General features: G+C 72.1%; 69 protein-coding genes and 2 pseudogenes (2 of these 71 running past the window's edge). 20 read left to right on the top strand and 51 right to left on the bottom strand.

The window, feature by feature from the left end; translation table 11 throughout:
* Nucleotides 1-672, bottom strand: a pseudogene (locus WME76_RS02365) (SGNH/GDSL hydrolase family protein) (its annotated part extends 3 nt beyond the left edge of the window); the annotation flags it as partial.
* A 277-nt stretch (nt 673-949) separates the two neighbouring features.
* On the opposite strand from WME76_RS02365, the gene WME76_RS02360 reads away from it, so the two are divergent.
* Nucleotides 950-1270, top strand: coding sequence for a hypothetical protein (locus tag WME76_RS02360; protein WP_437958606.1), 321 nt, complete (start codon nt 950-952; stop codon nt 1268-1270).
* A gap of 284 nt (nt 1271-1554) precedes the next feature.
* Here WME76_RS02360 and WME76_RS02355 read toward each other — a convergent pair whose 3' ends face one another.
* Genes WME76_RS02355 through WME76_RS02345 form a run of 3 tightly spaced genes read right to left on the bottom strand, consistent with a single transcriptional unit; the run spans nt 1555 to nt 3431 of the window.
* Nucleotides 1555-2034 carry a hypothetical protein gene (locus WME76_RS02355; protein ID WP_437958605.1) on the bottom strand — a complete coding sequence of 160 codons (480 nt, stop codon included), beginning with the start codon at nt 2032-2034 and terminating at the stop codon, nt 1555-1557.
* The gene (locus tag WME76_RS02350; protein WP_437958604.1) at nt 2031-2612 is read right to left on the bottom strand and encodes a hypothetical protein; all 582 of its coding nucleotides are present in this window, start codon (nt 2610-2612) and stop codon (nt 2031-2033) included. Before WME76_RS02350 ends, WME76_RS02355 begins: the two co-directional genes overlap by 4 nt.
* Nucleotides 2613-2615: 3 nt before the next feature.
* Nucleotides 2616-3431, bottom strand: a complete 816-nt coding sequence (locus WME76_RS02345) for a hypothetical protein (protein WP_437958603.1) — start codon at nt 3429-3431, stop codon at nt 2616-2618.
* Nucleotides 3432-3478: 47 nt separating this feature from the next.
* On the opposite strand from WME76_RS02345, the gene WME76_RS02340 reads away from it, so the two are divergent.
* A complete protein-coding gene (locus WME76_RS02340) occupies nt 3479-4231 on the top strand; it encodes a hypothetical protein (RefSeq protein ID WP_437958602.1) in 753 nt (250 codons plus the stop codon).
* Between the two features lie 5 nt (nt 4232-4236).
* Here WME76_RS02340 and WME76_RS02335 read toward each other — a convergent pair whose 3' ends face one another.
* The 40 genes from WME76_RS02335 to WME76_RS02140 all read right to left on the bottom strand — a co-directional run bounded on the left by WME76_RS02335 (nt 4237) and on the right by WME76_RS02140 (nt 33326).
* The gene (locus tag WME76_RS02335) at nt 4237-5397 is read right to left on the bottom strand and encodes a baseplate J/gp47 family protein (RefSeq protein ID WP_437958601.1); all 1161 of its coding nucleotides are present in this window, start codon (nt 5395-5397) and stop codon (nt 4237-4239) included.
* Nucleotides 5397-5852 carry a hypothetical protein gene (locus WME76_RS02330; protein ID WP_437958600.1) on the bottom strand — a complete coding sequence of 152 codons (456 nt, stop codon included), beginning with the start codon at nt 5850-5852 and terminating at the stop codon, nt 5397-5399. The genes WME76_RS02335 and WME76_RS02330 overlap by 1 nt, the downstream gene beginning before the upstream one ends.
* Entirely contained in the window at nt 5849-6361 is a 513-nt protein-coding gene (locus tag WME76_RS02325; RefSeq protein ID WP_437958599.1) for a hypothetical protein, read from the bottom strand. The genes WME76_RS02330 and WME76_RS02325 overlap by 4 nt, the downstream gene beginning before the upstream one ends.
* Nucleotides 6358-6879: a hypothetical protein gene (locus tag WME76_RS02320; RefSeq protein WP_437958598.1), complete on the bottom strand. Its 522-nt coding sequence runs from the start codon at nt 6877-6879 to the stop codon at nt 6358-6360. Before WME76_RS02320 ends, WME76_RS02325 begins: the two co-directional genes overlap by 4 nt.
* Nucleotides 6876-7556, bottom strand: coding sequence for a hypothetical protein (locus WME76_RS02315; protein ID WP_437958597.1), 681 nt, complete (start codon nt 7554-7556; stop codon nt 6876-6878). Before WME76_RS02315 ends, WME76_RS02320 begins: the two co-directional genes overlap by 4 nt.
* Nucleotides 7556-8122, bottom strand: coding sequence for a hypothetical protein (locus tag WME76_RS02310; protein ID WP_437958596.1), 567 nt, complete (start codon nt 8120-8122; stop codon nt 7556-7558). Before WME76_RS02310 ends, WME76_RS02315 begins: the two co-directional genes overlap by 1 nt.
* Nucleotides 8119-10119, bottom strand: coding sequence for a hypothetical protein (locus tag WME76_RS02305; protein ID WP_437958595.1), 2001 nt, complete (start codon nt 10117-10119; stop codon nt 8119-8121). Before WME76_RS02305 ends, WME76_RS02310 begins: the two co-directional genes overlap by 4 nt.
* A gap of 179 nt (nt 10120-10298) precedes the next feature.
* Nucleotides 10299-10787 (bottom strand): hypothetical protein, encoded by a 489-nt coding sequence (locus WME76_RS02300; RefSeq protein WP_437958594.1) that lies wholly within the window; start codon nt 10785-10787, stop codon nt 10299-10301.
* A gap of 4 nt (nt 10788-10791) precedes the next feature.
* The gene (locus WME76_RS02295; RefSeq protein WP_437958593.1) at nt 10792-11292 is read right to left on the bottom strand and encodes a hypothetical protein; all 501 of its coding nucleotides are present in this window, start codon (nt 11290-11292) and stop codon (nt 10792-10794) included.
* Nucleotides 11293-11295: 3 nt separating this feature from the next.
* Nucleotides 11296-12756, bottom strand: a complete 1461-nt coding sequence (locus WME76_RS02290) for a DUF2586 family protein (RefSeq protein WP_437958592.1) — start codon at nt 12754-12756, stop codon at nt 11296-11298.
* 1 nt (nt 12757) lies between these two features.
* Nucleotides 12758-13291 carry a hypothetical protein gene (locus tag WME76_RS02285; RefSeq protein WP_437958591.1) on the bottom strand — a complete coding sequence of 178 codons (534 nt, stop codon included), beginning with the start codon at nt 13289-13291 and terminating at the stop codon, nt 12758-12760.
* Nucleotides 13288-13587: a hypothetical protein gene (locus tag WME76_RS02280; RefSeq protein ID WP_437958590.1), complete on the bottom strand. Its 300-nt coding sequence runs from the start codon at nt 13585-13587 to the stop codon at nt 13288-13290. Before WME76_RS02280 ends, WME76_RS02285 begins: the two co-directional genes overlap by 4 nt.
* On the bottom strand, nt 13587-14021 hold the full coding sequence (locus WME76_RS02275) for a hypothetical protein (RefSeq protein WP_437958589.1): 435 nt from the start codon (nt 14019-14021) through the stop codon (nt 13587-13589). Before WME76_RS02275 ends, WME76_RS02280 begins: the two co-directional genes overlap by 1 nt.
* Nucleotides 14005-14493, bottom strand: coding sequence for a hypothetical protein (locus WME76_RS02270; protein ID WP_437958588.1), 489 nt, complete (start codon nt 14491-14493; stop codon nt 14005-14007). Before WME76_RS02270 ends, WME76_RS02275 begins: the two co-directional genes overlap by 17 nt.
* 107 nt (nt 14494-14600) lie before the next feature.
* Nucleotides 14601-15608 (bottom strand): Mu-like prophage major head subunit gpT family protein, encoded by a 1008-nt coding sequence (locus WME76_RS02265; protein ID WP_437958587.1) that lies wholly within the window; start codon nt 15606-15608, stop codon nt 14601-14603.
* Between the two features lies 1 nt (nt 15609).
* Complete coding sequence (locus tag WME76_RS02260; protein WP_437958586.1) at nt 15610-16050, bottom strand: hypothetical protein; 441 nt, start codon at nt 16048-16050, stop codon at nt 15610-15612.
* 1 nt (nt 16051) lies between these two features.
* Nucleotides 16052-17167: a hypothetical protein gene (locus tag WME76_RS02255; RefSeq protein ID WP_437958585.1), complete on the bottom strand. Its 1116-nt coding sequence runs from the start codon at nt 17165-17167 to the stop codon at nt 16052-16054.
* The gene (locus tag WME76_RS02250; RefSeq protein ID WP_437958584.1) at nt 17154-18593 is read right to left on the bottom strand and encodes a phage portal protein family protein; all 1440 of its coding nucleotides are present in this window, start codon (nt 18591-18593) and stop codon (nt 17154-17156) included. The genes WME76_RS02255 and WME76_RS02250 overlap by 14 nt, the downstream gene beginning before the upstream one ends.
* A complete protein-coding gene (locus WME76_RS02245) occupies nt 18590-20245 on the bottom strand; it encodes a hypothetical protein (RefSeq protein ID WP_437958583.1) in 1656 nt (551 codons plus the stop codon). The genes WME76_RS02250 and WME76_RS02245 overlap by 4 nt, the downstream gene beginning before the upstream one ends.
* Nucleotides 20245-20529 (bottom strand): hypothetical protein, encoded by a 285-nt coding sequence (locus WME76_RS02240; RefSeq protein WP_437958582.1) that lies wholly within the window; start codon nt 20527-20529, stop codon nt 20245-20247. Before WME76_RS02240 ends, WME76_RS02245 begins: the two co-directional genes overlap by 1 nt.
* Before the next feature lie 288 nt (nt 20530-20817).
* Nucleotides 20818-21033: a hypothetical protein gene (locus tag WME76_RS02235; protein WP_437958581.1), complete on the bottom strand. Its 216-nt coding sequence runs from the start codon at nt 21031-21033 to the stop codon at nt 20818-20820.
* Nucleotides 21033-21386 carry a hypothetical protein gene (locus WME76_RS02230; RefSeq protein WP_437958580.1) on the bottom strand — a complete coding sequence of 118 codons (354 nt, stop codon included), beginning with the start codon at nt 21384-21386 and terminating at the stop codon, nt 21033-21035. Before WME76_RS02230 ends, WME76_RS02235 begins: the two co-directional genes overlap by 1 nt.
* Nucleotides 21376-21930, bottom strand: coding sequence for a hypothetical protein (locus WME76_RS02225; protein WP_437958579.1), 555 nt, complete (start codon nt 21928-21930; stop codon nt 21376-21378). The genes WME76_RS02230 and WME76_RS02225 overlap by 11 nt, the downstream gene beginning before the upstream one ends.
* Nucleotides 21927-23249 (bottom strand): N-acetylmuramoyl-L-alanine amidase, encoded by a 1323-nt coding sequence (locus WME76_RS02220; protein WP_437958578.1) that lies wholly within the window; start codon nt 23247-23249, stop codon nt 21927-21929. The genes WME76_RS02225 and WME76_RS02220 overlap by 4 nt, the downstream gene beginning before the upstream one ends.
* Entirely contained in the window at nt 23246-23545 is a 300-nt protein-coding gene (locus WME76_RS02215) for a hypothetical protein (protein WP_437958577.1), read from the bottom strand. The genes WME76_RS02220 and WME76_RS02215 overlap by 4 nt, the downstream gene beginning before the upstream one ends.
* Nucleotides 23546-23628: 83 nt before the next feature.
* Nucleotides 23629-23943 carry a hypothetical protein gene (locus WME76_RS02210; RefSeq protein WP_437958576.1) on the bottom strand — a complete coding sequence of 105 codons (315 nt, stop codon included), beginning with the start codon at nt 23941-23943 and terminating at the stop codon, nt 23629-23631.
* Nucleotides 23944-23972: 29 nt separating this feature from the next.
* The gene (locus WME76_RS02205; RefSeq protein WP_437958575.1) at nt 23973-24161 is read right to left on the bottom strand and encodes a sigma factor-like helix-turn-helix DNA-binding protein; all 189 of its coding nucleotides are present in this window, start codon (nt 24159-24161) and stop codon (nt 23973-23975) included.
* 65 nt (nt 24162-24226) lie between these two features.
* Complete coding sequence (locus tag WME76_RS02200) at nt 24227-24508, bottom strand: hypothetical protein (RefSeq protein ID WP_437958574.1); 282 nt, start codon at nt 24506-24508, stop codon at nt 24227-24229.
* A 13-nt stretch (nt 24509-24521) separates the two neighbouring features.
* Nucleotides 24522-25499, bottom strand: coding sequence for a tyrosine-type recombinase/integrase (locus tag WME76_RS02195; protein ID WP_437958573.1), 978 nt, complete (start codon nt 25497-25499; stop codon nt 24522-24524).
* A gap of 156 nt (nt 25500-25655) precedes the next feature.
* Nucleotides 25656-26036 carry a hypothetical protein gene (locus tag WME76_RS02190; protein WP_437958572.1) on the bottom strand — a complete coding sequence of 127 codons (381 nt, stop codon included), beginning with the start codon at nt 26034-26036 and terminating at the stop codon, nt 25656-25658.
* A gap of 237 nt (nt 26037-26273) precedes the next feature.
* The gene (locus WME76_RS02185; protein WP_437958571.1) at nt 26274-26792 is read right to left on the bottom strand and encodes a sigma-70 family RNA polymerase sigma factor; all 519 of its coding nucleotides are present in this window, start codon (nt 26790-26792) and stop codon (nt 26274-26276) included.
* Nucleotides 26793-26940: 148 nt separating this feature from the next.
* Nucleotides 26941-27336 carry a hypothetical protein gene (locus WME76_RS02180; RefSeq protein WP_437958570.1) on the bottom strand — a complete coding sequence of 132 codons (396 nt, stop codon included), beginning with the start codon at nt 27334-27336 and terminating at the stop codon, nt 26941-26943.
* Nucleotides 27333-28934, bottom strand: a complete 1602-nt coding sequence (locus WME76_RS02175; protein WP_437958569.1) for a hypothetical protein — start codon at nt 28932-28934, stop codon at nt 27333-27335. The genes WME76_RS02180 and WME76_RS02175 overlap by 4 nt, the downstream gene beginning before the upstream one ends.
* Nucleotides 28934-29188, bottom strand: a complete 255-nt coding sequence (locus tag WME76_RS02170; protein WP_437958568.1) for a hypothetical protein — start codon at nt 29186-29188, stop codon at nt 28934-28936. The genes WME76_RS02175 and WME76_RS02170 overlap by 1 nt, the downstream gene beginning before the upstream one ends.
* Nucleotides 29185-29502 carry a helix-turn-helix domain-containing protein gene (locus WME76_RS02165; protein ID WP_437958567.1) on the bottom strand — a complete coding sequence of 106 codons (318 nt, stop codon included), beginning with the start codon at nt 29500-29502 and terminating at the stop codon, nt 29185-29187. The genes WME76_RS02170 and WME76_RS02165 overlap by 4 nt, the downstream gene beginning before the upstream one ends.
* The gene (locus WME76_RS02160; protein WP_437958566.1) at nt 29499-29846 is read right to left on the bottom strand and encodes a hypothetical protein; all 348 of its coding nucleotides are present in this window, start codon (nt 29844-29846) and stop codon (nt 29499-29501) included. Before WME76_RS02160 ends, WME76_RS02165 begins: the two co-directional genes overlap by 4 nt.
* Nucleotides 29836-30147: a hypothetical protein gene (locus tag WME76_RS02155; RefSeq protein ID WP_437958565.1), complete on the bottom strand. Its 312-nt coding sequence runs from the start codon at nt 30145-30147 to the stop codon at nt 29836-29838. Before WME76_RS02155 ends, WME76_RS02160 begins: the two co-directional genes overlap by 11 nt.
* On the bottom strand, nt 30144-32237 hold the full coding sequence (locus WME76_RS02150; protein ID WP_437958564.1) for a ParB/RepB/Spo0J family partition protein: 2094 nt from the start codon (nt 32235-32237) through the stop codon (nt 30144-30146). The genes WME76_RS02155 and WME76_RS02150 overlap by 4 nt, the downstream gene beginning before the upstream one ends.
* Complete coding sequence (locus WME76_RS02145; RefSeq protein ID WP_437958563.1) at nt 32227-32706, bottom strand: hypothetical protein; 480 nt, start codon at nt 32704-32706, stop codon at nt 32227-32229. The genes WME76_RS02150 and WME76_RS02145 overlap by 11 nt, the downstream gene beginning before the upstream one ends.
* A gap of 104 nt (nt 32707-32810) precedes the next feature.
* A complete protein-coding gene (locus tag WME76_RS02140; protein WP_437958562.1) occupies nt 32811-33326 on the bottom strand; it encodes a hypothetical protein in 516 nt (171 codons plus the stop codon).
* Between the two features lie 367 nt (nt 33327-33693).
* Here WME76_RS02140 and WME76_RS02135 point away from each other — a divergent pair, with 367 nt between their 5' ends.
* Both WME76_RS02135 and WME76_RS02130 read left to right on the top strand, forming a co-directional pair.
* Nucleotides 33694-34215 carry a helix-turn-helix domain-containing protein gene (locus WME76_RS02135; RefSeq protein WP_437958561.1) on the top strand — a complete coding sequence of 174 codons (522 nt, stop codon included), beginning with the start codon at nt 33694-33696 and terminating at the stop codon, nt 34213-34215.
* Nucleotides 34216-34487: 272 nt separating this feature from the next.
* On the top strand, nt 34488-34841 hold the full coding sequence (locus tag WME76_RS02130; protein WP_437958560.1) for a hypothetical protein: 354 nt from the start codon (nt 34488-34490) through the stop codon (nt 34839-34841).
* 8 nt (nt 34842-34849) lie between these two features.
* Here WME76_RS02130 and WME76_RS02125 read toward each other — a convergent pair whose 3' ends face one another.
* The gene (locus WME76_RS02125) at nt 34850-35242 is read right to left on the bottom strand and encodes a type II toxin-antitoxin system death-on-curing family toxin (RefSeq protein WP_437958559.1); all 393 of its coding nucleotides are present in this window, start codon (nt 35240-35242) and stop codon (nt 34850-34852) included.
* Entirely contained in the window at nt 35239-35718 is a 480-nt protein-coding gene (locus tag WME76_RS02120) for a hypothetical protein (protein ID WP_437958558.1), read from the bottom strand. Before WME76_RS02120 ends, WME76_RS02125 begins: the two co-directional genes overlap by 4 nt.
* Here WME76_RS02120 and WME76_RS02115 point away from each other — a divergent pair.
* The 13 genes and pseudogenes from WME76_RS02115 (at nt 35692) to WME76_RS02055 (ending at nt 41545) form a co-directional block, all read left to right on the top strand.
* A complete protein-coding gene (locus WME76_RS02115) occupies nt 35692-36183 on the top strand; it encodes a hypothetical protein (protein ID WP_437958557.1) in 492 nt (163 codons plus the stop codon). The two genes, WME76_RS02120 and WME76_RS02115, sit on opposite strands and share 27 nt — an antisense overlap.
* Nucleotides 36180-36461 (top strand): hypothetical protein, encoded by a 282-nt coding sequence (locus WME76_RS02110; protein ID WP_437958556.1) that lies wholly within the window; start codon nt 36180-36182, stop codon nt 36459-36461. Before WME76_RS02115 ends, WME76_RS02110 begins: the two co-directional genes overlap by 4 nt.
* Before the next feature lie 185 nt (nt 36462-36646).
* Nucleotides 36647-37027 (top strand): hypothetical protein, encoded by a 381-nt coding sequence (locus tag WME76_RS02105; RefSeq protein WP_437958555.1) that lies wholly within the window; start codon nt 36647-36649, stop codon nt 37025-37027.
* Nucleotides 37024-37317, top strand: coding sequence for a hypothetical protein (locus WME76_RS02100; protein ID WP_437958554.1), 294 nt, complete (start codon nt 37024-37026; stop codon nt 37315-37317). Before WME76_RS02105 ends, WME76_RS02100 begins: the two co-directional genes overlap by 4 nt.
* Before the next feature lie 11 nt (nt 37318-37328).
* Nucleotides 37329-37559: a hypothetical protein gene (locus WME76_RS02095; protein ID WP_437958553.1), complete on the top strand. Its 231-nt coding sequence runs from the start codon at nt 37329-37331 to the stop codon at nt 37557-37559.
* A pseudogene (locus WME76_RS02090) lies at nt 37484-37699 on the top strand (helix-turn-helix domain-containing protein); the annotation flags it as partial. The gene WME76_RS02095 and the pseudogene WME76_RS02090, both read left to right, overlap by 76 nt.
* 55 nt (nt 37700-37754) lie before the next feature.
* Complete coding sequence (locus tag WME76_RS02085; RefSeq protein ID WP_437958552.1) at nt 37755-38819, top strand: tyrosine-type recombinase/integrase; 1065 nt, start codon at nt 37755-37757, stop codon at nt 38817-38819.
* Complete coding sequence (locus tag WME76_RS02080; protein ID WP_437958551.1) at nt 38810-39274, top strand: hypothetical protein; 465 nt, start codon at nt 38810-38812, stop codon at nt 39272-39274. The genes WME76_RS02085 and WME76_RS02080 overlap by 10 nt, the downstream gene beginning before the upstream one ends.
* Nucleotides 39275-39289: 15 nt before the next feature.
* Nucleotides 39290-39601 carry a hypothetical protein gene (locus WME76_RS02075; RefSeq protein ID WP_437958550.1) on the top strand — a complete coding sequence of 104 codons (312 nt, stop codon included), beginning with the start codon at nt 39290-39292 and terminating at the stop codon, nt 39599-39601.
* 6 nt (nt 39602-39607) lie between these two features.
* On the top strand, nt 39608-39829 hold the full coding sequence (locus WME76_RS02070; RefSeq protein WP_437958549.1) for a hypothetical protein: 222 nt from the start codon (nt 39608-39610) through the stop codon (nt 39827-39829).
* A gap of 1 nt (nt 39830) precedes the next feature.
* Nucleotides 39831-40499: an AAA family ATPase gene (locus tag WME76_RS02065; protein ID WP_437958548.1), complete on the top strand. Its 669-nt coding sequence runs from the start codon at nt 39831-39833 to the stop codon at nt 40497-40499.
* The gene (locus WME76_RS02060) at nt 40492-40740 is read left to right on the top strand and encodes a hypothetical protein (RefSeq protein ID WP_437958547.1); all 249 of its coding nucleotides are present in this window, start codon (nt 40492-40494) and stop codon (nt 40738-40740) included. The genes WME76_RS02065 and WME76_RS02060 overlap by 8 nt, the downstream gene beginning before the upstream one ends.
* Before the next feature lie 220 nt (nt 40741-40960).
* Nucleotides 40961-41545 (top strand): Uma2 family endonuclease, encoded by a 585-nt coding sequence (locus WME76_RS02055; protein WP_437958546.1) that lies wholly within the window; start codon nt 40961-40963, stop codon nt 41543-41545.
* A 290-nt stretch (nt 41546-41835) separates the two neighbouring features.
* Here the strand turns inward: WME76_RS02055 and rd are convergent, their stop codons facing one another.
* Together rd and WME76_RS02045 are read right to left on the bottom strand one after the other, a co-directional pair.
* Nucleotides 41836-42000, bottom strand: coding sequence for a rubredoxin (rd, locus tag WME76_RS02050; protein WP_061613696.1), 165 nt, complete (start codon nt 41998-42000; stop codon nt 41836-41838).
* Nucleotides 42001-42160: 160 nt separating this feature from the next.
* A complete protein-coding gene (locus tag WME76_RS02045; RefSeq protein ID WP_437958545.1) occupies nt 42161-43000 on the bottom strand; it encodes an SDR family NAD(P)-dependent oxidoreductase in 840 nt (279 codons plus the stop codon).
* A 405-nt stretch (nt 43001-43405) separates the two neighbouring features.
* On the opposite strand from WME76_RS02045, the gene WME76_RS02040 reads away from it, so the two are divergent.
* The gene (locus WME76_RS02040) at nt 43406-44518 is read left to right on the top strand and encodes a cytochrome-c peroxidase (RefSeq protein ID WP_437958544.1); all 1113 of its coding nucleotides are present in this window, start codon (nt 43406-43408) and stop codon (nt 44516-44518) included.
* Between the two features lie 51 nt (nt 44519-44569).
* A complete protein-coding gene (locus WME76_RS02035; RefSeq protein WP_437958543.1) occupies nt 44570-48136 on the top strand; it encodes an AAA family ATPase in 3567 nt (1188 codons plus the stop codon).
* 9 nt (nt 48137-48145) lie between these two features.
* On the opposite strand, the gene WME76_RS02030 is transcribed toward WME76_RS02035, so the two are convergent.
* The 3 genes from WME76_RS02030 to WME76_RS02020 all read right to left on the bottom strand — a co-directional run bounded on the left by WME76_RS02030 (nt 48146) and on the right by WME76_RS02020 (nt 51160).
* The gene (locus tag WME76_RS02030; protein WP_437958542.1) at nt 48146-48802 is read right to left on the bottom strand and encodes a hypothetical protein; all 657 of its coding nucleotides are present in this window, start codon (nt 48800-48802) and stop codon (nt 48146-48148) included.
* Between the two features lie 56 nt (nt 48803-48858).
* Nucleotides 48859-49398 carry a hypothetical protein gene (locus WME76_RS02025; RefSeq protein ID WP_437958541.1) on the bottom strand — a complete coding sequence of 180 codons (540 nt, stop codon included), beginning with the start codon at nt 49396-49398 and terminating at the stop codon, nt 48859-48861.
* 361 nt (nt 49399-49759) lie between these two features.
* On the bottom strand, nt 49760-51160 hold the full coding sequence (locus WME76_RS02020) for a sigma 54-interacting transcriptional regulator (RefSeq protein ID WP_437958540.1): 1401 nt from the start codon (nt 51158-51160) through the stop codon (nt 49760-49762).
* 236 nt (nt 51161-51396) lie between these two features.
* Here WME76_RS02020 and WME76_RS02015 point away from each other — a divergent pair, with 236 nt between their 5' ends.
* Nucleotides 51397-52122, top strand: the 5' end (the start) of a protein-coding gene (locus WME76_RS02015) for a hypothetical protein (protein ID WP_437958539.1). It continues 951 nt past the right edge of the window; 726 of the gene's 1677 nt are visible here — the first part of the coding sequence; its start codon is at nt 51397-51399; its stop codon lies off the right edge, out of view.

Raw genomic sequence — 52122 nt, 5'->3', positions numbered from 1 at the left:
GTCGTTCGGGTGCACGCCGTCGCTGTTGTAGGCCGCGGCCTCGGCGACGCTCCACAATGCCGCGGCGTCGAGCGTCGAGCACCAGGGCGAGCGGGTGGCCGGGAGCGTCCGCATCCCAGCCCGCAGGGTGTCGAGGGCGGCCTCCTCGTTGCCTGACGTCTCGTGCGTCGGCGTCAGGAAGACCACCTGGCAGTTGGGCGCGAGACGGTGAATCTCGTCCGCCGTGTTCCCGAGCTGCGTCAGGAGGTCGGCGATGCTGCTGAAGCTCCCCCCTTTGGCATCGTTGCGGCCGATGGCCAGGATGACCTGCGTCGGGTTCTCGCGCACGAGCTTCCCGGCCAGCTTGGTGCAAGACGCGGCGGCCAGAGTCGTTCCCGTGCTTCGAGAGAGCGCATCCCCGCCGGCGGCGTGGCTGATGACGCGGTGTCCCGCGCGGCGCAGGTGGAACACGATCGAGTCCCGGCCGGGCGATGCGCTGTAGAATCCCGCGGTCTTCGAGTCGCCGTACAGCACGATGGTCTCGCTGCTCGCGCTGGGGCGCTCGGGGAGCGCCTCGACGCGCGCGTAGCGGGGTACGTACACGGCGCACAGGAACGTGCCCCTGTTCTCGGTCGCGGGGGCCGGCAGCCCGGTGATCGCCTGCGGACCCGCGTAGATCGTCACGGCTTGCATCCCGGTCGAGCTGGGGAGCTTGACGGCGCAATGGGCGATCCCGCCGATCGTCGTGTCGAGCGGCGGGTCCACCGGGTCGCCGTTCACGACGACGGAGAGCCGGCCGCGATCGGCGATCAAATCACCGACGTTGTCGAGGCACTCCACCACGATCTCGTCGGCGCTCGTCACCAGGTCGATATGACAGAACGGGCTCTGCGACGCGTATCGGGGGTTGGTCCACCCGGACTCGAGGCTGTCCAGGATCAGCGAGTGATCGGCGTCGATCCTCACGAAGTTGCGCCAGAAGCCCTTGCTCGTCGTGACCGGCCGGACCCGCAGGCGGCCACAGACGAAGCTCGACTGGCCGGCGACGTTGACCACGAGCCGGACCCGGTACTCCTCCCCAGGGGTGACGGTGAGCGTGGGGCAGACGATGTCCGTGCGCGTGCTCGTCGGCGTGACGGACGTCGTCTGGAGCAGCGTGATGCCCGTCTCGTCCCAGAGCTGCAACTCGAAGCGAGGGGACGACGATACCCCGTCGGCGAGGTGCACATCGTCGAGCTCGACTCTGAGCTCCGTGACCTCGGACGGAACGGTGAAGGGCCGCTCCACGTAGCCGCCTGCGGGGGCGTAGCCGTCGTGGTTGACCCAGACCCAGCGCCGCGGCCCCGTCGTCCCGTTGTTCGCGAAGATCGCGCGGAAGCTGGGCGCCATGGTCGGCGCCGAGAGCTGCCACGGGACCTGATCGACGCGCCCCGGCACGAGCGAATTGACGTCCGCGAACTGCTCCGAGATGGCCCCAGCGGCGATCGCGCCGTCGTTGTACACGCTCTGATTACTCATCTGCTCTCCCTATCTGCCCCCGTCCAGCAGGCCCCACCATCGCGCCTCAGCCCACCATCACCCCGGGTTGTTCTCGCTGACCACGAGCCAATTGCTGCCGTCGCTCACCACGCGAAGGCTCACCAGATGCCCCTCGGCGTGACTGTTGTTCGCCCCGTCGATCGTCTGGCCCGAGGGCGCCGACACCGTGACCATGCTGTCCCCGTCCCCCACCACCTTGACGAACACCTCCGCAAGCGGGTGGTCGACCGCGGACGGGAGCGCGATGGTGCAGGGGCCCGCGGTCGTGTCGACCCGCACGAGCTCGCGAGCCTTCGCCTGGTACGTGCCAGAGGAAGCGTTCACCAAGGGGCTCAGCGAGTCGAACGAGCCGGCCGAGATCGCGACGTTCGTGCGGTTGTTCGCCACGTCGTCGGTGACGGTGACGCCCACGCCGTAGATGTTGGCGGCCGGGCGCTCGGGCATCTCGACGCCGGCGGCGTAGATGCGGCGGTAGCCAAAGAACACGACGTCAATCCAGTTGAGAAACTTGGTCATGCAGTGCTCCCAGACGGCCGCAGCAGGACAACCCTGATTGAGCCGCCTTCTCTGAGTTCGACCGAGCCCGAGCCGTACCTGCGCGCGAGCAGCCTCACGCGCGACGTCCCGGCCGCGGTTACGGTGTGATACGTGCTGATGGTCATCGTGCGGTTGGTTGAGGTGGCGACGGAGGCGAACCCCGGCGCGTGGGCTTCGGTGCCAGATCCGAAGTTATCGGTGACACCCACGCGGAACTGCGCGGTCGTGGCCGCCCCGACACTGGCATCCGCCACCACGTCAATCTGCAGAATGTCCCCCACGCGAGTGTTGTTGACGGTCGCCAGCCAGTCCGTGGTCGGGTTGGTGATGGTCGGCGCATACGTCGGAGCCGCCGAGGTGAAAAACCAGACACCGGCCGCGCCGTCGTCGTCGATGATCCACGTCGACAGCCGACGGAAGCCGACGTTGCGGAGGTAGACAGCCCGGTCGAGCGCCGCCTCGACGAGGACGTTGACGCTCGCCGCGTCGCGCACCGTCCCGTCGTTGACCAGCTCGGCCGATGCGGGGAACGTGTCATTGCCAGAGTATTGCGCCACGGGTCAAACCTCCACGTACCGCGCGTCGTCGCGCCTGGACTTCACACGTCCCCCGCTGCCATCATCCTTCGACCATCGGCCCCAGTTCCCATCGGGCATCCCCACCGCGCCGGGCGCGGCCGCGGGGTCGAAGCTGCTCGCGTCGTACGCGACGATGAGGCAGACGCACCGCGTGTGCGCGCCCTTCCACTGCTGTACGAGCCGCTTGATTGAGTCGATCGTGCCCGTCGTCGCGTCGACGCCGAAGGCCAGGTCCGGGCCCCAGGCCTGGCCGTCGCTCGGGCTCCAGTTCCCAGCGTCGCCGAAGCTCGGCGCGTAAACGATGATCCAGAAGTCGGACCAGTTCCCCGCGGCCTCAGGGTCAGTGTTCGAGTCCCAGTCCCAGTTGTTCGGGTCCGCCCGGTGCCACGAAAGCTCCCCCGAGGGGTCGAGCGTCCACCACAGCCCTGAGCGGGTGACGAGCCGCACCTGCGGCGCGCCCGGGAACAGGAACGTCTGCAGCGCGAGCGCGAGGGTGTACGCATTCCCGGCGCCCCGCCAGTACTCAAGCCAGCGCAGGAGCTCTGCGGCGTACGCGGCGTCGGTCTGCTGCGGGCCGCGGGGGATGCGCCGATCACGCCCGATGTACGGGAGCGCAGTTGGAGATCCGAGCCCTGGGAACCGCGCCTGGAGGCCCTGGACGAGGACCTCGGCGCCGGCGTCGAGGACCGAGGCGATCCCGTACAGGAACCTGAAGCCGACGCTGCCCCGCTCCCCGCGGTCGGAGAGCCAGGGCGGAACATAGCGCCGCACGCTCTCGCGGAAGCTCAGGTTAGCCATCGCACCTCCGGTTGACGCCCGGCGGGCGCGGCGTAGCCTCCTCGGCCATGCGCATCGTTGTGGGGGCGGTGATGGTCGTGCTCGTCGGGTGCGGTCCGGAGGTCGGCCCGCCGTTCTGGAGCGGGCCAGGGCCGGCCCTCGATGCCACGGCGGCGAGCAGCTCCTCGAGCGCTGGCGGCAGCGCGAGCAGCTCCGCCAGCGGCGGCGGTGGAGCAGGCGGCGACGGCGGGGCCGGTGGAGTGCCCGGGGATGGCGGCGCGGCCGGGGATGGCGGGGCCACCCAGGAGTGCGTCCGACCGGCCGACTGCCCCGGAGAGGACACGGCTTGCTCCAGACGCACCTGCCCGGCTGGCTCCTGCTGGACCAAGCACGCGCCCGCCGGCACGCCGCTCGCCGAGCAGACGCGCGGGGACTGCCTCGAGCGCCGCTGCGACGGCCGCGGCGGCGAGGAGACCGTGAGCGCGCCCGATGATGTCGCCGACGACGGGCTCGAGTGCACCGCCGACACGTGCGGCCCGTCTGGCCCGGCCCACGAGCTGCTCGCAACCGGCACCCCCTGCTCCGCCGGGCTGTGCCAGGACAGCGCCTGTGTCGACTACATTCCGGTGCGCTGCTCGACCGATCAGGGCACCTACCAGGACTGCTTCGGCTTCGTGGGGAGCGCGTTCCAGGTCGCCTGGCAGCGGCCCGACGGGGCGTACGTCAGATGCCCCTCTCGCGAGCCCGGCTACTGCGCCCCGGGTTGGAGGTGCCTGGTCCAATACCGCGATGGCACCTACATCGTTGGAAACTGCCTGTAGCGCCATCACCCCACCTGCTCCACGGCGATCGTCGTCCCGGCGGCGACGGGCACCTCGCCCTCCGCCATGGCCAAATCGGTGGCCGGCAGGAGCGGGTCGAACTTGATCACCTGACTGGACACGCTTTCCACCTGCCCGATGAGCGCGTTTCGGTAGACGTACCCCGGCGCGGAGGTGAGGACGTGGCCGCCGATCGGGACCTCCTGCAGATACGCCGCCACCTGGGTCTCGAACTTGGCCTGCCACTCGGCGTTGCTCAGGTTCGCCGCCGCGAGCACCCAGGCCGTCCCGGTGAGCGTGACGTACGTCGCCACCGCGCTCGCGACGGTGCACGTGACGCCGAGCGGCACAACCGTCCTCTGGATAGCGTCGTTGACCGCGCCGAGGTCGGTGTTGAGGTCTCCGACGGTCCCAGACACCTCTCCGCTCGGGCTCGCCACGTAGACCAGCACATGCCCTGTCGAGCTCGACTTGCTGATCCAGACGCGGTTGACGTCGACCGCGGAGCCGTCGGCGCGCCTCGCCGACTTGGCCACGTAGAGATACGCCGCCTCAGGGCCGTTCGGCGACCGCGAGCCGAGCGCGTCACGACACCGCTGGCGCAGCGCCGGGTCCGACTCCGCGTCGCGCGCTGCGAGCGCCGTGGCGTTCGAGCACGTGACCCCGGTCATCGTCGTCACGAGCGCGTTGATCGCGCCCGCCGACGAGCTTCCGCCCTTGCCGGCCACGACGGCGCGGATGTCGATGGTGATCGTCTGCCCCGCCAGGAGCTCGAAGTACTCGACGTTCGTGTAATGGGCGTCCGTCGTCGGGTTGCGGGCGAAGAACTCCCCCGGCTCGAACTCGTACACGCCACCAGCGGTGTTCACGAGCGTGACCTGGCCGGTCGCGAACGTGGCCTCGATGCGCTCGACGGCGTAGACGTAGTAGGCGAGGAGCGTGAGCCAGAGCCCCTCGGCCAGGTCGAGGAAGTTCGCGCGGATCGCGAGCGCGATCACCTCGGTGAACCCAGCGAAGATGGCCGCGATGACCGCGACGATCGTTCTCGCCACCGCGCCCTCGTGCCACGTCGTCACGGGCAGCCCGCTGGCCGAGAGAAGCCGATAGATCGAGTCCTTCACCTGGTCTCGACTCAGGGGCTTGATGAGCTGGTCGATCGGCAGCATCAGCGCACTCCCGCGAGCACGGCCGCGGCAGCCGTGACGTTCATGGTCAGCTCGAACGGGCCCTCGGCCGTCCGGCACCGGACGACGAGCTCGAGCGTCGCGCTGTCGAGCATCCGCGCGCGCACCTCGACGCCCTCGAAACGCTCGTCCTTCCGGAGCTCCGAGCGCACCAGGCCGGGGACGGCCGCGAGCTCGGCGGGCGTCATGCCGCGCGAGAGCAGGGACCGGACGTCGAACCCGTAGTCCGGCGCGTCGATCACGGCCCCGCGGGGCGTCGTGAGCCGCCGGTACGCCGCCTGCGCGAGCGCGAGCCTCGGGCTGGCGAGGCGCATGTCCTCGTGGAGGTCCTCGCCGCAAGCGAGGTCGACGCCGTAGCCCTCGACTCCGGCGGCGGGCTCCGCGGGCGCGCCATACGACGCGATCACGCCGCCGAGGATGTCCTCGAGGAGGCTCATGAGGTCTTGAACACCCCCTGCATGGCGCTCCACGCCACGCCGCTGGTCGTGAGCAGGACGAGCGCGTTGGCGCTCGTCGTGGCGCTGCCGAGGGCCGACGAGAGCTCCCCGCCGAGGGTGTTCTGCGGCCCCGCGAACCGCAGGAGGCGCACGCCGGCGGTGCCGAGCAGGGCCTGGAGCTCGACGGCGAGCTCGAGCTGGGCCTCGACGGTGGCGAGCTTCGCCTCGAGGGTGGAGATCACCGCGGCCGCGGCGCTCGCCTGTACGGCCAGGCTCGGAGGCTCGATGCCGAGGGCGATCGAGGCCAGGATGTTCGCCACGATCGACTGGGCAAGCTCGAGCTGTGCCGCCAGCCCGAGCGACGCGGACGGCGCGAACGTCGCGAGCGCCGTGAGCTGGCCCGAGACGTCCGGCGCCGCCACGTCGCAGGCCGCGACGGTGGCCGCGGCCGCCGCGCCGGCGGCTGGGACCACGGCGCCGAGGGTGAGCGAGCCGAGGTCCGTGATCACTCGGACACCACCTTCGCGCTGGAGGTCGTGATCGTGCCGGTGGTCTGCCCGGGGCTCCACACGACCATGCCGGCCGCAGGGGAGCCGCCGATGGTCCCTGTGAACGTGGCCGGCGGGAGGAGCACCGTCACCGTGTCTCCCTGGCGCGCGACGCCCTGGGCCGCCGACGCACCGAGGCGGATCTGCGTCTGCGCCTCGATGGTGAGCGTCAGGGGGTAGAACGTCGCCCCCCCGTCGCGCGAGAAGCCGGTGATGATCGGATACCGCGGGTCGCCCTCGATGAACTCGACGAGCACGATGGCGCTCGGGGCGAGTTCGGCGACGAGCCCGGCCATGCCGGCCGCCACGGGCACCGACGGGAGATCGGGCAGGCCCGCGTCCTTGCGCACCGCCTGGAGGACGGCCAAGTCGCCGTCCATCTGGATCACGCGGTAGCGATAGCGGCCCAGGAAATCGTACTTCGGGAAGAGCTCCCGCACGATCGCCCTGAGCGTCTCCAGCACGCTGTCACCTCTCAAGACAGCTCCCTCCCAAAGGCGCTCGCGCGGAGCGCCCCGCTCGACATCTCGAAGTGCAGCTCGCGGACGACGAGAGCCCGATCGAGCCGGTCCCTCAACACGGTCCCGATCACCACCTGCGCCGGGTCGTCCAGCGCGAGCTCGGCGACCTTCCTCCGCTCGTCGAAGTCGAGCACCTGGTAGGCGCCATCGGCCGCTTCCACTTCGGGGCGCTGGCCCGCGCGTGTGATGCCCGAGAAGTCGACCCACCAGGGCGTCGACCCGAGGAGCTGCTCGAGCACCCGCGACGCCGGCGCGGCCTCCCGGGCGAAGTGGGTGCCGAGCCGCCCGGTCAGGCCCGTCGGGTCGAACGTCTCGCCGACGTCGGCCGCGAGCGCCGCGACGGCGCTCCGCAGGGTGAGGCCGCCGCCCGCGTGGTGGAACGGTCGCGGCTTGCAGCGCTTGAACCACCCGCCGGCGCCGGCGACCACGCGCACGCGCGCGCGCCCCTGGAACGCCCCGGAGCGCGCCGGGTCGACGACCCCGCGGAGCTCGAGCCCGCCGAGCTTCACGACGGCGGCGCCGGCGAGCGTCTTGGCCTGGTCGAGCTCGACGTCGGCGGACCAGACACCGCTGAACGGGACATGAAGGCTCGCCGTCAGGACGCGGTCGCCGTTGATGGTCGCGAAGAGAGCCATCAGCCTCCGAGCGCCCGGCTAAAGACGGTACCCAGGCTGTCCGTCGGGTTCTGAAACTGCTCCTTCAGGTACAGAATCGACTTGTCGTACTGGTCCTCGGCGGTCGGGTCCTTGAGCGCCGCCGTGCTGCCTTCCGGCTTGCCGAGCATCGGGATCGGCGCGCGGAACTGGAGGAACTTGATCTCGCTCACCCACATCCCCGTCTCGTCCTCCGGGGCGAGCTGGGTGCGGTCCTCGACGACGACCGAGCGGATCTGGAGGTCCTCGAGGGCGGGATGGTAGATGTCGAGCGCCTTCGGCCGCACGCCTCGCGGCGGCTTGGCGAGGAGCTGCGCCCAGCTATCCCACGCGTCGAAGTGCTCGTCCTCGAACAGGCGGATGCGCACGCTGAACTTGGCGAGGTTGTCGCCCGTGTAGACGACGAACGCGCCGGAGAGGCCATATCCCTTCCGCACGTCCCAGTCCCTCGGGCTGCCGGCGCCGACCACCTCGGCGAGGCCGGGATTGCGGCGCCCGGCGAGCACGATCGTCACCCACGGATCGGAGTCGCGCAGGGGGTTGATCATGCGGTCTCCGGTTCGAGGGGGATCCCGCCGGACGTGGCGGCGTCCTGGAGCGCGCCGACGAGCCGCACGAGGAACGACCGACCGGTGAGCTCGTCGGCGTCCTTCACGCCGTTGATCTCGAGGTGCTCGACGTGGAGCATCGGACCGCCGCGGCCGCCGGCCGCCGCGCGCCCGCCGCCCTGCATGCCGCCGAGGCTCTCGGTGGCCGCACCGGCGAGCCCGCGCGATGCGGCCTCGACGCCCGCGGTGCTGTGCTCGACGCCGAGCTCGACGCCCTGGCCGAAGAAGTCGCCCTTCTCGAAACCGACCTTCGACGGAGAGGCGATCTTCCAGACGCTCTCGAGCGCGGACAGCGCCGAGGACCCCAGGCCCTTCACCGCGGCCACGAGGCGCGCGACGCCGCCGGTGATGCCGTTCACGAGGCCGTCCACGAGCCGCGTCCCGAGCGCGCCGAAGTCGATCCCGGAGATGGCGTCGTAGGCCGCTACGACGGCCAGATACAGCCCGTAGACGGCAAGGGCCGCCACAGCGAACGGGAGCGCTGCCGCGAGCACCACCGCCGCGAGCAGCACGAACGGGGCGATCAGCGGCGTGGCCAGGATGGCCATGGTCAGCCCGAGCGCGAGGAGGCCAGCGACGAGCAGGGCGACCGCGGCGATCCCGGCGTAGACGCCGACCTTCACGCCGTCGATCTTGGACTTGGTGCCGCCGCCGAACGCGTCGTCCCAGGCCTTCTTGAGGCGCTGCACCGTGATGGCGACGAGCAGCGCGGCGATGACCATGCCCTTGAAGAAGCCCTGCACGTAGGGCGACGCAGCGCGCACCGACTCGAAGAGCGGGTTGAGCAGCGTCTCCGCGATGAACTTGAGCTGCTGACCGGTGACGGTGCTCTGGTCGAAGAGCCGCAGCACACCGCGCAGCCCCTCGAGGGCGGCGTCGACGTTCACGTCCTTGAAGAGCGCGCTGAGGTTCTCCTTCAAGCGCATCACCTGGACGTCGAAGCCCAGCATCTGCGCGGCGGCGAGCTTCCCGAACTTCGCCTGGACCGCGGCGTCGAGGGCGGCGAGCCCGTCGGCCACCTTGACCCGGCCGTTGTGGATCGCGGCCACGGCGGTCTGCATCGAGACCTTCGTGCGCTTCGCGAGCTCCGCGGCGACGTCCTTGATCTTGAGGCCGGTTCCGTCGAGCGAGAACGCGTTGAGCACGAACACGCGCGTGCGCGCCGCCTCGGTCGCGATGCTCTGCAGCGTGCTCCCCGCCGCCTGCCCCATGACCGCGGTCGTCGTCGCGACGGCCGAGAAGGCCGCCTCGAGCGCGCGCCCCTGGAGCCTGGTCCGGCCGAGGGTGAGCCCCATCTCGTTGAGCTGCGACCGCGCCAGGTTCACGCGCGCGGCGAGCAGCTCCACCTGGACGCCGAGGCGCTGGTCGGCGCCGGCGCCCGCGCTCACCGCATCGAAGAGCAGGCGCGCCTCCCGGGCCGCGCTGGCCGCCTGGAGCGCGTAGGCGGCGAGGGCGGCCGTGGCGACCACGGCGCCCGCCACGACGGCCAGGAGGGCCGCCGCGAGGACCAAGGCGGCGCCGGCGGCGCCCGCCTTGCCGATGAGGCCCTTGAGCTGGCTGAAGCGCCCCGCGAGGCCTCCGATGGGCCCCCCGGCCCCCTGCGCGGCGCCGAGCACGTCGTCGATGCCCGCCGACGCCGCCTTCGCCCCGCTGGCGACCGGCCCGAACGTCCCGCCCAGCTTGACGTACTGCTCCTGGGCGGCGCCGAGCGAGGCCTTCTTGGCCGCGAGCTGGTCCCGCAGCTTCTTGAAGACCTCCGTGTTGGCGCTGCCGCCGACCTGCAGGCGCTTCAGGGCGGCCTGCAGCTCACCGACCGCGGACTGGTCGGCCTTCATCTTGTCGCGCAGGCCGGAGAGCGCCTGCGCCAGATCACGCGCCTTGTCCGCCCCCTTGGCGTCGAGGTCGATCGCGAACCTGGCTTCTTGGTCTCCGGCCATGTCTCACCCACGCAGCGACTTGACCGCTGCCTCGATGCGGCGGAGCTCCCTCAGGATCACCACCGCGCCCGCCGCGCCCCTCACGAACTCCGCCTCGGTGCGTCCGCGCTCCTGGCACAGGCAACGAACGAGCTCGGCGCTAAGCCCGTCGTTCCCCCTCGCCCGCTCCACGAGCTCGTCTATTTTCCCCCGAGCTCCTTCGCTCCGACGCCGGAGAGCTCGAGGAGCTTGCCCGCCGCGGCCACCAGCACCATCGGCATCTCCTTGACCATCTCGTCGAACTCCTCGATGGCCGGATACTGGACGTTCGGGCGCACGAGCTCCCGGCACGCCTGCACCGACGGATTCGCACCGTGCTTGTCGGCCCAGATGCGGACCTTGATCCCATCACCCCTCGTCAGGATGACGACCCCGCCGAGCGTCTCCATGGCGGCCCATCGCGTGCCGAGCGGCCCGTACTTCGCCTCGGCCGCGGACAGCGCCGCTTCCTCGCGGCACTTGCGCTCGGTCACGGCGATCTCCTCCTCGATCTCCGCCCGGCGCCGCGCCTTCTCGCGGCCAGCCTGGAGCGTCGCGAGCTCCGCACGCTTCTTGTCGAGCTTCGCCTGGAGCTCCTTCTCCTGCTCGTCGGCGGCGCTCCCCTGAACCTGGTTGTCGGTCTCGTCCATGTCCTCAGTACCTTCCCTGGCGGTTATCGAACAGGGTCATGCCCTGGATGTTCGGAGTGGAGAGCTTCGCGTACATGACCGAGATCGGGATCTCGTCGATCGCCGCGTCAGGCCCGTTGGAGATGCTCCGCTTGGCGCCCGCGATCTCGCAGCCGAAGAGCTCCTCGGTGACGGAGATGTCGTCTTCGACGTACTGAAGCGTGAAGTGGAACTGGACGTTCCCGTAGCTCTTCCCGTCGGGGGACTTGCGCGCGAGCGCCTCGATCAGCGCGAGCGCGGTGCTCTTGTACATCTTGATCGAGCTGCCCTCGACGCTGTACTTCCCCTTCGTGCGGCCGCGCGGGACACCTGCCTTGTCCATGCCCCACGCGAACGCCTTCTCGAGCTTCTCCTCGTAGTCGACGCCGGTGAACCCGTAGAACTCGTCGTTGTTGATCTTGGCCGACGAGCTGGACCAGGAGAGCTCGTAGCCATTGCGCCGGAAGACGTCTTTGCCCGTTGCCATGCTTCACCCCGTGACGTTGGTGGGGGCGTTCGCAGACGCGACGAGCGCGACCTTCCCCCGAAGCTTCTTGAGGTAGGCGAGCGGCACGACGCGGACCTGCCAGCCAATCGCGCCGGTGCGCAGCACGTCGTCAGTGCGCGACAGCGTGAACGTGACCGCCGTCGCCTTGCGCTGGCCCACGAGCGCGTCCCCGAGGCGAGCGTTGATCTGCCCCTCGATCGCGAGGGCCACGTTGGGGTCGATGCGGCCAGATCCGTCCTTCCGCACCTCGACGCCGCGGTTCAGGATGGGCTCGAGCTCGGTCCGTGCGACCGTGCAGGCGAGGTCCACGATCCTGCCGTATTGCAGGTACAGGAAGTCCGAGCCGACCGGCGCGAAGAGGCGCGGGTTGTTGACCCAGACCCCTGCCCTGCCCTCCCAGCTCCTCAGCGTGAGGAAGCGCAGGTCGTCGAGGCCCGGGTTGATGCGCTCGTCGTGCTCGTCCGGGTTGCCGTTGCCATCCGCGATCGCCACGCCCGGGAAGGGCCCGTAGGCGAGCTCCGCGAGGTCGATCTCCTCCGAGACGGCTGCGGCGAGCGCGCCGACCGCGAGCGCCGGCGAGCGCCGGTAGCGTCGGCGCGAGATCGACGAGTCGATCTTGGCGCCGCCCGCGCACAGCGCCACCCGGCGGCTCGCGGAGCCGCCGAACGCCGTGGTCATCGCGGCGAGGTAGGTGGCCTCGCTCTCGCCGGGGTTCGGCTTCCTGGCGTGCGCCACGGCGCGCCGCTCGCGCCCGGCGGTGTGCATCGCCTCGAGCCCAGCGTCGAGGGTGGAGAGCTTGGTCGCGTCCAGGTCGCCGTACACCAGCAGCGACGTCCAGCGCGCCTGCGTCAGGCGCAGCGACGTGAGGCCCGCGCCGAGCACCGCGGCGTCGAACCCGGGCGCGGTCGTCGGGTAGCTGATCTGGTCGCCGGCGGCGATGGTACCGGCGGCGAGGTTCACCGCCCCTCCGCCAGGCACGGTGAGCTTCGTGGCCGTGCCGAGCGCGTACACCGGGTCGGTCGAATTCAGGCCCGTCCGGCCGCCGTCGTACGAGCGCCAGTAGGTGATCCCCGCGGCGCCGATCGTGCCGCCGGTCTTGAACCGGATCACGATCTCGTACTCGTCGATCGGCTCTGCGGTGTTGTCGAGCGTCGGCTCGCTGGTACCCGTGATGCCGTCGGTCAGCGTGCCGTAGCCCCCGGCCACGCTCGCGTCCGTGCGGACGGGCAGGACCGTCAACCCGAACCGCTCGATCGCGTACGCGCAGGCCTCCACGAGCGTCCCCTCGACGTAGGTGTCGACGAGGTCCTGCGTCTGCGTGATCGGCGCGGCGACACCGAGCGGTCCATCGGCCGCAGTCGCGGCCACCGCGAGCATGGCGTCCTGCGGAGCTCGGATGTCGAGCTGGTTGTCGAGGACTTCGATCTCTACCGTGGGGTTCATTTCAGGCCTGCTCCTCGCCGTTCGGCGTGACCAAGAACGTCTGTCCGACCCCCTCGATCGGGGCCTCTCTGCGCGGCCGCGGCCTCTCCACGACGGGCTGCCGGTGATCGAGCAGGAACACCATCTCTTCGCCGAAGCGGCGCTCGGTCGTGCCGAGGAGGCGCGGCGAGCTCGGCGCGTAGAAGCCGGCCGTGTAGCTGTGGATCGCCTCGATGACGAAGTCGTGGAGCTCGACGAGCGACTCCCATTGCGCGACCTCGTCGTTCGGCGCCGCGGGGTCGAACGTCCACACGTAGACGCGACCCACGAAGGTCCAGTCCCAGAGCGGGCGCGGGTTGCGCCCGGGCTTCACCGGGGCCTCGTAGCCGCCGAGGGAGCCGCCATCGTCACCAGGCACGAACGCCACCCTGTTCGCGCGACCGGCGCCCTGGTTGACCTGCTTGGCCGGCTCCCGACGCCCGAAGACGACCTCGGCGGTCACCTCAGCGGCCGCAAGGCGAGCCTTCACGTGGCGGTAGAGGTCCGTGAAGCTCAAGAGCGCTCCTCCTTGGCCCTGGCCTGCACGTCGGTCTCGAAGTCGATGAACCGAACCGACAGCTCGACGCCGCCGTCCTCGCCAACCGCGGGTGCATCCGCGACGACGTGGAACCGAACGGCCGTCACGCCGCGGAGCGGCACCTCCGTGCCGTCCTCGAGGACCGCGCTGACGCACACGTCCGAGAAGTCGGGCGCGCGGTCCGGCCGAGGCGCGCAGCGCACGCGCACCCGCGCCGCGCTCGACAGCGTCTCTCGCTCCTCGGCGACCAGCTCGCGGGCGTCTCCGTGGATCATCACTTCTCTGCCCCCTTCCTGGCGGTGCCGTAGCCGGCGTAGCCGCGCACGCGGCTGAAGGGCTCGACGAACCCGAGCCGGATCGCATTGCCGAGCTTCGCGGGGAGCGAGCCGCGGGGGATGACATGCCGCGCCGGCTTGCCCTGCGCGCCGAAGTGGTGAAACACCTCCGGCCCGTAGAGGGTGACCAAGATGACGGTCCCGATCGCCTTCGCGGTAATCGCCTTGGCCGCATTGAGCATGGCGCGGCCCCCGTCCTTCTTGCGCGGCGCCCAGGGCGTCCCGTCCGGCGCTTGACCCGCGCTTGCCGTCCGGCGGAGCTCCTCCTGAACCTTCTGCGCGGCGATGGGCGCCGCGTCCTCGGGCAATCGCGCGAGGTCGCGGCACGCCTGGATCATGCGCTCGAGCGAGGCGTAGTCACCGCCGGAGGCCATAGCGACCCCCTCTCCGGCCCACGGCCTCGACCTGCCGCTGCTGCCACTCGTACGGGCTCGGCTCCGAGTACGCGAGCGGGCCGCCCTTCGTGACCGCGCTGGCCGCCGCGCCGTCGGTGACGAGCAGGAGCTCGTAGCGGCCGGTCTCCGCGTCGGACACCTCCTTGATGTCCTCGTCAGCCCAGTCGCGCTGCGCGGCGATGTACGCGTCCTGCTCGCTGCTCGGATTGAACCCGCGGCGCAGGTACGCGTCGAGCGTGACGAACGCCGTCAGCCACGCGTAGACGATCTCGGGCGGTGCGTCCGTGCTCTTGGACCGGAGCGGGACCGCATACCGCTTCACCAGCCGCGAATCGATGCGGGAGCTGTGCTCCTCGAGCTTCGACGCGAGAAACCCCGGATAGCGCGACTCCAGGTCGTCGATATCCTCGCCCGGCATGATCGACCGGGTGCGGAACTCTGTGACCGTCAAGTACGCCATCTGGACCCTCTGACCCCAAAACCCCGCCGGCAATGCCGGTCGGGGCGGGGTGCGCAGCTATGGAGAGCGCCGCGCGCGTGCGACGATGGGACTGGGCGTCAGCCCGGAGGCGTCCCCTCGAAGCGGTAGAGGAGGAACGGGTCGCCGTACTGCGCCTCGTTCCGCCCTTCGTAGTTCCACTCGAACTGGTTGACGCGAGCGAGATCGGCGTCCGTCATGTCCGTGTAGGTCGAGAGGACGAACGCCTCGCGCTCCTGGAACACCATCGCGCCGCGCATCGGCGCCTCCTCGTCGGAGACGATCGGGACCGCGATGTACCAGACGTGCGGCTCGACCTTGAACTCCGGCGCCACGATGGGCGTGACGAACGAGTAGTCGGACTGGTTCGCGAGGATGTTGTCCGCCGACGCGCCGCCCGTGCTGTTGGTCGGATCGGTGATCGTCTTCGCCCCCGTGAGGGTCCCCGCAACGAGGCGCTTCTGGGGAGGGACGATGAGCTGAGAGCCTTCGAGGTAACGCGGCGTCACGCCGTCGGGCTGGCAGACGCTCTCGATGTACGCGTAGGCCTCCGCCAGGTTGGCTGCGTTGAGGTCGAAGGGGTCGCCGGCCTCGTTCTCCGTGAAAAGGTTCGAGTACGTGCCCGCGCCGGAGTCGAACGGGTTGTACGGATGGGCGGTGTCGAAGAACGGCCGGCCGTCGTAGCACTTCGCCGTCTTGCCCTGGCGCATCAGCCGGACGATCTGACGCTGCGGATGGTAGGCGCCCGCCTTGCCGATGTCGCTCGCCCACTGCGCGGCGAGCTCGTACTTGTTGTCCTTGATCTTCTGCTTCGAGAGCTTGAGCGACTCGCCCCAGTACTGGTTCGTAATGCTGAACTGCTGGGAGACGAGGTCGGCGTAGACCTTGTTGGCCCCTTCGAGACCGAGGTTATGAATCCTCGCTGTCGAGAGCTGCCACTCGTAGATCTCGGTGAGCGTGTTGCTCGGCTGCGTCGAGGCGACCCGCATCCACCAGAGGCGCTTGAGCACCCGGTTCCACGCGCTCTGCACGCGGTGCTGGAGCTCGGTCTCGAACGAGTAGATGAAGCTTTGCGTGATAGCGCCCATGTCAGATCTCCACCCAGACGAAGGCGCCGACGTCACTCGACGCGTCCGTGACATCGAGGACCTTGCCGTTGGTCGCGCTCCGCCCGGTGCCGAGCGTGGTCAGGGTCTGGTCGTCCAGATGGAAGACGGTGCTCCCGACGTTCGCGCGCGAGACGGCGTTGGGGGCGGCGTCGTTGAGGTAGCCGCGCACCCGCCGCTCGCGGATGAAGTCGGCCGCGCCCAGGACGGCGCCCGCCGCGCCGCCGGTGTTGTCGAAGGTTCGCGGCGCGATCGCGCCGAGCGGCTTGATCGCCGCGGACGACGTGACCGGGACGAGCTGGCCGGACGCGTTGACCGCGAGGTCGGCGCCCTGGTTGATCTTGGTGTTCGCCGCGAGGGGGATCCCCTCGAGCACGCGGAAGGAGCGGAGGCGCTCGCCGATGGGTCCGGTGGTGGCGGCCATGCTACTTGCCTCCGTTCCCGCCGAGCGGCGCCGAGCCCTCGGGCACGTTGCCGACGTGGGACATCACGAGCTCGCCGCCGCGCGTGCGTGCGACCGTCGGCCGCGCGGCGCGGCTCCCGAACGTCCGCGAGAGGCCCTCGCGCTGGTCGAGCGGCAGCCGCGCTCGGGCGGCCTCTCGGCTCGTGCCCTGCGGCCCGCCGCGGCCGCCGCTCCCCTCGCCCTGCGTCCCGCGCCGCACCGGGCCGCTCTGGCGCGCAAGGGGCTCGGCGAGCCGCGCGAACTCGTCGAACTCGGCGTCGGGCAGCTTGCTCGCGATGTCGGCGATGTCCTTCGGGAGCCGCAGCTCCCGGAGGCGCTCCTCCCGGCTCCGCCGCGGCGCCTCGGTCCGCGCGCGGTAGGCCGCCATGAGGGCCTCGACGGCGACGCTCGGCCCCGGGGCGCCAGCCCCGGTCGCGCGCTGGAAGGGCTTGTTGCCGCCCTCCCCCGCGCCCCCGCCTTGGCCGGCGTCGTCGGCCTCGGCCATCGCGCCGGCGCCAGCCTCGTCGTCCACCTCGGCGGCCTCGTCCGCGCCGTCGCTTGCCCCGGCGCTCTCGTAGGCGGCGACGACCTCCGCCAGAAGAGCGTTTGCCTGATCGGGCGGAATGCTCTCGCTATTGAGCAGCGCCTTGATCATGGCGATCAACTTCGGATCCATTCGAGTCCTCCCGCTCGAGCGGGTCCGACCCGCGGCGAGCAACACACCCGCGCGGCTCATCGCGCGCGCGAGAATCCTTCCCCGGCGGGTCTGCCCGAGCTGCACCAACAGCGGCGACAGGGTCCAGGCCGCGTTCTCCTCGGCCGCCACCGATGCCGGCTCGCAGCCTCCGAGCGGCGCGAGCAGGCAGTGGAGGAGCTCGTGCACGAGGGTCTCTTCGACCTCGGCGAGCTCCGCCTCGTTGGTCGGCGTGCGGATGAGGATCTCGGCCGTGCGGTTGTCGACCAGACGGCGGCAGAGCCCCCACACGGGCTGGCCGTCGAGGTGCAGGTCGTCGACGTAGCGGGCCGCGATCTTCCAGTCCCGCAGTCCGAAGCGAGGCTGCCACCACGAGAGGCGCTGCTGGAGGTCAGGCAGCAGCAAGGTCCGCCTCCACGTCGTTGGCCGCCGCTTCGGCCAGCGAGACGAGCGCTCGCGCCGCGACGAGCGCGCCGGTCGCCCCATAGTCGCGCTGCCAGGTCTTCAGGATGCGCGCCGCGACGTCGTCGGGCTGCGCGTCGCCGTCCACGTCGCCGCGGACCGGAACGCCGAAGTCGCTGAGCAGCTGCCGCATATCGAGCGGGATGCCCTCGGCCGCCATCACCTCACGAAGCGCCTTGATCGCGCCAGCCGCCTGGGTGAGGGTCTCCGCGACCGCCGTCATGTCCGCCGGGGGCCGCGTGTCCCACTCCACACGCGTCGGCGTGCTCAGGCAGCCCGCGCCGAGGTAGCGCCAGACGACCGGCTCGATACCCTGCGTGCTGATGGTGTCGGCCAGCGCAATGCCGTCGGAGTCGATGCGGTTGAACATCATCGTCTCGAACGTGTCGCTGTTGCTGAATCCGACTCCGCCCGTCTGCGTGACGATCTGCCCGACGAACGCGATCATGAACTCGAGGTTGCTGTGCTCGATGATCGCGTGGAACACCTCGTGACCGCGACCGTTGCTTTCCAGCAGCTTGACGTCGTAACCGGTCTTCATCCCGAAGACGGTGTTGACGCCCCATGCCATCACCGACTGGAACCACGACTGGCTCTGATCCTCGCTCGACCCTTGCGGACTGACAGCGACGCGAGCCGGGTGTGCGAGCTTGCCCGCGTAGTTCTCCCGGTAGTTGATCGCGTGTTCCTTCGCGATGAAGGCGCGTCCCGCGGAGTACCAGATCCCCTCTTTCCAGGGCTCGTTCACGCCGCCCGGTCTGTGCAGTACCCAGCGGCCATTGCCGGGCTCGACGTCGAGCAGCCCAGCGGCTGAACGGTATTGATATCGGTCCTCATCGTGGCGGTAGTAGAGCCACTGCGGGTCGAGCCGCCGGAGCTGCGGCAGACACATGCCGTCCTCCTGCACGAACTCGCCGACCCCGACCCCGCAGATGCCGCCGTCGGCGTTGAGCTGCGCGAGCTCGGCCGGCGGGAAGATGTAGTTCCAGACGCCGGGCCGCCCCTCCTCGCCGTCGAGCCAGCGCACGACCTCCGGGTGCCCGACGCAGCGGCGCGGCTGACGCACCAAGCCCCCGAACCTCGTGTCGACGAGCCCGCGGACGACAGCGTCCCTCGTGAGCGCGGCACGGAGCCGCCCGACCTCGATCAGGTTGCCGCCGTCCGCGAGCTGCGAGGCGTAGGCGAGATCGGCCTGATACCACTCGACGACGGTCCGAGAGAGCGGGGCCAGGTTGCGGGAGCGGCGCTTCTTGCGGCGCGGCGCCTCGGCGACGCTCGCCGGCGCCGGCGTCGCAGGCTCCAGGAGGATCTCGGCGACCTGCCGGGCGGCCTGCCCGACGGCCTGGCGGAAGGCGGCGCGCAGCCTCATGAGCGCCTCCCGCGGCCGCCATACGGGTCGATCCCGCCGGCGTAGGGGTTCAGCCCCGTGGCGGGCGCGGGGCGCCCCTCGGCGCCCCGCCCGCCGTACGTGCGGACCTGCGGGAGCGTCGGCTGCGCGACGAGCTGCTCGTCCTCCGCGCTCGCGCCGGAGGCGACCTCCCAGACGGCGAGCTCGCAGGCGTTCCGGCGGTCGGGCGACCGGCCCAGGACCCGCTTGATCGCGTCGTTCGACCACACGCGCCGGCGGCCGCCGCCCGCGTCGATCGCCTTCGTATGGCCGATCTCGCCCTGAAGCTTGCCGTCGGACGGGATGGCGCCGCCGGCCTTGAGCCAGGCGGCGAAGTTGCACGCCACCTCGTCGCGGAGCTGAAAGAACTCCTTCGGACTCCGCGGGGTCGCGGTGCCATTCACGCCGACGATCTCGATCTCGTCGGCGTAGGCGCGCAGCGCCTTTCCGAGCCGTGCGCCCGGGCCGTTCGAATCGTACACGACGAGCGGCTTGCGCTCGTGGTCGCGCCGATGCGCACGCACCGCGCTCATGACGTGCTCGGCGAGCGTCTCTTCGTCGCCGGCGTCAGAGATCGACGTGACCTCGAGGATCTTCTGCCCGCGGCGCGGCGCGATCGCCGCGTCGTCGCCCGTGAACGCGACGTCAACGCCGATCTGGAGCCGCCCCTCGGCGCGCGCTGTCTCCCAACGCTTCTCGGCGTCCTCGATGACGTCGACCGGAACGAGCTGGCCCTCTTCGTACTTCGGGTCCTCGCCGCGGACGCGGACGGCGTAGAGGACCGAGTCCCGGCCCCACTCCTCGGCGCGCTCCTCGCACCATTTGCGCGTCGCGAGCCCGGGGATCACGGCGCGCCCGGTGCGGGCGTTCGGCGTGTCCTCCGAGGAGATCTGGAAGGTCGTGTAGAGCTTCTTCTTCGCCGGGTTGTGCCGGCTCTCGTAGAACTCCCCCGTCGTGCGCAGGGGATTGCCGATCATGAGCACGCGCACGCCGCCGGCGGCGTTGCCCTTCATCGCGTTGAAGACGCCGTCCGGGATGCCGGAGGCCTCGTCGTAGATGAAGAGCATGTTGGGCCCGCTGAGGCCCCCGATGGCGTCGACGTCGCGCGCGGTGTAGCCGAAGATCTCGCGACCGTCCGGGTACCTGAGCCCGCGGTGAGGCTCGACGGAGAGCCACTCGGGATCACCGAGCGGGCTGCAGAACGGACACGGATCGGGCGTCCTGTTCTCGCGCGCCTCGATGGCGCGGCACGACGAGCACCGGCCCGAGCGCTTGTAGAACTTCGTGACCTCGCGCCAGATCACGACGCGGATGTGCTCGGCTTTCGGGGCCAAGAGCACCACGCGAGCCTCCTCAAAAGAGCTCGAGAACCAGTGCGCGGCGCCGGCCGCGAGGCTGCTCTTGCCGATCTTGTGGCCGCTCACCACCGAGACCCACGCGCCAGGGGGCACCAGGGCCTCGAGGACCTCGGCTTGGCGGTCCCACGGCTCGAACCCGAGCTGCTCCTCGCAGAAGCGGACCGGGGCCCGCTGGTACTCGGCGCAGGGCCACGTCCGGCGCACCCGCGCCGCGCGCCGCTGCACGACGCGCGTCTCGAGGTCGTCGAGCCACGTCCCGGCGGCCGCGGAGCCCATCAGGCGGTGAGCTCCTTGTCAGCCTCGACCTTGCGCGCGCGGAGCAGCTCGAGGAGCCGCTCCGCCGCCCCGGGGACCGCCTCGACCGCCTCGAGCATGAGCTCGACGAACGCCGGGTACTCCGGGTGCTCGTGGAGCGGCGGGACGCGCCCGCCCTCGCCGCGCAGCTTCGCGCGGAGCGCCTCCCACTGGCGCGCCTCGGCCTGCACCTCACGGAGCGCGCTCGGGCTGAGACTCGGGTCCTCCGCGGCCCTCATCGCGTTCGCCAGCGCGCGGTCCGCCATCAGGCCGACGCGCTCGAGCGAGCTCGCAGGCAGTGGGACGTCGGACCGGGATTCCGCCTCTGACTCCGGCGCTACACAGGGCCCTCGCTGGGGTGCAGGCTTCGGGGCGGGGGGGGCGGCGGCGCGCGCGGGCTGCGCCTCGCGAGCGTGGCTGCGGTGCCGCTGGAGCGCGAGCCGAGACACGCGGTGCAGCGACGCGAGGGCGAGGATCGCCTCGTCGGGGTCCGCCCGGCGCCCCCTCTATTACTGTTGCAGCGGAATTCATGAGCTCTCCTGCCGGGTGGCGGCTCACCACTGGCACTTATGAGAAGGTGAGTTCTCGAAAGCGTGAGTCGACGTCGCGAGCGGCTCGCGAGGGACGGAGACGTGACCGCGCACGATGCGCGGCTCGGGCCGCGCCGGATCGGGCTGGTCGAGCCGCACGGTGATGGGCCAGAGGGAGATGTCGGCCTTGCCCATGGCCTCGCGGAAGCGGCGCAGGAAGGCGCGCAGGGGCGACGACATCAGTCGTGCTCGTGCAGCACGAGGTCCTCGCGCGGCGCGTGCATGAGCTTGTGGGCCTCGTCGTAGGCCAGGAAGCACACCCGCTCGAGCGTTAGCCCCGCCTGGCGCGCGAGACCCAGAGCTTGCCGCTGGAGGTGCGGGAGCCTCCAGCCCCCCCTGCGCCCTGCCACGACGTGCACGCGGCGGCCCTCGCTCGCCGCCGCGAGGGCCTCGCAGAGCATTCGCGTCGTCCGCCCAGTGCCGCGCCACGGTTTGACGCCTGGGAAGCGCTGCGCCATCGCCGCGCTGGCCGCGCGCGCGTAGTCGTCGAACGGGATCAGGCCGGCCGCGATGCGGACCTCGTCAGGCGTCATCTCGGGTGACCTCGGGCTGCTCTACGCCGATCAGCCTCTCGTGCGGCCGCGGCTCCTCCTGGAGGTCCGCCTCGGCGATGCCCAGACGGGTTGCGATCAGCTCCGCTGCGTCTTTCATGCCGCTCCCCTCCAACGCTCGCTCGTAGTCGTGCGTCCAACCGGAAGAGATCCACTCCCCGTTTCGCCACGCTTCGCGCAGGGCGGCGAGCACCTTAGAGCGCGCCACCGTGACCGGCGCGCAGGCGATCGCGGTGCACTCGAGGATGTCCTGCCCACGCCGCACTGCGATCACGGTCTCGTCGGCGGTGAGGGCGAGGTCCACGCCGTGCAGGGTGCGCCCCTCCACCCACGCGGTTTCGGAGCGCTGCTCGGATGCCTCGAGGTCGTCAACGCAGACGCGCGGCTCCTCCGGCAGCGCGTCCAGTTCGCCCGGCTCGGTCGGCCTCTGAATGAGCTTGACGTCGTAACCCGCGCGCGGGCTGAAGACTGCGTCGACCATCCAGTCCGCGATCCTCTCGAGGATGCTGCGTTCCCGCGGGATCATCGGTCGAGCTCCTCGAGGTCGACCTCCACCTCGCCCTCGTCGAGGCCCGCCTCGGGCCCGAGCTTGCGAGCCGCCGCGGCCACGAGCTCGAGGAACCGCGTCCAGGGGAAGCTCGGCCCCGGGTCCCAGTGGTCGCTCTTCCGAAACGCTCGGCTCGCGTCGACGTGCCCGCTGATGCCCCGCGCGCCGGCGGCGAGGTCCTCTGGGTAGAGCCGGGCGATCGGGATCTGGTGCCGGCGGCAGATGTCCGCGGTGAGCTCGGCCGCGCGCTCGAGCAGCCCGCCGGCGAGCCACTCCGAGTGCGTCTGCCGCGCGTAGCCGCACATCTCGATCTGGATGCCGTCGTGGTTCGCACCCGGCGCGGCCCAGGCGACGTCGCCCTCGGCGACGCACGCGATCACCTCGTCGTCGTCGACGATGTAGTGGGCGGAGGCCTTCGGCGCGGCGGAGCCGCCGAACCACCGCGCCACAGCGCGCGCAGCCCCCCGCGCGCGCTTGCCCTCGGTCGTGTGCAGGACGACCACGTCGGCGACGGCGCGAGACGCCGGGGTGTAGTTCCTCGCCGGGATCCACGTCTGCGGAGGGGCCGGTGCGGCGGGCCGCGGCGCCGGCGGCGCCGGCGGTGGACCGGCGAGCAGGACGCCGGGCTGCCTTGCGTCGAGCGGCTGGCCGTCCCAGGTGAGCAGCCGCGCGAGCGCCGCGTCGCGCAGCACGTCGGCGAGGTCCATCTCGCGGCCGTCGAGGCGACACCGCCGGCGCGGGCACTGCCAGGCCTGCGAGTAGTCGGTGTGGTCCAGGTTGTGAGCGAGGCCGAGGCTCTGCCACGGGCGACCGTCAGAGCGCATCCAACCGTAGTTCGCGGCGCGCGTCTTGGTGGTGCCGGGCGCCAGCACCCAGTGCTTCCATGCGCCCTGTGAGACCAGTCCGCTGCGCCCGCCCACCACCGCGTCGACGTCGCGAGAGCGCGCGATCATCACCGCGGTGGTCGCCATGGTCGCGTCCGGCTTCCTCGGCCCGACGTAGACGGGCACGGCGGCCTGCACGTGCGCGTGAGCGACGATGCGCGGCGTCGGCAGCACGCAGCCGAGCAGGTCGGCGATCTGCTGCGCGGTGCGCGCCGTGACGTTGACCCGGACCCCCTCGAGCTTCAGGGCGTCCTCGGGCAGCTCGACCTCCAGGACGTGCAGGTCATCGAAGCTCGGGACGCGGATCGTCGTCCAGCGGATCGGGTCGTGGCGCCCGCGCCGCACCTCCTCGAGGATGGCGGCCTCGCGCGCGGCGCCGGCGGCGGCCGGCAGCCAGGACAGCGGCGCGGTCATCGGCCGAGCTCCTCTCGGTCGGCGAGCTCGTCGAGGTCGCCGTCCACTGCGCCGTCGACGACCTCGACGGCAGCGCGGAACGCCTCGCGCACCATGCGCACGCACGCGCGCCGCTGCTCGTCCCGCGGCGCCTCCTCCACGCACAGGCGCTGCGCGCCCGGGTAGGCGACGACCATCGCGGCCCCGACCGCCTCGGCGGAGGGGATGGGCACCGGAGCGCCGAGGCCGGGCAGGCTCGCGCACGCGGAGCAGAGCAGCGCGACGCCGAGCAGCACGATGGCGTACGTGAACCGCATCAGCGCCGCCACACCGCGTACACGAGCGCGCCGTAGCCACCGAGGGTCAGCAGCGCGGGCACCAGGGCCTCGAGCATCGTGCCTCACGAGCGCCACTCCGCGCCGATGACACGGGGGTCCACGAGCTCGGCGAAGCCGCGGAGTACGCGGCCGCAGACCGCGCGCAAGCGCGAAGGCCTCGGCGCCAAGGCGCGCTCGACCTCTCGCTTCGTGACGCGCTCCGCCTCGGTGAGGATCGCGAGCGCGAGGTCCTGCATCGCGGCCTTGTGCCGCTGATGGGGCCCGTCGCCAGGCTCGCCGTCGAACGGCTTCTGGGTGTAGTTGTTTTCGGCGTCGTAGCCCGTGGTGCGCTCGGTCCACTCGGTGAGCGCCTGATCCAGGTTCGTCAGAAACAGCACGATCTACCTCTCTCCGGCGTGCCGCCGGCCTACTGCCAACCCGTTCGCGCTCGCGCGAGGGCCTCGGCCTCGACGCGGCGCACCTCGCCGACGCTCACGCCAAGCAGCTCGGCGACTTCCTCCGCGCTCGCTCCCCCGAGGTCCGCGACGTCGAGCGCGCAGCTCGTCGCGAGCTCCGGCTCGCCGAGCTCGGGCCCGAGATGGTGACGGCACCGCACGTGCGGGCATGGCCGAGGGCCGTCGATGCAGTCGCCACGCGTCAGGGGGAGCCGCCGCGGCGAGTTCATTTCGTGATGAGCGCCAGCGAGCGATAGGAGATGGTCCGCTGGAACCGGAAGAGGTCGAGACCCAGGTGGGTCTTCACCTTGGCGTTATCGAGCCGCACCTGGCTCACCTTGGTGAGCGCGATGCGACCGTCGTAGTCCTCGGCGTCCGGGTGCTCGTCGAAGTACGCCATCAGCACCGGCTCCGCCGCCTCCATCACAGCGTCTGCTCTCTTCGACTGGAGCTTCGCCTCGGCCCAGGCGTCCGCCGCTTCCTTCACGCTCTCGAACTTGATCTCCATGCGTCCCTCTGGCTCAGTCGAGCCGCAGCAAATCGGCCGCTCTGCGCTGCACGTCCTCGCCGCGGCGGTCGTACTTCTGGGTGGTGGTGACCTGCGCGTGCCCCGCCATGCGCTGGACCGTGATCGGGTCTGCCCCGCGATCGAGGAGCTCGGTGATGAAGGTCCGGCGCATGTTGTGCGGGGTGAGGCCCTCGACGCCGGCGGCGACGGCGAGCCGCTTCAAGATGTCGAACACCGCCTGGTCCGTGAGCCGTCGGGCCTGCACGCGGTCGAGCCGATCGACCGGCAGGAAAAGCGCCGGGGCGTCGACGTGCGACCGCGCCGCCAGCCAGGCGTCGAGCGCGCCGGCAGCACCACCGACGAACGCCTTGCGCTCCTTGCCGCCCTTGCCCCTCACCTTCAACTCGCCCGCGGCGTAGTCCTCGCAGTCGAGCGCCACGGCCTCGGCGCGGCGCAGCCCGCACCCGTAGAGCAGCGAGACCAGCGCGGCGTTTCGCGCCCCGGCGCGCGTGCGCCGGTCGCAGACCTCGAGCAGCGCGAGGACCTCCGCCCTGCTCAGCGCCCGCCCCGACGGCAGGCGCTCGCCGCGCGCGGCCTTCAGGTCGCACGCGGCCACGCAGTCCTCCGCGGACATCAACCCAAGCCGGCGGGCCTCGCGAAGGACGCCGCGGAGCGCCGCGAGCATCCGGTTCACCGTCGCCGGCGCGTAGCGCGCCGCGACGAGCGCCGCCCGCACCGCCTGCGTGTGCTGGTAGCGCAGCAGGTGCCAAGGCACCGTGTCGGCGTCGAGCTCGCGCTCGCTGCCCGCGCCGAGCTCGGCCGCAATGGCGTCGAGCGCGCCGCGCATTGCACGGCGACCCTTCTCGGTCGTCAGCGAAGCGAGGTAGACGAGGTGCGGCTGCCGATCACGCCGGAGCTGCTCGACGGGCGCGAGCGCGCCGGCGTCGACCGGAACGAGGGCGTCCGAGCTCGCGAGGTCATCGTGCTGCACGCTCGCGAAGATGCGCGCTCACCCGCCGTGCTGACGAGGTGCATCTTGGTACACGCAGGGCGATAAATTTCCCTGCGCTGGCGGGGCTTTTTGTGGGGGCACTACACTTGAGTGCACGACGTAGACGCCGCTGCTCGATCGGCGTCCGCCGGTGGGCTACGCCGCGCGCCCGCGGCCAGCGCGCGCGCGCTGCGTGACGCGTCCGCGCGCACGCTCCGCGAGCCGCTCGAGGTCGAAGGCGCGCGCGGGGCGGACCTGTCGCGCAAGCCAGTCGCGCATGATCACCTCGTACGTGAATGGCTCGTCCCACGCGTTGTAGAACACGAGCAACGGATCGAGGTTCCTCCGGCTCGCCTTGAACACCATGCGCCATTGCGACGGCTCGAGGCCCGCTTGCGTCGTCATGGCCTTCCAGCCGATCAGCTTTCGCTGGCGCGTCTCGGCCGGGTCGGCCGTATCGACGCCCCGCCACACGGGCTGCCCCATTGCATCGAGGCTCGCGATCGCCTCGACCACCGGCCCTTGGGGCCCGACCACGACCCGCAGACCAGCATCGCAATCGACCCATTCGACGCGGGGTTGTCGCCCCGCAGGCTCTCCGGACAGGTGTGAGGTGACAGGAAGGGAGAGTGCAGGGTGAGACTCAGTCACGATCGTGAGAGTGTACCGCCCATTACGACGAAACGTCAGGATTTCCCCTGACCTGTGACGCAGAAAGTCCCCTGTGCGATCGTGTGGTGCAGGGTAGTACGCGATGACGACCGAATTCCGCCGTCATGGCGTTACGCGGCGCACCACGCTGGGTCGGTGTCCGTCCGTGCTCCCACTCCGCCTATGGCACGACCGCGCCTCGGCGAACCGCTCGCGCGCCTGGTGTCGCGCGAGGGCCGCGGCCCCCGCCGAGCGCGCTGCGCGTAGCCGGGCCCACGCGGTGCTGGGATGCACGCCCGTGATGTCGCCGATCTCCTCGACGGAGTGCCCCTCCGCCATCAGCACGAGCACGAGCTGCTGTGCGCCGGCGAGCTCGCCGAGCGCGGCGAGCTCAGCTCGGCGCTCGAGCGACAGGTCAGGGCCCACAGCAGGCTCGACCAGGTCGTCGGGGCGCACCGCGACGCCGCGGCGAGCGGACCTCCGGCGGTGATAGCGCGCCTGCCGCCTTGCGATGCCGCGGAGCCAGCGCGCGAGCGCCGCGCCGATGCTTCCGCCGGCCGGAAGGAACTGCCCCGCCTGGAGCGCGCGCCAAGCGCCGAGCAGCACCTCTTGGGCGACGTCGTCGACGTCGGCCGACGCCACGCCAGCATGCCTCAGCGCCGCTCGGATCAGCGCGCGCTCCCGCCACACGGCTTCAAAGTCCACGTCCATGTCCCCCCCTTGAAGGAGCCGGGCGGAGCAGACAGCCCCCCAACTCCAGCAGCTCGACGCGCCCCTTCGCGTCACGCGCTCAGCGATGCGCCCCGTTCACGATCTCCATCGCGCGCCGCACGGCATCCTGCGCGGCCTGGCAGCGCGCGCACCTGCCGCACGAGCACCCCTCGTCCAGCCGCGCGCAGCGCGCAGCAACGTCGCCGGCGACCTCGTCCCGCCAGGCCGGACCGTTCTGCGCGCCGGCGGCGAAGACGGTTCGGGACACCATGTTCACGCGCTCGAGCATCAGGATCGCGAGCGCGTTCGCGAGGGCGAGCCCTCCGGCGAGATCGGGGTCGATGAGCTTCGCCGCTTCCGGCTCCCAGAAGGCGTCGTCCTCGCCGAGCGCGGCGCACGCCCGTCGCGCGGCCAGAAAGGCCGCTTCCACCTTCGCTGCGAGGTCCTTGAGCGCGGCCTCCGTGTCGTGCTTCATGCGGCCGATACCTCGGCGTCCTCCACGTCCCCAGCACCGTCGACGTCCTCGGCGTCGTCCCCTCCGCTTCCCAGCCGCGCGAGCAGGTGTCGCAGCTCCGGCGGCGGCGGGATCTCGCCCGAGCGACGCGCCGGCGGTACCTCGCCCGCGCGCGGGCCGACGTGGTGCTCCTCCGCGCGCGTCTTCGCGAGGCGTTGCTCGCGGTCCATCCGCTCGTGCCACGGCGTCCGGTAGCGCTGCAGGTGGCCGTGGATCAGGTCGAGGCGGTGCCGGCGCTGCGCGTGCTCGTCCTCGCGCAGGAACCGTTTCACCCAGAACCTGACCAGCTCCAGCCACGGTTCCGGCTCGGGTCCAGCGGGCGGCGCCCCTTCGGCCATGCGCCGCGCCTTGACCGCCAGGCGACCGGCCGTCGCGCGATCCGCACCATCAGGGTCCTCGCAGTAGGCGCCATACCGCCGCGACCAGACCTCGGCGTAGATCTCCAGCACCTGCGCCGCCTCGGCCGGCGAGGCCTCGGGCTGCTCCGGCGCCGCCGGGCCCGGGCGGCCCAGGGGCCCCGCGGTAACGCAGCCGACGAGGAAGGCCTTGAGCTGCCGCGGCGGCCGCTGGTCGGCGGCCTGCTTGGCCGCCCCCTCGCGGATGGCCCTCAGCGCCCGCTCGAGCGTCTGCTGGCCGCCGTCGACCATCTCGCCCAGCACCGCGGCGAATGCCGGCTCCGCCACCTCGCGCAGCGCGGGCCGGGCCTGGAGCTCGGCCAGGATGGCCTGCGTCGTCGGACTGGCCGCCGGCGCATCGCCGTCTCCCTCCTCCCCTCCTGGGTCCTCGACCCCTCCCTCTCGTGCGCGCGCGCGCACGCGTTGCGCTCTCGAGTGATCCTTTTCCTGATCTTGGTCCTGATCCTGATCCTGATCCTGATCTTGGTTGGGCGTACCGTTGCGCCAACCGTTCACGAACCCGTCCGGCAGCGCGAGCGGCACGCCGTCGAACGCTCGGACGAACGCCTCGCGGTAGCTCTCAGGGCAGCCCATCAGGTGGGCCACGATGGGGGCTAAGCCATCGAATTTTAAGGCACATTCCGGCAGCTCGTCCCAGTAGCCGCGGAACGAGATCACGGTGTTCGGGTTGGCGGGGGGGTTGTGCCGCACCGCCTTCGGCAGGAAGACGACCTGGGCCTCCCAGTCGGCGGTGGCCATGCCGCTCCGCGCGAGCTCCGAGAACGCTGCGTCGAACCGTTCCAGCGTCCACCGGAACTTCTCGGCGATGTGCGCGCGCCCCGCCGCGACCAGTCCGGGAAGGGTTGTCACCTCCGGTCCGGTCAGCAGGTACAACCACAGCAGCTTGCCGTCGTCGCCGAGCGCCCGGAACCGTTCGTCCCCCCAGAGGGAGACCCAGATGATGCGGAAGCGGCCCTTGTTGCCCCGGCGCCGGCCGTGCCCCGACCCGCGCCGCTTGCGCGAGACGCTGGCGCGGAGCGGGCGCCCACCGGCGGCGCCGGCGTCGTGCCCGTCACGCTTCTTGGTGCCCGCCGCCCGCTCGCCGCTCGAACCGCGCCCGCCCGGGCGACGCGCGTCCGGCGCGCCCGCTGTCTCTTCGCTCATCAGACCCTTCTCCGTGCCCACGTGTGCCCTTTCCACCGACGCACTTCCGCCCGCCCCTCCGTGCTGAGGAGGGCGAGCGCGGGCCCGGCGCGCCGCCAGGGCAGGCGCGCGCCCTGAACGGCGAGGCTCTCGAGGATCCAGGTCCCGTTGGCCGGGAGCTCGGCCAGCATCCGCTCGACGTCGGAGACGCGGCCGGCGGAGCGCGCCAGCGCAGGCCCAGCACCTTCAGGCGTGCGCTGGGCGCCGGTCGTCATGCCGCCACGTCCTCCGAACGGCGCTGCACGGGGCAGCCCTCGCGCGAGCTCGGCGCGGCCGGCACCGGCTTGCGGAGCGCGGCGAGCACCGAGGTGTGGTCGCGGCCGCAGAGGCGCCCGATCTCGACCGACGACATGTTGTAGCGGGCCGCCAGGATGCCCCACAGCCGGCAGCGTGCGGCGTGTAGCGCCCGTCCTCGCTCCTGGCTGAGCAGGTCGATCGCCTTGACGCCATGATCCCGGGCGACCGCCCGCACGAGCGGCATCAGCCCGCGTTGGCGCAGCTCGCGCACGAGATGGTGCTCGGTCCTCATCGTGCGCCTCCCCGCCGCAGCTCAGCGCGACGCGCGCTCGACCACTCGAGCTGGACGCAGCCATAGAGCGCGGCGCGCTCGAAGAGCTTCGCGGCCTCCACAGCGTCGAAGAGCCCGGCGCGCGCAGCCAGCTCAGGGCTCAGCTCTCGCGCCCAGACCGCGAAGGCCTCGGCGGCATGCCAGACGCACCGCGGGCTGTCCTCGATGACGTCGGCCCAGCGAGCGAGCAGCTCTCCCTCGAACGAGCCCACCGGCACCCGGGCGACGAGCCGCTCGAGAAGGTAGCGGCCCGTCTCGCGCTGCTCGCGCTCGACGCCGAGCACCACGGCGTACCTAGCCAGCATCGCTCACCTCCCCCGTGACCTCACGAGCCGCCCGCCGAAGGAGCTCGAGCTCGCGGACCACTTCACGGACCGGCGTGCCCGCGCACTCCGCCGAGAGCTCCATCAGCACGTGCGCGACCACCGCGAGCTGTTCGTCCGAGAAGTCGAAGCGCAGGTACTCCAGCGCGCGCTTCGCGGCGACGACGCAGCGGAGCTGCTGGTCGGTGATCGCGTGGAGCTGATCCTCGTCGACCTGGTGGCCGGCGAGCAGCTTCGCGACGAGCTCGCACTCGCGCACCGTCTGGCGTATGCCCGCGTTCATGTCGCCTCCGCGTGGGTCAGCGCGCCCCTGCTGCGGCCCTTCGCGGGCCCCGTGAACAGGCGCCGCTGCACGAGGTCGAGCTTCCCGTCGCGCGCCCGCACCAGCCGTCGCGTGATCAGGTCGTCGCTTGCAGCGTGAACCCGCTGCGCAAACGGCTGTTCCTCCGCCTCGAGTCCAGCCCGGAGGTCCTCACGGGTCATGGGCCGTTCGCCGAGCACCTCGAGAATGCGCTCCTGGAGCGCAGCGCATGAGGAGCATCGCGTCTCATCGACCCACGAGCACCCGCCGTCGCACGCCGCGTCGTCGGTGCAGCCGCACACAACGCAGGCACGCGCGTCGGCGGCGGCCTTCGCCGGCGGCGTCGGCGGAGCCGCGGCGGCGGCCGAGCGCGCAGAGCCCCGCGGCCCCTTCTTGCGCCCTGTGGGCTTCTCGGTGCGCGCCTCCTTCGCCGCCGCCTCGCGCGCCTTTCGCAGCGCGGTCGTGTGGATCTTCTTCAGGTCGACCCCGTAGAACCGGGCGGCGATGTCGAGCGAGCAACCCTCGCAGTCGTGCGCGAAGTCCCTGCCGCTCACGAGCAGCTCGATCACGAGGCCTCGCGCCTCGGGCTCCTTGGCCGACGCCACGTAGCGGAGAAGCGCCTCGACCTCCCCCTCGTCGTCGCGCTGGTCGATCTTGCGGCGCTGGATCACGTCCTCGAGGCCGAGCTGCCACGTGTCGAGGACCTCGAGGAGCAGCGCGACCAGGAACCGCCAGAACGAGAGCGAGGGCTTCGTCTCGGCTGCCTTCGCCGCGATCGCGGCGAGAGAGTTCTCGTAGGCGCTCTCCTGGGCCGCGCGGGCGATGCGCGCCTCCTCGGTCGCGCGCCCGGCGTTCGGCGCGACGCGCGGCTCCGGCGCCGGACTCGGCAGCTTCCCGGTGCCGGCGAGCGCCTGCACGGCGGCCTCGCGCGGCACGAGCTCGTGGACGCGCCCGCCCGGGTCGCGCACGAGCAGCGCCGGCCCGGCCTGGCGGCCGAGGACCTCGCGCCAGGTCGGCGCGCGCGAGGGCTCCTCGTCCACCAACCCGTCGTCGCCGTCTTCGCGGTCGTCGCCGGCGGACACCGGAGCGGGCGCGACCATGTAGCAGGGGTGGTCGAGCTCGACGAAGTCCTGCGCGGCCTTCCCGCTCATGCCCCCGTGGCCCCCGTGCGGAAACAGCTTGGCCGCCTCCTGGCCGTCGACGACGCGGACACCCCGAGCGGTAGCGGCTGCGGCCTCGCGCTCCCAGTGCGCGCGCTTCTTCGCCTCGAAGCAGTCCCGGTCCGAGCACCGATCCTCCTCCTCGCCCGCGTCGGCGTAGAGCAGCATCTGCGCGCCGGACCGCTTCGGGCAGCGGCTGCATGGCCCCGCGTCGGGCACGAGCCGCGCGTCCTCCCGATCGAACTGGGCGTCCGCGAGCCGCAGCATGTACTCGTGCTCGACCATCCGCGTCACCAGCGCGGGGCTCATCTCGCTGGCGATCACGCGACGCGACGCCGCTTCGCGGTCGTCGGGGTGCTGGATGCGGGCGAGCGCCTCCGCGCTGCGCAGGGGGAGCGAGCCATCATCGAGCGCGCGCTGCGCGCACTCGGGCAGGGCGAGGAGCTTCAGCCGCCGCAGCACGCGGGCCTCGGGCTTGTGCACCATGCGCGCCACCTCGTGCGTCGCGCGCCCGAAGCGCTGCTGGAGCAGCCGGTACGAGCGGGCCTCGTCGAGCGGCGAGACGTCCTCGCGCTGGCCGTTCTCGATGTCCTGGAGGACGACGATCTCCTCGGTCGTCAGATCGTCCCGGAGCTCGGCGGGCACCGTGGCCAGCCCGGCGAGCTTGGAGCCGTTCCAGCGCCTCTCGCCGAAGATGATCTCGTAGGTGTCATCGTCGACCGAACGCCGGATCCACAGGGGCTCGATCACGCCGTGCTCGCGGATGCTGTCCACGAGATCGGCGCCGTCGCGGCTCCTCGTGCGGGGCTGGGTGGGAGACGGGACGAGGCGCTCGACGGGCACCTCGAAGATGATCCTGCTGGACTTCAGCAGGAGGGGTTCGCGGGGCGGATCGCTCGTGCTATTTGTCATGACCGCTGCCTTTCGGTGGAAGGGTGGCGATGGGCTCGGCGGGCGTGAGGGCGCCCCCGGGCCCGCTCTCTGTCGGCAAATGGCCCTCGGCCCCGCGCGGCCCGCGCGCAGGACCCGCCGGCTCAAGGGCCTGCCGGCTCTCCCCCTCGTTCCCGCGGGTCGCAGGCGCACACTCGCCAGCAGTTTCCCCGGGTGAAGCTGTCGCGGCGGCCTCGAGCTCGCGATAGAAGACGCCGCAGAGCTCGCGCTCCTTGCGCATGCTCAGCTCGCAGAGCTCGTCCAGGAGGTCCATCGCGGACCAGGCCGCGGGGTCGCCCTGGGCGAACGCGGTGCCTTGGCGGCCGATGAAGGCCTCGATCGTGTCCGCGAGCGCGCGCTTGCGCTCGTACAGGCGAACACCGGCGTCGACGAGCTCGAGGGCCCACGGCGCCCCGGCGTCGGCGCGGTTGCGCAGTTCGACGGCTGTCATCCTCGCCGCGTTGGTCTCGATCACCAACCATCGGTGGATCGCTCGCAGCACAAAGAGCGTTTGCGAGTTCCAGGGCTTCCGGCGGGCCGGCGGCTTCGCGCTGCTCATCGCCCCGTGCCCCTGGTCGGGGCCTTCGCGCGGCGCGGGGCCTGCCGGCTCTTTCCCTCGTTCCCGCGGGGCGAAGGAACACGCTCGCCTGTGGCTGCCCCGGGTGAACCCGTCGCAGCGGCGGCGAGCTCGCGGCGGTACAAGCCGCGGCGAGCTCGCAACTTCGCCCGCCCCACGACCTCAAGAGCGCGATTGAGGGTGAGCATCTCCCGGAGGTCCACCGGTGGGTCCTCCGCGGCCTGCGGCGCGAGGAGCGCGTCCAGCGTCTGCTGCTGGGCACGCGCGTACTCGTAGAGCGCCTCGAGGGCCTCACGGTCCCGCTTGGCCCACTCCTTCCCGGTCCTCTCGACCTCGCACAGCTCGTCGAGCGCGTCGCGTAGGTCATTGGCCTCGTTCGCCAGCCAGCGGCGAACGATGCGCAGCACGGCGAGCGTCTGCGGGGCCCAGCTCACCGGCGGCCGGCGGGGCTTCGTGGTGGCGCCGGCGCTGCGCATAGACGTCGCGCGGCTCATCGAGCCGATCTCCGATTGGCCGCGGGTTCGGATCGCGGCCGCCTCGAACGAGCGCCGGCGCTACTACTCCGCTCCTTGGGCCGTGCCGTGACGCTCCGCCACTTGTGCCACGCAACCTCGCCCCCGGTGGCCTGCTCGATGTCCCAGGCAAAGTCGACCGAGGTCCTGCGTCTCTCGCCGTTGAGCGCGCGCTGCACGGCGATGCGGTCGAGGTCGTGAAGCTCGCAAAACTTCGGGACGCTGATGTCGCGCCGCGTGAGGTACGCCCGAAGCTCTCGGGCACCATCGGTCGGACGGTGAACAGGCACGCCTCGACGCTAAGGTATAACTTTGAACGTGTCAACTTGTACGAGCAGGGTCGGGAATTGTGCTACAGTCCGGTCCCGGTACCGTCGCCCGCGTGACGCTCGCGGATCGACTCAAGGCTCTGCGGAAGGCCATGCAGCTCACGCAGGAGCAGCTAGCGGAGAGGTCTGGCCTCAGGCGCACCGAGCTTCCGCGCCTGGAGGGGGGCAGCAACAAGGGGAGCTCGTTGGCGATACGCCAGGCCCTGGCGGACGGCTTCGGTCTGACTCTCGACCAAATCAACGCCTACCTGGACGGGCTCGCCTCCTTGCAAGAGACCGTAGACCTCATCAAACAGGGCGGCGCCAGCCCCGGATCACCGATGAGTCCGTTCGAGATCGCCGTTGCGTACTTGGGCGACGCCGTGTCGCCCGAGGCGGTGGCACGCGTCCGCGCCTGGGCGCGAGCTCAGCCGACAGCCCTCCCGCCGCGCGCCTACGGCGACAAGCTGATCGAGGTGCAGCGCGAGCTCCTCGAGCGACTGTCCCAGCTCCCGCCAGCCACGCCCACGGGCACGCACGTGCGCAAGAAGAGGAGTAGCTGAGACCCTCCGATATTGTACGTACAAGTTGACACGTACAAAAACGAACCGTACCATGGGTCGTCATGGACGTTGCTCCGGACGACCGACCCACCGACCCCGCGCCGGCGAGCTACCAAGAGGGCCAGGAGCGCTGCTCCGCATGCGCCGGGACAGGGATGTGCGCCGCGGGATGCGGCGGCTGGGCCCGCCTTCAGGGTGGCGCGGATTGCGGATGCGACGCGGGAGACTGCGCCGCGTGCGGGGGTTCGGGTTGGCTCTCGTCTGACGGCGTGATGTTCCCGAGGCGCGCCTCGGCGGAGCGCCCGACGTCGGACCACTGCCACCGGTTGGCCGAGCGGATGCTCGCGGAAGCGAGGGCCGCCGAGGAAGACCTGAAGCGCGAGCTCGACGCCGCGGTGGCCGAGCGCCGACGTCTCGAGCAGTGTGTCGTGGACTTCCGCGCCGTGCGGGATGCCGTGCCCCCGCCGGCGCCGTGCGAGGGGTGCGCGGGCTCGGGACGATGCGCCGCCTGCGCGGGCAGCGGCGCCGATGCGACGGGAGCGATCTGCGGCTGCCTCGCAGGTCGATGCCGACTGTGCGGCGGCACCGGCGCGCGCGCGGCCGCGGCCGCGACGGAGGCGCCGTGAGAGTGCGCCTACTGCTCCAAGGCGAGCTCACGGAGGAGCGCCGCGATGCCGTCCTTCGTCACGCTGCGATCGGCCAAGCCCAGCATCGCGCCGATGAGCTTGCGCTCGGGGTCGCGGACGTGGACCCCGTTGCGCCAGAGGAACATCAGCGCGGCGTGCAGCCCCGCGCGCTTGTTGCCGTCGACGAAGGGCTGGTTCTCCGCGATGTGGAAGGCGTAGGCGGCCGCCATGTCGACGAGCGTGGGGTGCAGCCATTCGCCGTCGAAGCTCGCCTGGGGCATCGCGACCGCCGAGCGCAGGAGGCCCATATCGCGAACGCCGTCCCGTCCACCGAAGCGGCGAAGCAGGTCTCGGTGCAGCAGCAGCACCTCGGTGAGCAGCAGGAACCGAGGCTCCGTCACTGGGCGAGCGCCCGGTACGTCGGCTCGTGCTCCTCCATGATGCGGTTCGAGGCCCGGATGAGTTCTACGCGGTCCTCGAGGACCGCGACCGCTTCGCGGTACCACGCGACGACGCGCTCCTCGAGCTGCTCGAACGCCGCCGCGCGGTGCGGGGCGAGCGCCTGGACCGCACGACGCCTGGCGCTGCCGACCGGCCCCGTCAGCCAGTCGATCGTGGTGCGGTACCGCTGGATCTCTTCCAGCGCTTCCTGCTCGTCCCAGTTGAGCAGCGTCAAGGTGTCGATGTCGATGTTCGCGATGGTCATCAGCGCCGCCATCGTGTCGTCCAAGGCGGCCTCGGCCTGCACGCGGCGAGATCCTTCAACAAGGTCCGCCAGCACCCGACGGGCGGCCGGTGTCACCGATTCGGCAGCGCTCATGCTCGTGAGCGTACCACGCGCGGAGGCGCCGTGATTGCGCCGCGCGTCTGCGTGCACGCGATGGACGTCGAGCGCGGCGGCCGGACGACGCGCATTGCCGTGCTGCGGCTGCCGCGCGGCGAGCTGCGGTGTCTCGACTGCGACGCGTGCGCCCCGTGGGAGGGCGAGCTCTCGCCGGCGGAGCTCGCGCTGGCGATGGCGGGGATCGAACGCGAGCTGGAGGAGGACCGGATGCGAAGCGTGATGGGGTCGCGGCTGCTGAGCCGCATTCTGGACGATCTGGACGAGCACTGCGCGGAGCTGCTCCCGGTGCACACCGAGGAGCTGCGCGAGCGGCTGGGGGTCAGCGCCGAGGAGCTCGGCGCGGCGCTCGACGAGCTCGAGCGCACCAAGTGGATCACCCGGGCCCGCGTGGCGCCGAGCCTCATCTGGCTCGTCGAGGAGCGGCCGGCGGCCGCCCCGGAGTGCGAGGAGCCGACGCAGCGGATCGAGCGCCGGGCGCTCGCGGGAGCGACGTCGTGAACCAGAGCGAGAGGGACTGGGGTGCGGACCTCGCGGCGGGCGTCACCTTGTTCGCGATCGAGTTCCTGGCGGCCAGGGGCGTCACGCGATGCGAGGGCGCCGGCATGCTGGCCGCGAAGTCGATCCTCATCGCCGGGGTGGAGCTCGCCCTTCAGTGCGGCGTGCCGAAGGGGCGGTTGTTCACCGAGGCGCTGCCGATGCTCGCCCGGCTCACGAACACGAAACTGGTGACGTCGCCGATCCCGGTCGAGTCCGGGTCGCCGAAGAAGCCCGCGTAGCGGCGGCGGGAGGCCAGGGTGTCGGGGGTGCTCGCTGTGCTCGTCGCGTACGAGCTGGTCAGGTGGCTGATCCGGCGGTGGGTGGGACCGCCAAACGCACGGCTGCGCGCGCAAGCGCGCGTGTTTCGGTTGCGCGGTGCGCGGAAGTCTGCGCGCCGCAGGGGTCGAGGCGAACGGAGGTCGTCATGCTGGAACGCGTCGTTTTGGTGTTTTCCGCGCTGGTGATCGCGGGGTGGCTCGCCCGGGCTGCGTGGCGGTGGGTGCGCCCGCTGCGCGAGGGGCTGAGCGTTGCGCCATCAGGGCACCACGGGGTCTACTACGTGGACGATCCGGTGCCGCTGCGCGTGCGCGGAGTGGCCTGCAAGGAGCTCGGCGGCGGCCTGTACGTCGTGGAGTTCCCGGTGTCGGGCCGCCTGATCTTCTCGGGGCCGGAGCGGCGGGAGTTCCTGACGGAGGCGGACGGCGCGACCTTCGTCGCGGTGCCGCGGTCGCCGGACCCCGACAAGCCCTGGCGGCTGGTGGGGCCGGTGTCGGCGCGACCCGCGGGCGGGAGGGTCTGGTCATGATGCTCGAGGTGATCCCGGGTGTCCCGATGCTGCGCGTGTCGGTGTACGTCGATGGCGTCGGGTACAGCGCGGGCATGAATTGCGACGGCGACCTGGAGCTCGCGCGCCGCGGCGATGTCGTCGACACCGGCCGATTTGATGGGCGTCGCATCGTCGACGTCACCGGCGAGAGCTCGTTGCCGCCGCGGGCGTTCGAGAAGCTCGAGGAGGCGCTTCAGGGCGCGGCGTCGCTGGTGCAGTGGCTCGCGTCGCCGGCGGCGCCGGCGACGGCGCCGGGGCTCGTCCCGTGAGCCGGGGGGCGATGTCGCCGCCGTGCGGTAGCCCCGGCCCGCGCGGGCTGCGCTGCCAGCGCCCCACGGGGCATGCCGGCAGGCATCACGCGGTCGCGAACGGGCCGGCCGAGCCGTGCGACATGTGCGAGGCCGACGCGGGCGAGGACTGCCGAGAGCCTGCGGCGTGCGAGCGCGCGCGCAACGCCGTGGCCACGGTGCTGCCGCTCATGCTCCCGCTCTGGAGCGAGGAGATCCAGTGAGCGCCACGCCGAAGATCCTGACGCCGGCGCAGGCGGCGGAGATCCTCCAGATCGCGCCCAAGACGGTGACGCAGCTCTGCGCGCAGGGCCGCATGCCAGGGGCCAGCAAGGTCGGGAGGCACTGGCGGATCCCCGAGTGGGGTATCGTCGCGCTCTTCCCGGCGGCGGCCGCGCCGGACGACGCGCGAGGAGGAGATGGTGCCGATCTATCCGAAGGCGGGGCGCCGCGGGACGTGGCGCGTGGTGATCTCGGTCAGGGGGAAGCAGCGGGAGTGGACCCTCAAGGGGCTGAAGGCGGAGGCGGAGGCCTTCGAGGCGCGAAAGCGCCTCGAGCTCGAGGCGGGCGAGCTCGCGGAGGTCAGAAGCGCGCCCACGTTCTCCGCCTTCTGCGCGACCCGCTACCGCCCTCACGCTGAGATGCACCTGAGAGCCTCGACCTGGAAGGTGCGCGTGTACCAGCTCGCGACCCTGATCGAGCACTTCGGGGAGCTGCGTCTCACCTCGATCAGCACGGACCACGTCGAGGCGTACAAGCGCCGGCGGCTCGCGGACGGCCGCCAGCCGCGCAGCATCAACAACGAGCTCGCCGTGCTCCAGGCCGTCAGCACGTACGCGCGCGAGATCCCGGTGCCGATCGCGCGGTTCGCGGTCCAAGCGCTCCCGGTCCGCGGCCGCGGGCGCGTGACGTTCTGGAGCGAGGCCCAGGTCACCGCGCTCTACGAGGCCCTCGAGGAGCAGTCGCCCGAGCTCCTGCCGATCGTCGTGTGCCTGATCAACACGGGCATGCGGAAGGGGGAGGCGCTCGCGCTCACGTGGGAGCAGATCGACTTCGCCCGCGGGCACATCCGGATCTGGCCGAACGAGGAATGGCAGCCCAAGGACAACGAGCCGCGCGAGGTGCCGATCGGCGAGGCGCTGATGCCGTGGCTGCGGCGCGAGCGGCGCTCGTCCACGTGGGTGTTCCCGTGCAGCACGGGCGAGCGCTGGCGCTGCTGGCCGAAGCTCCAGTTCGATCGGGCGCGCCGGGCGGCGGGGCTGCGCGGCGGGCCGCACACGGCGCGGCACACGTACGCCGCGCACTTCCTGAAGGCGGTGCCGGACATGTACCTGCTCTCGCAGGTCCTCGGGCACAGCGAGACGAGGACCTCGAAGCTGTACGCGCACCTCTTGCCGGAACACCTGGAGCGCGCGCGCGGCGCCGTCTCGCTGGTGCCGAGCCTGGGCGCAGCGGCCGCGGAGGCGCGGCGGAGATGGGGCTGACGATGGCGTATGCGAAGGGGACAGAGGTGTCGGTCGAGCGCTCGAAGGCGGAGCTCGACGGGCTGCTATCCCGGGCCGGCGCGACCCAGCGCGGCGTGGTGCAGGACGACGTCGCCGGGACCGAGACGGTGGTGTTCGCGATGGCTGGCCGGCATGTCCGCCTCGCGCTCCCGCTGCCGAAGCTTGCGTCGGTCGTCGTGCGGAGTCGGGGCAGGCGCTCCTGGGAGGAGGCGCGCCGGCGCGCCTGGGAGCAGCAATGCCGCGAGCGGTGGAGGGCGATGGTGCTGCTCGTGAAGGCGAAGCTCGAGACGATCGCGCTCGGCCTGTCGACGGTCGAGCGGGAGTTCCTGGCGGACCTCTACCTGCCGGACGGCAGCACCGTCGGGGAGGCGCTCCGGCCGCAGCTCGAGGAGGCCTACCGCTCGGGTTCGATGCCGAAGTTGCTCGGGCCGTGAAGGAGGGGAGAAGCCATGGACGCGTTTCCGCGCTGGCGGCGAGTGCTCTCGATGCCGAACGGCTCCGTGGTCGTGCTGTACAGGATCTGGAGCGCGTGGGTGCTCGGCGGGTCGTTCCGCGTGGTCGAGACAGATTTACGCGCGCTGTCGGAAGCCGCGGCGCCACGTCGGGGGCGTCGGCCGTTCTGGCTGCCGTGCGACGACGGCGAAGCATACGCGATCGCGAGCGTCGGGCCTGTCCGGTTCACGGGGCCTGAAGACGGCGTCCTCGTGGAGGTCGACCTGATTCGGCGAGTGCTCCACGTGCCGCTGCGAAGGATGGGGTGAGGAACCATGATCGAGAAGGTCGTCGCGGAGTGGGATAACGAGAAGGATCGCCTGGAGTGGCTCGAGAAGGACGCGCGCACGCGGGCGAAGCTGAAGCTCAGGGGCTACTTCATTCGGGCGCTGGAACTGCCGGTCGGCGAATGGGCCGAGCTCGACAGCTTCGTCGACGACGTCGTCGACGCTGCGATCGCCGGCGCGCTGCGGCAGCGCCTCGAGGAGGGACGTTGAGATGCCGACGCTGACGCTCGCGGTGCTCAACCAGAAGGGCGGCGTCGGCAAGACGACCCTGGCCTCGAACCTCGCGGCCGCGGCGCATCTGGAAGGGCGCCGGACGATGCTGCTGGACCTCGACGCGCAGGGGTCCGCGCTCGACTGGAGCGCCAGCCGGGAGGCGCCGAGCAGGCTGGACGGCCTCGCCTGTGCGAAGGCCGATCGCGCGCTCACCCTGCCGCGCTTCCGCGAGCTGACGACCGGCTATGACGTCGCCGTGCTGGACGGGCCGCCGCGGCTCGGCGACGTCACGCGCGCGGCGGCCATCGCGGCCGACGTGGTGCTCGTGCCGCTCCGCCCGGGAGCGTTCGACTGGTGGGCCGCGGCGGAGACGCTCGCGCTGCTCGACTCCGCCGACCTGGTGCGCGAGGAGCTGCGGCGCCCGCGCGCGCGGAGGGTGTTCCTGCTCAACGCGGTGAACGAGCGGACGCGCGGCGGGCGCGCGGCGCGGGACGCGCTGGCGTCCGTCGGCGAGGTCGCGCCGAGCCTCGGCTCCCGCGTCGCGTTCCCCGACGCCGCCCTCGCCGGCGAGTCGGTGCTCACGACGGAGCCAGGCGGGCAGGCGGCGGCGGAGGTCCTCGCCGTGTGGGGCGCGATCGCGGCGGCGGGAGGGCCGGCCGATGGGTGACCCGAAGCTGCGGCCGACCCGGCCGAGCGAGGCGCGCGCTGCGGTCGTCGCGGCGGCGCGGCAGTTCACGGGCGAGCAGGACCAGGTGCCGCTCAAGATCATGGTCACGGAGAAGACGCGGCTCGCGTTCAAGCGCGCGGCCGCGGCGCGAGGCATGAGCATGCGGCGCATGCTCCTCCTCTGGGCGCGCGAGGCCGGCGTCGACGTCGATGCCGTGGACCTGGCCGCCGAGGCCGAATGAGGCGCAGCACGAAGAAGAAGCTGCGGCGCTCCGCTCGCCGGGAGGTCCGCCGGTCGCCAGAGCCGGCCGTTCGGGAGCTCGCCGCCGGGATGCTCCTCATCAGGCGCGAGCCGAGGAGCAGACGCTTCGGGGAGGAGCTCCTCCGCGCGCTCGCCGAGCTGCGCGCCGATGGTCCAAATGTACCATTTGTACCATTTGTACCATCGGCTAAGCTGTGACCATGGGTCAGCCCGCCGAGAAGCGCCGCCGCGCGACGTACGCCGACCTCGAGGCCGTCCCGGCGACCAAGGTGGCGGAGCTCATCGGCGGCGAGCTGCACGTGATGCCGCGGCCGGCGCCGCGTCACGCGAACGCCAGCTCGGGCTTGATCGAGGAGGTCCGCGGCCCGTTCCAGCGCGGCCGCGGTGGCCCGGGCGGTTGGTGGATCCTGAACGAGCCGGAGCTGCACTTCCCCGACCCGGCGGCGCCGGGCGAGGTCGATGCGCTCGTGCCCGACGTCGCGGGCTGGCGCCGCAACCGCATGCCAGAGCTGCCTACCACGGCCCATTTCTCGCTCGCGCCCGACTGGATCTGCGAGGTCGTGAGCCCATCGACCGAGACGCACGACCGGAAGACGAAGATGCCGGTCTACGCGCGCGAGGGCGTTCGGCACGCGTGGCTGGTCGACCCGATCAAGAGGACGCTCGAGGTCTACTCGCTCGCCTCGCGCGGCTGGGTCCCAGTGGGGACGCATCGGGAGGCCGTGCGTGTGCGCGTCGAGCCGTTCGAGGCCGTCGAGCTCGACCTCGCCGCGCTCTGGGGGTAGCAGCTCACGCAGCGGTCTCGACGGCGTCGGAGTCGGCGTCCTTCGCCAGGCGCTCCGCGAACGCGACGCGAGCTCGGCGGCGGCGGCGCGCCGCGCGAGCCGCCCGGACAGACAATGACCGCCGCGGCCGGGCTTCTGGAGGCGCGGGCCCCCTCGGGCTGGCCAGGAACCGGCCAGGGATCTGCGGTCGCCAGGGGTCCGCAGGGGGTGCCGGGAGCCCTCCGGGAGGGACGCGGGCACGGTGGGCGGCCAAGCGACGTGCCCGTCCCGCCCTGCCCGCGCCTGCGTGCTCAGTCGTCGATCGGCTCGAAATCGGCCTTCGTCGCGCCGCAGTCCGGGCAAATCCAGGTGTCGGGCAGGTGCTCGAACAGCGTCCCCGGCGCGATGCCGGTGTCGGGGTCACCGAGCGCCGGGTCGTAGATGAATCCGCAGACGATGCACCGATATTTCTTCATCCGTCGTTCTCCTGAGGGGCCTGGCGAGCCGCGGACGACGCTACCACAAGGGCGGACGCCGCCACGGGCGATCCTGCCCGCGCCACGGCGCTCGACGCGCACCCGCCACGAGCCGCTCGCCGGCGCGACGTGAGGGCAGCCGCGGCCGCGACGGCGCGCCTCAGGGAGGCGCCGGCGCGCCGCGCACGGCGAGCTGCTTCTTGCGCAGCGCGCGCGCGATCGGCCCGTAGGCCAGCCGGAGGAGCCAGCGCGGGCAGACGACGCCGAGGTGCACGACGAACCACGCCACCAGCCCGGGCACCACGAGCGCGCGGCCCCGGTCCACCGCGCGGACGAGAGAGCGCGCGCAGCGCTCCGGCGAGATCGACAGGAGCGCGGGCGGCTCGAGGCCCGTGAAGTTGCCGGCCATCTCGTTGAACTCGGTCTGCACCGGGCCCGGACAGACCTGCGTCACCCGCACGCCGGTGCCGGCGAGGTCGAGGCGGAGCGCTTCGGTAAAGCTCGTGACGAAGTGCTTCGTGCCGATGTACGAGGCCATCCCCGGCCCGAACGTGAGCCCGAAGCCGGAGCTCACGTTCGCAATGGCGCCGCGCCCGCGCGACACCATCGGGACGACGAGCCGGTGCGTGAGGTACGCGAGGCTCGTCACGTTCAGCGCGATCATCTGCTCGGTCCGCGACCACTCGGAGAGGTCGAACACGCCGACGTCGCCGAAGCCGGCGTTGTTGACGAGGACGTCGACCTGCCCGACCTCGGCCGCGGCGGCGCGGAGCATCGCGTCGACGGCCGCCCGATCGGTGACGTCGCAGCCGAAGACGAGCACGGTGAGCTCCGGCCGCGTCGCCGCGAGCTCGGCGCGCAGCGCGTCCAGGCGATCCTTGCGGCGCGCCACGAGCACGAGCGCCCGGGCGCGGCGGGCGACCTCGTGCGCCACCGCGCGGCCGATGCCGGACGACGCGCCGGTGATGAGGACGACCCCGCTGTCGATCGGCGAATCCACGGCCGCAAGGGTTGCCCAGCCGCCCCCGTGCGCGCAAGGGCCCCCCTCGCCGCGCGGCCGCCGCTGCCCGGCCGCCATGCGGCGCGCGCCGCCCGCCTCGCCGCGCGCCGCCCGTCTCGCCTTGCGAAGATCGAGAAAACAAGGCGAGACGGGAGAGCGCACCTCGGGGTAGATAGGCGCTCAGGAGGCATCTCAGCCTCCATGGCGCTACCTTCAAGACCAAGAGTTGCAACCCCCCGGTAACACGCATCACCCGATCAGACGCCCCCCCGCGAGGCCGCCGCACAGCGCGCCTGAGTGCCGACGGCCCCGGCGGCGGATGGCGACGGAGCGGCCGCGGCGCGCGTTGACGTTCAGGGCGGCTACTTCTACCGTGGACCGCGTCCTCACGAGCCAGGAGACATCATGCGTTGGCCCTCTTCTCTCATCAGTGTGCTCCTCGTCGCCGCCGGGCTGGGCGCGTGCGATCGACAGGCGGATTACGAGTATCAGCCCCCCGCGGCATCGACCACGGGCAAGCCCGCCGCGCCGGCCGCGGGCGAGACGAAGCCGCTCGTCTTCAATCCGGACGACGTCAAGTCCTTCAAGGTCCTGCCCGCGAAGTTCGACTACGAGAAGAACCCGATCACCGATGAGAAGGTGACCCTGGGGCGGATGCTGTGGTACGAGGCGCGCCTCTCGAAGAACCACGATATCTCCTGCAACTCGTGTCATGACCTCTCGTCGTACGGGGTCGACAACAAGCAGTTCTCGTCGGGTCACAAGGGCCAGCTCGGCGGCCGCAACTCGCCCTCGGCGTACAACGCGGGCCACCACGTCGCCCAGTTCTGGGACGGCCGCGCGGTCACGCTCGAGGACCAGGCCAAGGGGCCTATCCTGAACCCCGTCGAGATGGCCATGCCGGACGAGAAGCGGGTCATCGCGACGCTCAAGTCGATCCCCGAGTACGTGAACCTCTTCAAGGCCGCGTTCCCCGAGGACAAGGAGCCGATCACCTACGACAACATGGCCAGGGCGATCGGCGCGTTCGAGCGCGGCCTCGTCACGCCGTCGCGCTTCGACAAGTACCTCAACGGCGACGACAAGGCCCTCACCGCCGAGGAGAAGACCGGGTTCCACAAGTTCATCTCGCTCGGCTGCCCGACCTGCCACACGGGCGTCGCCGTCGGAGGCTCGACGTTCCAGAAGCTCGGCCTCGTGAAGGAGTTCACCGGCCTCAAGGACTTCGGGCGCTTCGATCACACGAAGGACGAGAAGGACAAGTTCTTCTTCCGCGTCCCGAGCCTCAGGAACGTCGAGAAGACCTTCCCCTACTTCCACGACGGCTCGCTCGCGACGCTCGACGAGACCGTGACCAAGATGGCGTGGCACCAGCTCGGCGTGGAGGCCAAGCCGGACGAGGTGAAGGCCGTCGTCGCGTTCCTCAAGGCGCTCACCGGCGAGCTCCCGACCGAGTACATCAAGAAGCCCGAGCTGCCCCCGAGCACGCCGACCACGCCCAAGGCCGACCCCACGTGAGCTGATCCGATTGCGCCGGGAGGGCGGATCGGGTCTGCTCCGCCCTCCCGGATGAGCACGACCTCGGGCGACGACGGACGAGCCGCGCCCGCTCCTGAGGACGGAGCGGGCGCACCCGAGGACGGAGCGGGCGCACCCGAGGACATCGCGGGCGCGCGCGAGGGGCGCACCGCGCGGGCGCTCGTCTTCGTGCGCGAGCGCTTCGACGGCGCGTGCCTCGCCTTCCCGGTCGCGGCGCCGGACACCGCGAGCTTCGGCCGCGACGAGGACGTCCTCGTCGAGCAGCGGCTCTTCCTGCGCGAGCACGCGGCGCGCGCCCAGCCCGAGGCGATCTCCAGGCTCTCGTTCCCGCAGGGCACGGCCCTCCTCACCGTGGACGTCGCCGTCCCGCGCGAGGACCTGCCGCGCAAGCTGCGGCGCGAGGTGCCCGTGAGCTTCCCCTGCGTCATCGTGCCCGCCGGCGAGCAGGCGCGCGTCGGCGAGCGCGACGCGTGGGTGCTCGTGCCGGTCCTCGGCCACGCGTTCTACGTGGAGGCGGGCGCGCCGATCGAGCCGGCGATCCGGCGCGAGGTGCGCCGGCTCCTCGCCTCGCAGTCGCTGTCGACGTGGGACCACCTCGGGCTCCTGCCCGGGAGCGCGCACCGCCTGGAGGTGCTCCACGCCCCGCTGCCCGAGCCCGATCGCGCGCACCCCGGCCAGCGCGTCGCCTCCATCGCCGAGCGCGCGCGGCGGAAGAGGGCGGTGGACGCGCTCGTCTCGGTCGCGACCCCGCTCCACGTGGCCGCGCAGCGCAGCCCGCTCGCGGCGCCGCCGATCGCCTGCCGCGACGCGGAGCTCGCGCGCCTCGCCGCGCTGCTCGACGGCGAGGAGCGCCTCGGCGTGCTGCTCGTCGGGCCGGAGCACGCGGGCAAGACCGCGCTCATGCAGGCGTACGTCGCCCGCCAGACGCGGCTCGTCTACGCGACGTCGGGCGCGCAGCTCATCGCGGGCATGAGCGGGCTCGGCCAGTGGCAGGAGCGCGTCCACGGCGTGATGGAGGCCGCCGCCGCGCTCGACGCGGTGCTCTACTTCGAGAACCTCGACGACCTCCTCGCCGAGCGGGTCGACGGCGGCCACGTCGACCTCGCGGGCGCGATGCGGCCCTACCTCGACGAGGGGCGCGTGCGCGTCGTCTGCGAGCTCCGCGACGACCGGCTCGACGCGCTCGAGGGCCGGCACTGGGCGTTCTTCGCCGGCCTGAGCCGCATCCGGATCGAGCCGCTGTCGGCCGCCGACACCCGGAGGGCGCTCGCCGAGCGCGCCGAGCGCGACGCCCAGGTCGAGCCGCACCGCCCCGCCGTCGCGGGCGACGCGCTGACGGCGCTCATCGATCTCGCGGAGCGCTACCTCCCGTACAGCGCCTTCCCGGGCAAGGCCGTGCGCCTCTACGAGGACCTGCGCACCGTGCACGAGCGGGAGCGCACCGCGCAGGGCGAGCCGGTCACGCTCGGGCGGAGCGACCTCTACGAGCTGTTCTCGATGCGCACCGGCATGCCGGCGTTCCTGCTGCGCGACGACCTGCCGCTCCGGGTCGATCGCGTGGCGCGCGATCTCGGCGCGAGCGTCGTCGGGCAGGAGCGCGCGGTGCGCGCGCTCGCCGAGACGATCGCCGTGGTGAAGGCGGGGCTCTCGCCGCCGGACAAGCCGCTCGCGACGTTCCTCTTCGTGGGGCCGACGGGCGTCGGCAAGACCGAGCTCGCCCGCGCGCTCGCGGCGCTGCTCTTCGGCTCGCCCGATCGGCTCTCGCGGTTCGACATGAGCGAGTTCGCGAGCGAGGGCGCGGCCGATCGGCTGATCCGCGGGACCGACGGCGCGGGCGGGCTGCTCACGCAGCGCGCGCGCGAGCAGCCGTTCTGCGTGCTCCTGCTCGACGAGATCGAGAAGGCGCACCGGGCCGTGTTCGACCTCCTGCTCCAGGTGCTCGGCGAGGGGCGGCTCTCCGACGCGCGCGGCAGGACGGCCTACTTCCACAACGCGATCGTGATCATGACCTCGAACCTCGGCGCGGCGGAGCGGCGCGCGCAGGCGGGGTTCTCCGGCGGGCCGGGCGCGGGCTCCCCGGAGGAGCGGGCCGCGCTGGACGAGGCGCACTACCAGCGCGTCGTCGCGGGCGCGTTCCGGCAGGAGTTCGTGAACCGCGTCGATCGCGTCGTGCCGTTCCGGTCCTTGACCCGCGCGGAGCTCGCCGAGGTCGCCCGCCTCACGACGCAGCGCCTGAGCCAGCGCCGCGGGCTCTCCGAGGCGGGCGTCGCGCTCGAGGTGTCGCCGCGCGCGCTCGCGCGGCTCGCCGAGGACGGTCACGCGCCGGCCTACGGCGCGCGGGCGCTCCGGCGGCACATCGAGGAGCACCTCGCGGCGCCGCTCGCGCGGCTGCTCGCGCGGCTCGGCGGCGACGCGCGGGAGCTCACGGTGTGGGTCACCGAGGCCGGCGAGCCGGAGGCGCCGGCGCCGGTCGACGGCGCCGTGGTCGCCCGCGCGGAGACGCCCGCGCTCCGCCTCGAGGCGCGCCGGCGGCGCGCGGCGCGGGCGGCGCAGCGGGCGTTCGGCGTCGAGCAGGTGGGCGACCTCCGGCGCGAGGTGGACCAGTGGATGGGCCTCGCGCCGATCGAGCAGCTCCGGGAGCAGATCGACTTCCTGCTGACCCAGCTCAGCCTCGCGACCGGGGCGTCGCGCGACCGCCGGAAGGAGCTCGACACGTCGGCGCTGCAGGCCGAGCACCACCGGCTGAGCGAGCTCTGGGCGCGGCTCGCGAGCGCGCAGGAGGAGATGCACAGCGTCGAGGAGCTCGCGCTGATGGCGCTGCTCGAGGGCGAGGAGGTGCGCGAGCTCGCGGGCGAGGCGCGCGCGGCGTGGGAGGGCGTCCGCGAGGTGCTGCCGCGCGCGATGGTCGCGACGGAGGCGCGGCGCGACGCGATCACGCTGATCCTGGAGGAGCTCGACGACGGGGCGTTCGATCGGTGGCTCGCGCCGCTCCTGAAGGAGCTCCCGCGGCGGGGGTGGGGCGCGACGGTGCACATCGACGGCGACCGCGCCGGGCCCGGCGACGCCGCGTGGCCCGCGGGCCGCCGGTGGGGCCCGCCGCGCGCGCCGGGCGACGTGATCGAGGCGCTCGCCCGGCCGAAGCGCGGCTTCCGGAGCGTGCTCCTGCGCTGCACGGGCGCGTACGCGGGCGCGTTCCTGTCGCTCGAGCGGGGGCTGCACCAGATCGTCGTGAGCCGGCGGGAGGCTGGCGCCGCGCGCGACGCGTCAGCCGACGGGCGGCTGCACGTGTTCGTGCACTTCGTCGCGCACGCGGCCGACATCGCCGAGGATCAGTGGGAGCACCGGTCGCTCGCGCCGCCCCCCGCCGGATCGGCCGCGGCGCGGCGGCGCGGGGCCGCGGCGCGCGAGCACGACGAGGTCGAGGGCGCGGTGCTGATCGCGGGGCGCCGCGCGCGGATCGCCATGGATCCGGCGTGGTACTGGGAGCGCCTCCACGAGATCGCGCTCACGCACCTGCTCCTGTTCGAGGGCGAGGGGAGCGGGCTGGATCGGAGCGCGTACTTCAGCGCGGGCGCGGACGACGAGCGCCGGGACTGACGAGCGCCCTCACGGGCGCGCGCAGCTCGTGAACGCGATGTCCACCTGGAAGGGCCGGGTCGCGTCCTCCGGCACATCCAGGGCGGCGCTCTGCGCGCAGCGCATGCCGAGCGCGTGCGTCAGGTAACGCATGTACCCCGCCTGCGCCTCCGCGAAGCTCGCGAACTCGACCGTCGCGACGCAGCCGGACGTGCGGCACGAGAGCCGCTCGACCTTGCCGGCGTGCTCGAACTCCTCCGCGACGCGCGCGATCTCGGCTCGGAGCGTCTCGGTCGCGCCGCTCGACCAGGCGTCGTCGAGCGGCTCGGCCTCGAGCCGCGCTATCCGCTCGCGCTGCTCGGCGATCACGCGCCCGCGCTCGGCCTCGACCTCCGCGGCGTCGGGCGGGGGCCGCGCCGCGGGCGGAGGCTCCGGCGCGCGTCCTGAAGGCGCCACGGGCGGGGAAGCCTGGACCGTCGAGGCGCGCTCCGCCGCCGGGAGGACGCCGGCGTTCATGGGCAGCGCCGCGAGAGGCGGAGCTTCGTCGACGGCCGCCGGCGTCACGACGGAAGCCGGGCGGCCCGCCTTCGGGGCGAGCACGAGCGAAGAGATCACGGCGGCGGCGACGCCCACGCCGGCCGGCCACACGACGCGAAGCAGCGATGAGAGACGATGGACGCGCGACATGGTGCTCCTCCTCGACGATCGATGAACGACGGCCTTCAGCGGCTCTCCTGGCCCGCTCACCAGGTCTGGATGCCGGCGATCCTGCTGTTGCCCCCGGTGCCGCCGCGCGGGATCGAGATGACGAGCACCGGGTAGTTGTCCGCCAGCGCCGGGTTCCTGAGGTGGTTGATGTTGGCCGCGTCGAGGCTGCGCCCGATGAAGAAGCCGGTCTCGGTGTTCTGCGTGATCAAACCGGGGTTCGCACAAACGGCGGCCCCCCCTGCCCACGACGTCATGCAGACACGGGCGGTGACCTGACCACTGGTCTCGTTGTTCCCGTCGTACCCGTCGACGAAGATCGGCTGTCCCGAGTCGCGGAGCGCCGTCGGGATGGGGCAGTAAATGTTGCGCGCGGTGGACCACGCAAAGCCCCCGCTGCGGTTGGAGATGCCGTCGGCGCTGACCCCGTAGTCGCCGACATAGTCCGTCTCGAAGAGGCAGGCCGCGGCAGGCGTGGGCTCGCGCGCGTCGGCCGGCGGTGTGCCGAGCACGCTGAAGGACGCTGCTGCGATGGCCAGACCGGTCAGGACCCGAGCGAGGACGCGAATGCTTTTCATGAGGATCTCTCCGTAACAAAGGGCTGGTTGCAGTGGACGATCGCTCTCGTGCGATCGCGCCGTGGACATTGCACGGCTCGCGCCAACCCCCTTCACGGACAGACCCGAGCCGGCGCGGCGCGGTGCCCGAGCGGCCTTGCGCCTCTGTCCCTCCTCCCCTCCTGGATTGCCGGGGACCGTCGCTCCGCTCAGGCGCCCTCGACGAGCCTCCGCCGGGTCAGCGCGCCCTCGAGGTGGAACCTGCCCTCGAGGGTTCTGTTGCACCCGTTGCACGCCGTCTCTCCCGGGTGAGGCCGGTCGTGACACGGCGTCGTCGCGCTCGCGCGGCGCACGCCGGGTGTTGCGCCCGTTGCACCGGCGATCAGCCGCGAAACTGCTCCGGATCGATGCCGTACCGCTTGAGCCAGCGCTGGATCTGCATCCGCGCCTTGCCCATGGCTTCCGCCACGCGCGTGATGTTGCCCCGGTGCTCGCGCAGGAGCGCGAGCAGCTCCTCCCGCCGCGCGTCGTCCTCGCTCGGCGGCCGGGAGGCCTCGGCGCTCGCGCGCCGCACCGCCTCGGGCAGGTGCTCGAGCTCCACCCGCCTCGCCTCGCCGGCGAGCACCACGGACGTCTCCAGGCACTTCTCGAGCTCCCGGATGTTGCCGGGCCATGAATACCCGAGCAGGGCGCGCGCCGCGCCCGGGTGGAGCTGCACCCGGTCGGCCCCCGCCGCATCGAGGCGGCGCAGCAGCGCGGCGGCAAGCAGGCCGAGGTCCTCGCGACGCTCCCGCAGCGGCGGCAGATCGAGCCGGTGGCCCGTGAGGCGCGCGAGCAGATCCGCGCGGAAATCGCCCGAAGCGACCATCTGATCCAGCGGCCGGTGCGTGGCGGCGAGGACCCGCAGATCGACCGGCACGGCGCGCGTGCCGCCCACGGGGCGCACCTCGCGCTCCTGGAGCACCCGCAGCAGCGCCGCCTGGGACGACGCGGGCAGGTCGCCGATCTCGTCGAGGAACAGCGTCCCGCGATCGGCGCTGCGCACGAGGCCCACGCGATCCTCCGTCGCGCCGGAGAACGCGCCCCGGCGGTGGCCGAACAGCTCCCCCTCGACGAGCTCGCGGGGGAGCGCGCCGCAGTTGAGCGCCACGAACTCGCCGGACCGCCCCGAGAGCGCGTGGAGGGCGCGCGCGACCACCTCCTTGCCCGTGCCCGTCTCGCCCTCGATCAGCACGGAGATGGTCGAGCGCGCGATCGGCGCGATCTGGGCGAATTTGCGGCCCAGCGGGGGGAGCAGCGTCGCGAGGCCGGGCGCCGCCCCCTCGAGCGCCGACGCGTCGAACACCGCCGGCGCCCCCGGCGCGCTCGGCAGGGCGGCGCGGAAGACGAAGAACGTGTGCCCGAGCTCGATGACGTCGCCGTCGCGGAGCTCGGCGCGCTCTACCCTGGCGCCGTTGACGGAGCTGCCGTTCTTCGAGCCGGCGTCCTCGAACATCCAGCGCTGGAGCACCCGGACCAGGCGCGCGTGCGTCGAGGAGAGCCAGGGATCGGGCGCGCGCACGACAAGGCCGTGGACGGCGCCGGCGGTCCGCGCCTCGATGGATCGCGCGGCGCCGCGGCCCACGACGATCTCGCCGAGGCCGGCGAGCGCCACGCGGACGGGGGGCGCGAGCGGGCGGTGGCCCTCGAGGACGAGGAAGAGGTGCGCGCCCGACGCGCCGTCCGCCGCCGCCGGGAGAGCCGGCGTCGCGGAGATCGTTCCGCTGTCAGGGACCCGGGGCATCGGCGCTTCCTCTGCTTCCGCTACCCACCCTCCGCGCGGCCGTCAACACGCCGGCCCGGGGCGCGCGACGCCAGGAACGCCGGTGATCCGGGGTACTTCCCGCGACGTAGGCGGCCCGGCGTCGAGGGAACGCGGCCGACGCACCGCCGGCGCAACACGGCCTCGCGCGCGCAGGGGGGCGCGCCGGACCGGCGGGCACGGGCCTTGTAATGGCTGGGCGCATGAACCATCGGCGCATGACCCTTCGACCCCTCCTCGTCTCGCTCGCGCTCGTCCCCGTCGCCCTCGCTGCCTCGACGCAGCTCTCCTCGGCCAGAGACAGGATGCCGCGGAATGGGCTCAGCACCAGAGCCGTCCCGCGGAACCTCGGTTTCCTCAACGAGCTTCAGTCGCGCCGCCTCGCGCTCGTGCCCGCGCTCGAGGCCATCCTCGCGAGCCGGGGCCCCGGCGCCGGGTTCACGGCGACAGGCCCCGACAGCGAGAAGGAGCTCCTGAAGTACGTCGTCGGGTGCGCCATCGACCCCGGCGTGTCCGTCGCGGCCGGGGGCCACACCTGGAGCGGTGAGCTCGGGCTCTGCGGCGACACATCCACGCTCGGGAGCTGGATGAAGGACCCGGCGCAGCCCGGGTGCCTCGAGGCCGTCTCCGCCTGCGTCCTCGCGCGGGTGAACGCGCTCGGCAAGCAGGTCCCTGTCTCGATCCGCGACCAGGATGACAGGCTCACGCTCCTCGACGCGGTGCCGGTCCAGCGCGCGCTCCGCGAAGGGCCTTCGATCCAGAGCTTCGACGCCTGCGGTCACGGAGGGCCGCCGACCCTCCACGAGAACTGCGGCTGGACCGCGGGCTACGTCGGGATCTGCAAGCGCGGCAAGCGGGTGAGCCTGGAGCGCAGGGATCCGGTGAAGGAGCCGGTGATCGCGCGCGTGTGCAAGGGCATCCACGGCTGTGACCATGGCCTGGCC

This window comes from Sorangium sp. So ce119, assembly GCF_051524405.1.
GTDB classification, from domain to species: Bacteria; Myxococcota_A; Polyangia; order Polyangiales; family Polyangiaceae; genus Sorangium; species Sorangium cellulosum_G.
This window is presented reverse-complemented; position numbering and strand designations above follow the sequence as displayed.

Coding starts and splice junctions, on each gene's coding strand:
- rd (WP_061613696.1), bottom strand. CDS start 42,000: ATGAAGAAATATCGGTGCATCGTCTGCGGATTCATCTACGACCCGGCG.
- WME76_RS02295 (WP_437958593.1), bottom strand. CDS start 11,292: ATGGCAACGGGCAAAGACGTCTTCCGGCGCAATGGCTACGAGCTCTCC.
- WME76_RS02225 (WP_437958579.1), bottom strand. CDS start 21,930: ATGATCCCGCGGGAACGCAGCATCCTCGAGAGGATCGCGGACTGGATG.
- WME76_RS02165 (WP_437958567.1), bottom strand. CDS start 29,502: ATGAGGACCGAGCACCATCTCGTGCGCGAGCTGCGCCAACGCGGGCTG.
- WME76_RS02315 (WP_437958597.1), bottom strand. CDS start 7,556: ATGGCTCTCTTCGCGACCATCAACGGCGACCGCGTCCTGACGGCGAGC.
- WME76_RS02290 (WP_437958592.1), bottom strand. CDS start 12,756: ATGAACCCCACGGTAGAGATCGAAGTCCTCGACAACCAGCTCGACATC.
- WME76_RS02245 (WP_437958583.1), bottom strand. CDS start 20,245: ATGGGCTCCGCGGCCGCCGGGACGTGGCTCGACGACCTCGAGACGCGC.
- WME76_RS02130 (WP_437958560.1), top strand. CDS start 34,488: ATGTTCCCGAGGCGCGCCTCGGCGGAGCGCCCGACGTCGGACCACTGC.
- WME76_RS02330 (WP_437958600.1), bottom strand. CDS start 5,852: ATGAGCCTCCTCGAGGACATCCTCGGCGGCGTGATCGCGTCGTATGGC.
- WME76_RS02260 (WP_437958586.1), bottom strand. CDS start 16,050: ATGGCCGCCACCACCGGACCCATCGGCGAGCGCCTCCGCTCCTTCCGC.
- WME76_RS02065 (WP_437958548.1), top strand. CDS start 39,831: ATGCCGACGCTGACGCTCGCGGTGCTCAACCAGAAGGGCGGCGTCGGC.
- WME76_RS02235 (WP_437958581.1), bottom strand. CDS start 21,033: ATGTCGTCGCCCCTGCGCGCCTTCCTGCGCCGCTTCCGCGAGGCCATG.
- WME76_RS02105 (WP_437958555.1), top strand. CDS start 36,647: ATGCTGGAACGCGTCGTTTTGGTGTTTTCCGCGCTGGTGATCGCGGGG.
- WME76_RS02310 (WP_437958596.1), bottom strand. CDS start 8,122: ATGATCAACCCCCTGCGCGACTCCGATCCGTGGGTGACGATCGTGCTC.
- WME76_RS02230 (WP_437958580.1), bottom strand. CDS start 21,386: ATGACGCCTGACGAGGTCCGCATCGCGGCCGGCCTGATCCCGTTCGAC.
- WME76_RS02145 (WP_437958563.1), bottom strand. CDS start 32,706: ATGACAGCCGTCGAACTGCGCAACCGCGCCGACGCCGGGGCGCCGTGG.
- WME76_RS02240 (WP_437958582.1), bottom strand. CDS start 20,529: ATGGCGGACCGCGCGCTGGCGAACGCGATGAGGGCCGCGGAGGACCCG.
- WME76_RS02175 (WP_437958569.1), bottom strand. CDS start 28,934: ATGAGCGAAGAGACAGCGGGCGCGCCGGACGCGCGTCGCCCGGGCGGG.
- WME76_RS02095 (WP_437958553.1), top strand. CDS start 37,329: ATGTCGCCGCCGTGCGGTAGCCCCGGCCCGCGCGGGCTGCGCTGCCAG.
- WME76_RS02035 (WP_437958543.1), top strand. CDS start 44,570: ATGAGCACGACCTCGGGCGACGACGGACGAGCCGCGCCCGCTCCTGAG.
- WME76_RS02180 (WP_437958570.1), bottom strand. CDS start 27,336: ATGAAGCACGACACGGAGGCCGCGCTCAAGGACCTCGCAGCGAAGGTG.
- WME76_RS02080 (WP_437958551.1), top strand. CDS start 38,810: ATGGGGCTGACGATGGCGTATGCGAAGGGGACAGAGGTGTCGGTCGAG.
- WME76_RS02340 (WP_437958602.1), top strand. CDS start 3,479: ATGCGCATCGTTGTGGGGGCGGTGATGGTCGTGCTCGTCGGGTGCGGT.
- WME76_RS02140 (WP_437958562.1), bottom strand. CDS start 33,326: ATGAGCCGCGCGACGTCTATGCGCAGCGCCGGCGCCACCACGAAGCCC.
- WME76_RS02265 (WP_437958587.1), bottom strand. CDS start 15,608: ATGGGCGCTATCACGCAAAGCTTCATCTACTCGTTCGAGACCGAGCTC.
- WME76_RS02305 (WP_437958595.1), bottom strand. CDS start 10,119: ATGGCCGGAGACCAAGAAGCCAGGTTCGCGATCGACCTCGACGCCAAG.
- WME76_RS02220 (WP_437958578.1), bottom strand. CDS start 23,249: ATGACCGCGCCGCTGTCCTGGCTGCCGGCCGCCGCCGGCGCCGCGCGC.
- WME76_RS02300 (WP_437958594.1), bottom strand. CDS start 10,787: ATGGACGAGACCGACAACCAGGTTCAGGGGAGCGCCGCCGACGAGCAG.
- WME76_RS02275 (WP_437958589.1), bottom strand. CDS start 14,021: ATGGCCTCCGGCGGTGACTACGCCTCGCTCGAGCGCATGATCCAGGCG.
- WME76_RS02150 (WP_437958564.1), bottom strand. CDS start 32,237: ATGACAAATAGCACGAGCGATCCGCCCCGCGAACCCCTCCTGCTGAAG.
- WME76_RS02155 (WP_437958565.1), bottom strand. CDS start 30,147: ATGAACGCGGGCATACGCCAGACGGTGCGCGAGTGCGAGCTCGTCGCG.
- WME76_RS02060 (WP_437958547.1), top strand. CDS start 40,492: ATGGGTGACCCGAAGCTGCGGCCGACCCGGCCGAGCGAGGCGCGCGCT.
- WME76_RS02025 (WP_437958541.1), bottom strand. CDS start 49,398: ATGAAAAGCATTCGCGTCCTCGCTCGGGTCCTGACCGGTCTGGCCATC.
- WME76_RS02040 (WP_437958544.1), top strand. CDS start 43,406: ATGCGTTGGCCCTCTTCTCTCATCAGTGTGCTCCTCGTCGCCGCCGGG.
- WME76_RS02100 (WP_437958554.1), top strand. CDS start 37,024: ATGATGCTCGAGGTGATCCCGGGTGTCCCGATGCTGCGCGTGTCGGTG.
- WME76_RS02280 (WP_437958590.1), bottom strand. CDS start 13,587: ATGATCCACGGAGACGCCCGCGAGCTGGTCGCCGAGGAGCGAGAGACG.
- WME76_RS02355 (WP_437958605.1), bottom strand. CDS start 2,034: ATGACCAAGTTTCTCAACTGGATTGACGTCGTGTTCTTTGGCTACCGC.
- WME76_RS02075 (WP_437958550.1), top strand. CDS start 39,290: ATGGACGCGTTTCCGCGCTGGCGGCGAGTGCTCTCGATGCCGAACGGC.
- WME76_RS02250 (WP_437958584.1), bottom strand. CDS start 18,593: ATGAGGCTGCGCGCCGCCTTCCGCCAGGCCGTCGGGCAGGCCGCCCGG.
- WME76_RS02345 (WP_437958603.1), bottom strand. CDS start 3,431: ATGGCTAACCTGAGCTTCCGCGAGAGCGTGCGGCGCTATGTTCCGCCC.
- WME76_RS02200 (WP_437958574.1), bottom strand. CDS start 24,508: ATGGAGATCAAGTTCGAGAGCGTGAAGGAAGCGGCGGACGCCTGGGCC.
- WME76_RS02055 (WP_437958546.1), top strand. CDS start 40,961: ATGGGTCAGCCCGCCGAGAAGCGCCGCCGCGCGACGTACGCCGACCTC.
- WME76_RS02335 (WP_437958601.1), bottom strand. CDS start 5,397: ATGCTGCCGATCGACCAGCTCATCAAGCCCCTGAGTCGAGACCAGGTG.
- WME76_RS02085 (WP_437958552.1), top strand. CDS start 37,755: ATGGTGCCGATCTATCCGAAGGCGGGGCGCCGCGGGACGTGGCGCGTG.
- WME76_RS02020 (WP_437958540.1), bottom strand. CDS start 51,160: ATGCCCCGGGTCCCTGACAGCGGAACGATCTCCGCGACGCCGGCTCTC.
- WME76_RS02170 (WP_437958568.1), bottom strand. CDS start 29,188: ATGACGACCGGCGCCCAGCGCACGCCTGAAGGTGCTGGGCCTGCGCTG.
- WME76_RS02070 (WP_437958549.1), top strand. CDS start 39,608: ATGATCGAGAAGGTCGTCGCGGAGTGGGATAACGAGAAGGATCGCCTG.
- WME76_RS02160 (WP_437958566.1), bottom strand. CDS start 29,846: ATGCTGGCTAGGTACGCCGTGGTGCTCGGCGTCGAGCGCGAGCAGCGC.
- WME76_RS02215 (WP_437958577.1), bottom strand. CDS start 23,545: ATGCGGTTCACGTACGCCATCGTGCTGCTCGGCGTCGCGCTGCTCTGC.
- WME76_RS02030 (WP_437958542.1), bottom strand. CDS start 48,802: ATGTCGCGCGTCCATCGTCTCTCATCGCTGCTTCGCGTCGTGTGGCCG.